The 57,671-nt window shown below is 68.3% G+C and carries 39 protein-coding genes, 2 pseudogenes and 3 CRISPR repeat arrays (1 of these 44 running past the window's edge); of the genes and pseudogenes, 7 read left to right on the forward strand and 34 right to left on the reverse strand.

Annotated features, from left to right (window positions below; genetic code table 11):
• The 4 genes and pseudogenes from FL344_RS17235 to FL344_RS17250 form a co-directional block, all read right to left on the reverse strand.
• A pseudogene (locus FL344_RS17235) lies at positions 1-389 on the reverse strand (SAM-dependent methyltransferase); the annotation flags it as partial.
• Entirely contained in the window at positions 386-4,012 is a 3,627-nt protein-coding gene (locus FL344_RS17240) for a serine/threonine-protein kinase (protein WP_141619295.1), read from the reverse strand. The gene FL344_RS17240 and the pseudogene FL344_RS17235, both read right to left, overlap by 4 nt.
• Positions 4,013-4,065: 53 nt before the next feature.
• Complete coding sequence (locus FL344_RS17245) at positions 4,066-4,734, reverse strand: exopolysaccharide biosynthesis protein (RefSeq protein WP_011557171.1); 669 nt, start codon at positions 4,732-4,734, stop codon at positions 4,066-4,068.
• Positions 4,735-4,770: 36 nt separating this feature from the next.
• A complete protein-coding gene (locus FL344_RS17250; protein ID WP_141592386.1) occupies positions 4,771-5,313 on the reverse strand; it encodes a DUF2378 family protein in 543 nt (180 codons plus the stop codon).
• A gap of 222 nt (positions 5,314-5,535) precedes the next feature.
• Here FL344_RS17250 and FL344_RS17255 point away from each other — a divergent pair, with 222 nt between their 5' ends.
• The 4 genes from FL344_RS17255 to FL344_RS17270 all read left to right on the forward strand — a co-directional run bounded on the left by FL344_RS17255 (position 5,536) and on the right by FL344_RS17270 (position 10,257).
• Positions 5,536-6,192, forward strand: coding sequence for an SDR family oxidoreductase (locus FL344_RS17255; RefSeq protein WP_141592385.1), 657 nt, complete (start codon positions 5,536-5,538; stop codon positions 6,190-6,192).
• Positions 6,193-6,542: 350 nt separating this feature from the next.
• Positions 6,543-7,508 carry an IS630 family transposase gene (locus FL344_RS17260; protein ID WP_141619296.1) on the forward strand — a complete coding sequence of 322 codons (966 nt, stop codon included), beginning with the start codon at positions 6,543-6,545 and terminating at the stop codon, positions 7,506-7,508.
• Between the two features lie 909 nt (positions 7,509-8,417).
• Complete coding sequence (locus FL344_RS17265; protein WP_228565127.1) at positions 8,418-9,626, forward strand: hypothetical protein; 1,209 nt, start codon at positions 8,418-8,420, stop codon at positions 9,624-9,626.
• Positions 9,627-9,645: 19 nt separating this feature from the next.
• On the forward strand, positions 9,646-10,257 hold the full coding sequence (locus tag FL344_RS17270) for a pentapeptide repeat-containing protein (protein WP_141592383.1): 612 nt from the start codon (positions 9,646-9,648) through the stop codon (positions 10,255-10,257).
• A 4-nt stretch (positions 10,258-10,261) separates the two neighbouring features.
• Positions 10,262-10,821: a CRISPR direct-repeat array (repeat unit 34 nt; unit sequence GTGCTCAACGCCTTTCGGCATCACGGCGAGCGGG).
• Positions 10,822-10,901: 80 nt separating this feature from the next.
• Here FL344_RS17270 and FL344_RS17275 read toward each other — a convergent pair.
• The 13 genes and pseudogenes from FL344_RS17275 to FL344_RS17335 form a co-directional block, all read right to left on the reverse strand.
• The gene (locus FL344_RS17275) at positions 10,902-11,642 is read right to left on the reverse strand and encodes an SMI1/KNR4 family protein (protein ID WP_228565128.1); all 741 of its coding nucleotides are present in this window, start codon (positions 11,640-11,642) and stop codon (positions 10,902-10,904) included.
• 31 nt (positions 11,643-11,673) lie between these two features.
• Positions 11,674-12,771, reverse strand: coding sequence for a DUF4150 domain-containing protein (locus tag FL344_RS17280; protein ID WP_141619299.1), 1,098 nt, complete (start codon positions 12,769-12,771; stop codon positions 11,674-11,676).
• A gap of 9 nt (positions 12,772-12,780) precedes the next feature.
• A complete protein-coding gene (locus FL344_RS17285) occupies positions 12,781-13,818 on the reverse strand; it encodes a 3-oxoacyl-ACP synthase (RefSeq protein WP_141619300.1) in 1,038 nt (345 codons plus the stop codon).
• Positions 13,815-14,837, reverse strand: coding sequence for a DUF2169 domain-containing protein (locus tag FL344_RS17290; RefSeq protein WP_141619301.1), 1,023 nt, complete (start codon positions 14,835-14,837; stop codon positions 13,815-13,817). Before FL344_RS17290 ends, FL344_RS17285 begins: the two co-directional genes overlap by 4 nt.
• Before the next feature lie 18 nt (positions 14,838-14,855).
• Positions 14,856-16,205, reverse strand: a complete 1,350-nt coding sequence (locus FL344_RS17295; RefSeq protein ID WP_228565129.1) for a TIGR02270 family protein — start codon at positions 16,203-16,205, stop codon at positions 14,856-14,858.
• A gap of 316 nt (positions 16,206-16,521) precedes the next feature.
• Positions 16,522-18,498: a CRISPR direct-repeat array (repeat unit 36 nt; unit sequence GTGCTCAACGCCTTTCGGCATCACGGCGAGCGGGAC).
• 250 nt (positions 18,499-18,748) lie between these two features.
• Positions 18,749-19,042, reverse strand: coding sequence for a CRISPR-associated endonuclease Cas2 (cas2, locus tag FL344_RS17300; RefSeq protein WP_011557178.1), 294 nt, complete (start codon positions 19,040-19,042; stop codon positions 18,749-18,751).
• A 3-nt stretch (positions 19,043-19,045) separates the two neighbouring features.
• Positions 19,046-20,706: pseudogene (gene cas1, locus FL344_RS40035) on the reverse strand (type I-MYXAN CRISPR-associated endonuclease Cas1).
• Positions 20,707-20,751: 45 nt separating this feature from the next.
• Entirely contained in the window at positions 20,752-21,396 is a 645-nt protein-coding gene (gene cas5, locus FL344_RS17310; RefSeq protein ID WP_090495964.1) for a type I-MYXAN CRISPR-associated protein Cas5/Cmx5/DevS, read from the reverse strand.
• Positions 21,393-22,301: a type I-B CRISPR-associated protein Cas7/Cst2/DevR gene (gene cas7i, locus FL344_RS17315; protein WP_141593727.1), complete on the reverse strand. Its 909-nt coding sequence runs from the start codon at positions 22,299-22,301 to the stop codon at positions 21,393-21,395. Before cas7i ends, cas5 begins: the two co-directional genes overlap by 4 nt.
• A gap of 31 nt (positions 22,302-22,332) precedes the next feature.
• Positions 22,333-23,943: a type I-MYXAN CRISPR-associated Cas8a1/Cmx1 gene (cas8a1, locus tag FL344_RS17320; protein WP_228565130.1), complete on the reverse strand. Its 1,611-nt coding sequence runs from the start codon at positions 23,941-23,943 to the stop codon at positions 22,333-22,335.
• Positions 23,940-26,180 (reverse strand): CRISPR-associated helicase Cas3', encoded by a 2,241-nt coding sequence (cas3, locus tag FL344_RS17325; RefSeq protein ID WP_141619303.1) that lies wholly within the window; start codon positions 26,178-26,180, stop codon positions 23,940-23,942. The genes cas8a1 and cas3 overlap by 4 nt, the downstream gene beginning before the upstream one ends.
• A complete protein-coding gene (cas6, locus tag FL344_RS17330) occupies positions 26,177-26,788 on the reverse strand; it encodes a type I-MYXAN CRISPR-associated protein Cas6/Cmx6 (RefSeq protein ID WP_141619304.1) in 612 nt (203 codons plus the stop codon). The genes cas3 and cas6 overlap by 4 nt, the downstream gene beginning before the upstream one ends.
• An 87-nt stretch (positions 26,789-26,875) precedes the next feature.
• A complete protein-coding gene (locus FL344_RS17335; protein WP_141619305.1) occupies positions 26,876-28,345 on the reverse strand; it encodes an SAVED domain-containing protein in 1,470 nt (489 codons plus the stop codon).
• 323 nt (positions 28,346-28,668) lie between these two features.
• Between FL344_RS17335 and FL344_RS17340 the strand changes: the two genes are divergently transcribed.
• Positions 28,669-29,592, forward strand: a complete 924-nt coding sequence (locus FL344_RS17340; protein WP_141619306.1) for a DUF2381 family protein — start codon at positions 28,669-28,671, stop codon at positions 29,590-29,592.
• A 70-nt stretch (positions 29,593-29,662) separates the two neighbouring features.
• On the forward strand, positions 29,663-31,477 hold the full coding sequence (locus FL344_RS17345; RefSeq protein ID WP_228565131.1) for a serine/threonine-protein kinase: 1,815 nt from the start codon (positions 29,663-29,665) through the stop codon (positions 31,475-31,477).
• A gap of 12 nt (positions 31,478-31,489) precedes the next feature.
• On the opposite strand, the gene FL344_RS17350 is transcribed toward FL344_RS17345, so the two are convergent.
• The 16 genes from FL344_RS17350 to FL344_RS17430 form a co-directional block, all read right to left on the reverse strand.
• Positions 31,490-32,578 carry an AI-2E family transporter gene (locus tag FL344_RS17350; protein ID WP_228565132.1) on the reverse strand — a complete coding sequence of 363 codons (1,089 nt, stop codon included), beginning with the start codon at positions 32,576-32,578 and terminating at the stop codon, positions 31,490-31,492.
• A 239-nt stretch (positions 32,579-32,817) separates the two neighbouring features.
• Positions 32,818-33,333 (reverse strand): hypothetical protein, encoded by a 516-nt coding sequence (locus FL344_RS17355; RefSeq protein WP_141619309.1) that lies wholly within the window; start codon positions 33,331-33,333, stop codon positions 32,818-32,820.
• A gap of 261 nt (positions 33,334-33,594) precedes the next feature.
• Positions 33,595-35,118, reverse strand: a complete 1,524-nt coding sequence (locus tag FL344_RS17365) for a VWA domain-containing protein (RefSeq protein WP_141619310.1) — start codon at positions 35,116-35,118, stop codon at positions 33,595-33,597.
• Complete coding sequence (locus tag FL344_RS17370) at positions 35,118-36,734, reverse strand: AAA family ATPase (RefSeq protein ID WP_141619311.1); 1,617 nt, start codon at positions 36,732-36,734, stop codon at positions 35,118-35,120. The genes FL344_RS17365 and FL344_RS17370 overlap by 1 nt, the downstream gene beginning before the upstream one ends.
• A gap of 303 nt (positions 36,735-37,037) precedes the next feature.
• Positions 37,038-41,474: a CRISPR direct-repeat array (repeat unit 31 nt; unit sequence GTGCTCAACGCCTTCCGGCATCACGGCGAGC).
• A 317-nt stretch (positions 41,475-41,791) separates the two neighbouring features.
• Positions 41,792-42,001, reverse strand: coding sequence for a hypothetical protein (locus tag FL344_RS39135; protein ID WP_228565133.1), 210 nt, complete (start codon positions 41,999-42,001; stop codon positions 41,792-41,794).
• 36 nt (positions 42,002-42,037) lie between these two features.
• A complete protein-coding gene (gene cmr6 / locus FL344_RS17380; protein WP_141619312.1) occupies positions 42,038-43,114 on the reverse strand; it encodes a type III-B CRISPR module RAMP protein Cmr6 in 1,077 nt (358 codons plus the stop codon).
• On the reverse strand, positions 43,107-43,514 hold the full coding sequence (gene cmr5 / locus FL344_RS17385) for a type III-B CRISPR module-associated protein Cmr5 (RefSeq protein WP_141619313.1): 408 nt from the start codon (positions 43,512-43,514) through the stop codon (positions 43,107-43,109). The genes cmr6 and cmr5 overlap by 8 nt, the downstream gene beginning before the upstream one ends.
• Positions 43,511-44,455: a type III-B CRISPR module RAMP protein Cmr4 gene (cmr4, locus tag FL344_RS17390; protein WP_141619314.1), complete on the reverse strand. Its 945-nt coding sequence runs from the start codon at positions 44,453-44,455 to the stop codon at positions 43,511-43,513. Before cmr4 ends, cmr5 begins: the two co-directional genes overlap by 4 nt.
• 2 nt (positions 44,456-44,457) lie before the next feature.
• Positions 44,458-45,666 carry a type III-B CRISPR module-associated Cmr3 family protein gene (locus FL344_RS17395; RefSeq protein ID WP_141619315.1) on the reverse strand — a complete coding sequence of 403 codons (1,209 nt, stop codon included), beginning with the start codon at positions 45,664-45,666 and terminating at the stop codon, positions 44,458-44,460.
• Positions 45,663-47,447 carry a type III-B CRISPR-associated protein Cas10/Cmr2 gene (gene cas10, locus FL344_RS17400; RefSeq protein WP_141619316.1) on the reverse strand — a complete coding sequence of 595 codons (1,785 nt, stop codon included), beginning with the start codon at positions 47,445-47,447 and terminating at the stop codon, positions 45,663-45,665. The genes FL344_RS17395 and cas10 overlap by 4 nt, the downstream gene beginning before the upstream one ends.
• Before the next feature lie 4 nt (positions 47,448-47,451).
• Positions 47,452-48,936 carry an RAMP superfamily CRISPR-associated protein gene (locus FL344_RS17405; RefSeq protein WP_141619317.1) on the reverse strand — a complete coding sequence of 495 codons (1,485 nt, stop codon included), beginning with the start codon at positions 48,934-48,936 and terminating at the stop codon, positions 47,452-47,454.
• Between the two features lie 39 nt (positions 48,937-48,975).
• Positions 48,976-50,808, reverse strand: a complete 1,833-nt coding sequence (locus FL344_RS17410) for an SAVED domain-containing protein (protein WP_141619318.1) — start codon at positions 50,806-50,808, stop codon at positions 48,976-48,978.
• 98 nt (positions 50,809-50,906) lie between these two features.
• Complete coding sequence (locus FL344_RS17415) at positions 50,907-51,770, reverse strand: nucleotidyltransferase (RefSeq protein ID WP_141619319.1); 864 nt, start codon at positions 51,768-51,770, stop codon at positions 50,907-50,909.
• Positions 51,771-51,860: 90 nt separating this feature from the next.
• Positions 51,861-52,709 (reverse strand): serine/threonine-protein kinase, encoded by an 849-nt coding sequence (locus tag FL344_RS17420; protein WP_141619320.1) that lies wholly within the window; start codon positions 52,707-52,709, stop codon positions 51,861-51,863.
• Positions 52,710-52,724: 15 nt separating this feature from the next.
• Positions 52,725-53,504, reverse strand: a complete 780-nt coding sequence (locus FL344_RS17425) for an RNA polymerase sigma factor (RefSeq protein WP_090495612.1) — start codon at positions 53,502-53,504, stop codon at positions 52,725-52,727.
• Between the two features lie 13 nt (positions 53,505-53,517).
• A complete protein-coding gene (locus FL344_RS17430) occupies positions 53,518-56,910 on the reverse strand; it encodes a serine/threonine-protein kinase (RefSeq protein WP_228565134.1) in 3,393 nt (1,130 codons plus the stop codon).
• 355 nt (positions 56,911-57,265) lie between these two features.
• On the opposite strand from FL344_RS17430, the gene FL344_RS39140 reads away from it, so the two are divergent.
• On the forward strand, positions 57,266-57,499 hold the full coding sequence (locus FL344_RS39140; RefSeq protein WP_228565135.1) for a hypothetical protein: 234 nt from the start codon (positions 57,266-57,268) through the stop codon (positions 57,497-57,499).
• 10 nt (positions 57,500-57,509) lie between these two features.
• Here FL344_RS39140 and FL344_RS17440 read toward each other — a convergent pair whose 3' ends face one another.
• A protein-coding gene (locus FL344_RS17440; RefSeq protein ID WP_090495615.1) for a carbohydrate ABC transporter permease crosses the window boundary here: on the reverse strand, positions 57,510-57,671 show its end. The gene runs 648 nt beyond the window's last position; the window shows 162 of its 810 coding nt (coding positions 649-810); the start codon falls outside the window, past its right edge; its stop codon occupies positions 57,510-57,512.

Here is a 57,671-nt window from a genome sequence, read left to right on the forward strand (position 1 = left end):
CCCGAGCCCACCCCCACCTCCAGCACCCGCACCGGGCGCCCGTCCTCGTGCGGCGTCAGCGAGCCGAGCTCCACGCGGCGCATGTACCCCGCGCGCATCCGCGCTTCCGAGACAGATTGAAACAGCGGTGTCAGCAGCGTCGTCAGCGGGTCATGCAACACCGGCAGCCCGTCGTAGATGACGCGCATCAGCCGGTCCGTGCCGCGCACCGCGTCCTCGCGATACAGCCGCGCCATGCCGCGCGCCACGCTCCACGCCTCGCCACAGCCACCGCAGCGCAGCCACCCGTCACGGATGCATCCATCCGCCTCGAGCCCGTGGAACACCAGCACCCCACCACATGCGGGACACGCCAGCAACGCCACGTCCCGGACGCGCACACCGTTCATGAACGCGCGAGCGCCTCCGCGCGGGCCTGCTCATCCCGCATGCCCAGCCGGGTGAACAACTCCACCGCGCGCTGCTGATGGACCCACCGTGCCGGGTCCTCCAATGGCAGGTGCCTGGCCAGCGCCACCCGCGCGTGGGCCTCCTCGAAGGACTGCCCCTTCCTCGATGCGACAGCCACACACCGGCGCCACGCCTCGAAGGCCCGCGTGGCGTCGTTGTCCAGCCAGGCCTCCCGCCCACGCCACAAGCGCGCCGCGGCCTCACCGAAGGGGAACACCTTGGCGAAGACCTCCGCCTCCCGGCGCGCGGCCTTGGCGCTCGCCACCAGCGAGGCATCCGTGCCCTGCTCCCACAGCGTCAGGAGCACCTCCGCCACCGACATCACGCCGAAGTAGACGAAGTGCGCCACGGGCTTGCCAGACGACATTCTCGCCAGCGCCTGGTCCGCCGCGGCCCGGGCCCCTTCCACGTCCCCTTCACGCAGCCGCAACAGCGCCAGCGTCCCCTCCACGATGATGCGGTCCGTCTGCCCACCCTGGGCTTCCGTCCACGCCAGCGTCTGGGCCAGCGCGGCGCGAGCCTTCGCGTAGTCGCCCAACCGCAAATGGATGTGCGCCTGGTAGTGCAGCGCCCAGTGCTCCGTCTGGAGCGCCCCGCGCCGCCGCGCCGAGTGCTCCAGCCACTCCATCAGCGGCAGCCCCCGCGCGAACTTCCCCTGGTAGCACGACACCACCGTCAGCAGCGCGCGGCACTCCTCCGCCAACCGCACGTCGCCCACCGAGTCGACGATGCCCATGGCCCGCTCCAGCCACGCCTCGGCCTCCGCCCACCGCGCCACATACGCGCCATACACGGCGTTGCGGCACAGCACGAAGGCCAGGTCCGCGGGGTTGCCCACGCGCTCGGCCACCTCCAACGCGCGGCGGGACCACGTCTCCGCCACCGACCGGATGGGCAGCGTGCCCGCCACCACCGCCATGCTCGTGTAGCCCCGCGCCAGCTCCGGCGACGCGCCCGCCGGCTCGCACAGGTTCAACGCGCGCAGACCGGACCAGAGAACGGGCAGCGCCTGGTGCGCATAGATGAACGCATCGAGCAGCCGCATCAACAGCCGACCCGCTACGCGCCGCACCCGCCGCTGCTCCTCCGTCTCCTCGTCGTAGTCCTCCGGCCGGGAGCTCTGCGCCAGCCGCAGCAGGCCCTGCCCCAGCGTCCCCAGCGCCCAGCCCATGCGGCTGGACGGCACGGGCCAGCCGAAGTGCCGCAGCGCACGCTCCGCATGCTCACGGAAGGACTGGAGCTCCCCCAACTGGAAGCGCGTCTCCGCCAGGAGTGCCTCCAGGTGCCCCAACGTCATGGCGTCGCCACCCACTTCAGTCACCCGTGTCAGCGCCCGGGTGAGGAAAGGCAGTGCTTCGCGGCAGGCGCCCACGCGAAGGGCATCCTCGCCCGCGCGCAGCGCATAGCGAGCCTCACGCAGCGCGTCCCCGGCCATGCCCCAGTGGTAGGTGAGCGCCGCCGTCCACTCCGCCCGCTGCCCATGCGCCGCCTCCATCGCCAGCGCGGCGCGCCGGTGCAACGCGGGCCGCGCGTCCGCGGGCAAATCATCCAGCACCCCTTCGCGCAGCTTGTCGTGCGCGAAGCGCCAGCGCCCATCCGCCACGTCCAGCACCGCCGCCGCCGCGCAGTCCGTCAGCCAGTGCTCCACGTCCACATCCGGCGCGGCCTGCTGGAGCAGCGGCACGTCCACCTGCCGCCCGACGATGGCGGCAACTTGCAGCAACTCCCGCGATGGAACCGGCACCTTCTCCAGCCGCCGCTGCACCAGCCTGCGCACGCCGCCTGCGAAGACGCGCTCCGGCAGGGCCATGTCGCCAAGCCGGTCCAGCCCTCCCGCCTCCTCCGCCAGCGCCCGCACCACCTCCACGAGGAAGAAGGGATTGCCCTCCGTCTCGCGCAGCAACAGGTCCACCAGGTGGGGCCGGGCTCCGGGTGCCCCCACCATGGACTCACTGAGGATGGAGACCTCCCGAGCGTCCAGCCGAGGCAGCCGCAGCAGTGACAGGCCCGGCAGCGCCGAGGGAAGCGAAGGCGCCTCATCGTCCCGGAAGCTGCCGATGAGCAACAGGCGCAGCGTCAACGCCCGCGTGGCGAGCCGTGAGAGCAGCAGCAGCGACTCATCACCCGCCCAGTGCAGGTCCTCCAGCACCACCACCACGGGCTGGGTCAGCCGCGCGAACACGTCCTCCACCACCTGGAGCAGCCGCGCCTGCACCATGTCCGCGCCCACTTCGGCGGGGTCCGCGACGGGGTGCCCCAACAGCGCCTCGATGTCCGGCACCAGCGGCTTGAGGATGCTGGCCTCGCGCTCACTTAGGGTGGTGAGGATGGCCAGCCAGCGCAGCACCGGGCGCCATTCCTGGTACGGGCTGCCACCCGCCGCCACGCCCTGGCCTCGCAGCACCACCGCGCCCTTCACCAGCGCCAGCGCGCGCAGCTCCTCCAGGAGCCGCGACTTGCCCACGCCGCTCTCCCCACCCACCAGCCACGCGCCGCCGCGGCCCACCATCGCGGACTCGAGCACCGTGGACAGCCGCGCCTGCTCCTCCACCCGGCCCACGTAGCGCGCGGCCTGGAGGAAGCTCTCGCGCGTGGCGGCGGACTCGGGCGGTACCGGCTCACCGGTGGCGGCGCAGAGCTCGGCAATCACCGCGTCCGCGCTGCGGGGCCGCAGCTTCGGGTCCGGCGACACCAGCCGCTCCAGCACGGCCTTCAGCGCGGATGGGAAGTCCGGCGGCGAGGGCACCTGTCCGGCATGCGGCAGCCGGCCGAACATCATCTGGCTGGCCATGGCGCCCACACTGAAGAGGTCCGTCACCTCCGAGGGCGGCTGGTCCTCGAACAGCTCCGGCGCGAGGTAGCCCGGCGTGCCGCCCGGCTGCGCGTGGTGGACGTGCTCGCGCCCCACCGCCAGTCCGAAGTCCAGCACCTTCACCTGCCCGTGGGCCACCAGCACGTTGGCGGGCTTGAGGTCGCGGTGGATGATGCCGCGCCGGTGCAGGTACGCCAGCGCCATCAGCGTCTGCACCAGCAGCCCCACCTGCACACGCAGTGGCTGCCCCGTGCCCGCCTGCACCAGGTGCCGAGCGTCCTCCAGCAGGTCCATGGCCAGATAGGGCCGGTGCTCGGCGTCGAAGCCGTAGTCCAGCACGCTGATGACATTCGGATGGCGCAGCGAGGCGAGCGTCTGGAACTCGTGCGCCAGCGACAGCGCCAGCTCGTGCCGGGCGATGGAAGACGGCGTGTACTCGCCTTCGGGCAGCCGAGGCAGCCGCGCCAGGTCCTCCAGCGTCTGGTGCAGCCGCTTCACCGCGACGGGGCCCGCCAGCAGGTCCTGCGCGCGCCACACCGTGCCCGCACCGCCCCGGCCCAGGAAGCCGAGGATGCGGTAGCGCCCGCCCACGACCTCGCCTTCCGCGTGGCGACGCGTCGCATCCTCCGGCCGGTGCCGGGTTTCATGAGGAAATTGCCGCATCAGAGGGGGGCCGCCCGCCCCCGATGATAACGGGAACCCCTGGCGGCGGTAGGACTGATTCCAGACGCACCGTAATCCCCGGCTCACCGGGCAAATAAGGCGAGCCTGGGCGGCAGGTCAGCCACTACCCAGGCACGGGCTCAGCCCCCGCCAAAGACACTGGCCAGGCTGCGGCCCCCCTGCACGGCACCGTAGATGATGACGGTGAAGTAGGTGAGCGACCCCACCGTCATCCCGTGCCCCATGAGGATGAAGTAGCCGTCGCGCTGCAGGATGCCGATGGCGAAGAAGAGCGCGGCCAGCGCGGGCAGCGTGTTGCTGAAGGGAATCAGGCCGAACGGCATCATCAGCAGCACGCCCGCGAAGAAGAGCATGAAGCCGTTGAAGCGGTTGGTGCTGGAGCCGTGCGTGAGCGCCAGCAGCCGCGGCTTGCTCATCTTGTCCACGTACTTGGTGAAGACGTCCGCGCCCTTGTCCAACGCCGGGGCCAGGTTGGTGCGCAGCAGCGGCTTGTCCAGCAGCTTCCGGGGCAGCCAGGGCGTCCGGTTGAACGTCACGCCCACGCCGATGAGGACGATGAGCAGGCCGAACACCGTGGACACGCCCGGAATCGACACGGGCAGGAGGAAGGGGAAGGTCAGGATGCAGCAGAAGAGCAGCAGGCCCTGCTCACCACACGCCTGCATCAGCTCCCGCACCGTCAGGGATTCGGGCAGCCGCGCGGACAGCGCGCGGAGGGTGGCGGAGAGCTGGGCTTGGGTATCCGAGAAACCCGTGGACGAAGAGGGGGTGGGTGAAGGCGTCGACATTTCAGGCCGTCACTAGCACGCCCTCCTCGTCAATGCTCAGCTCCAAGCGATGTCGTACACCGCCTCCTCGCCCTCCCTCCGGACAATCTGGACCGAGGGGTGTTTCGCCCCGCTGGCCTCCAACCCCGCCAGGAAGAGCCCCACATAGAAGCCCGCCACCACCACGGGCCGGCAGGTCAGCTCATACCGGGTGGGGCCCAGCTGCTCCATGTGCGTCTCCAGATAGTTGGTGCCCGTGCGCAGGTTGCGCGTCATCCGCGACAGCATGCGCTGCGGCCCCAGGAGCCGCACGGTGCCGAGCAGCGCGCTGCCGATGAGCGTGGAGCTGAAGCCCTCCACGAAGCGCCGCCCCACCACCGCGGCGGCCTCGTCCAGCGGCGCCTCCGGTGCCAGCGTGGCCGCCGCGACCTTCAGCGCGGCCACCCAGACCTTCAAGGGATAGGCCAGGGCCAGCGAGCCTCGCGCATCGAGGCCCGCCTCGCGCAGCCGGCCCACGCACGCGTCATCCAGGTCATCTCCCAGGGCGCGAAGCAGTCCCTGGAAGCTCTGCTGGAATACAAGGGGTTCGGGATTTTCCAAGGCGCGGCAATGTATCGCCTGGAGGACAGGGCCTCAACCCATCGGGTGACTGTCTATCGATGGTTATTCAACATCCTGCTTGGGGCGCGGCGTGTGCCTCTTTCGACACGGAGCGCCACGCCGCGCTGGGCTCGCGCGACGCAGTGTGATGAAGAGCCGACAGCCCGCGTCATCGCTCGGGCCCGCACGACGCGCTGCCCATCTCCACCGGAGTCCGCCCTCATGAACACGCCCTCTCGTCATCTCTTCGTCGCTGGTGCCACGGGTGCCACGGGCCGCACGCTGATGCGACAGGCGCTGTCTCGCGGTGCGCCGCCTGTCCTCGCGCACGTGCGACCCAAGAGCGCGGACAGTGACATGGTCCGCCCCTGGCCCCACAAGGCCGTGGTGGAGCTGTCTGACGGTGAGGCGCTGGTGGAGAGGATGCGCGGCTGCACCACGGTGCTCCAGTTGATTGGCACCATGCGCAAGCGCTTCGGGTCGGGCGACACGTATGAGACGAGCGACATCGGCACCACGCGGCAGTTGGTGGAGGCCGCCAGGCGCGCGGGGGTGGACCACCTGGTGCTGCTCAGCTCCGTGGGCGCGGGCCGACCGGTGGGCGCGTACCTCAAGGCCAAGGCGGAGGCGGAACGGTTGGTGCGAGAGAGCGGCATCCCCTGGACGGTGGTGCGCCCGCCCGCCTTCGAGGGCGAGTACCACCACATCAACCCCGTGCTGCGCGCCCTCACCCGCCTGCCTCCACTGCGGAACATGCGGCCCATCCACCTGGACCAGCTCGCCGCCGTGCTGCTGCGTGTCTCCGAACAACGCGCGCCGCTGAACCAGGTGCTGGAAGGCGACACGCTCTGGGCCGAGGTCGCCGCCGCGGGTGCCTGAGCCGTCCTCCGGCGCAGGGCCTGTAGAGTACGTGTTTCAGCGCAGCGAGCCCCAGTTGTACATGGGGTTGGAGCCACTGGTGAGCACGCGCCAGCCAAGCATGATGACCCACTGTTGCCGGTACTAAACCACCGCTCGTGATTCTCGATCGCGGTTGGTGAGCGGGCTGGCGCGCGGGGCGCGAGGAAGAGGCAGGGGCACATCCCGTTCGGCTCTGTGTGCGCAGAAGACCAGGAAGCGGAAAGGCCCCGCCCAGGGACAAAGGTACGCCCCGTCTGTCGCGGCTGCAGCGCCGCTCTCTCATCCTCTGGGGTGAAAGGAGCGGCTGCCCGCTCACCCTGCGGCGGTGCATGGCAGTGGTGGGAGTGTCGCGCGGCCACTCGTGCGGCGAGGTCGCACGTGCGCTGGCGTGCGCCACCTCCACAGTCGTCTCCGCGGTCAATCGCTACCGGACGGGACGACGTAAAGCCCTGTTGGACCGCAGGGCAGCCAATGGCGAGGCGAAGGTGGATGAGCGCTTCCTCGCCATTCTCTCGCGTGTGCTGGCGGGTACTCCCGAAGAGGTGGGCTGGTGCCGCCCGACGTGGACGCGGGAGTTGCTCGCGCTGGAGATGGAGCGCCGGGGCCTGGCGCGGGTGTCGGTTGCCACCATGGGCCGTGCGCTTGCCACCCTCGGTGCGAGCCTGAAGGCGGCCAAACCCGTCGTGGGCTGCCCTTGGCCGGGCTGGAAGCGGCGCCGGCGTCTATTCGAGCTGCGGTGCCTGGAAGCATATGCCCGGTCCGAGGAGCCGGTCCTCTACGTGGACGAGGTGGACATCCATCTCAACCCGAAGGTGGGGCGCGACTGGTGCCTGCCCGGCCAGCGCCGAGTGGTACTCACGCCAGGCAACAACAAGAAGCGATACCTGGCTGGCGCCCTGGACTCGAAGACGGGCCGCCTCACCTGGGTGGAAGGCAAGTCGAAGGCCAGCTCACTCTTCATCCAACTCCTTTGGCGCATCTGCGGTGAGTACCGTGGCGCCCCACGAATCCACCTCATCTTGGACAACGCCTCCATCCACAGCAGCAAGAAGACGAAGAAGGCGCTCGAGCAACTCGACGGCAGGATTGTCCTCCACTTCCTGCCGCCTTACTGCCCGGACGCCAATCGCATTGAGCGCGTCTGGCTGGACCTCCACTCCAACGTCACCCGCAACCATCGCTGCCGCACCCTCCAGAAGCTGATGCGGCGCGTCCATGCCTACCTGCACGCTCGCAACGCCCAGCGTCGTGCCAGTCCTATCCTCCGCAAGGTCCATCTGCGGCGCGCCGCCTGAGTGCGTGCGAGATTCGTGATCGGGCGTTTAGGAGGGGTCCTGGCTGGACCACCAGAACGGTGGCGCGTTGGGGCGCTTGTTCATCTCGTGCCCGCGTGCCCATGGACCGCCAGGTGGTTCCGCTTGCGTCAACGACCGACTCAGGCCAAGCAGGAACAGCCAAACACTCGCATCCTGCGTCATTTTCGATGCAACCGCTGGTTGCGGAGGGCAACGCGGCGAAAGGAGTGCCGCCAGGACTCACTGCGGACGAATGCCCCGCGACGACTTGCCCTCGCGGTGGGGGCGATTGCAGTGGTCGTAGAGCGTGAATGGGAGGGGATTCAGTCTCGTTCGCGCAGTGCTTCTGGATAGCCTCCTTGAGCGAGGAGGAGACACTCAACATGCTCCGCTCATTGCCAATCAGGGCCGACAGCTTGATGCCCGGGTGCTTCGGGCCCATCGGAATGCGAGCATCCTTCGGATAGAAGGGGCTCAACCGCTCGCCGAGGTTGGTAGAATAGGACTTCCTCTCGCCCCCCTCGCGGAATCGCATCATTCAGTCGGCCCCTTGGAAGGGGAGGTGCCATGGCTCAGGAAGGTGGGACATCCAGCATGCGAGCGCCGTCCCGCCTACGGTCCACCCTCCAGCAGCCCCTTCGAGCAGCCACCCACTGCTGAACGGCTAATTCCTTGCGAACTGAAGCGCTGTCCTCGTGCGTGGGGTCCGGCATGAGGGATGTCGGGCTCAAATGCTAATGCCACTCCTCAGATCCCTTTTCGCGGGCGGACGACTCGGAGGACACTATGAATCTACATTGGGGGAGCATCTTGCTGGTCGGATGGCTCATGATGGGCTGCGCGACGCCCCGGATCGTGCGCCTGGACACGGGAGCAGGCGCACCCATTGTCTACACTCCGCCGAAGCGCGTGGAGCCCATCGTCGTGGACTCGGGGGCATTCCAGAAGGCGATGACCCGACTCGTGCTGGAGATGCGCTTCTCTCTACGATCCGAGGAGGAGGTCCGCCCACGTGTACATCTCGCTTCGTGGGGTTCGGAGTCGCGTCCCCAAGGGAGAGATTATGGAGCGTGGTGCTCCCAACAAGACAATCCGGGCGAGTGCCTCTCCTTGCTGGAGGATGGCTTCACCTTCCTGGACGCCAAGATGCGGCGGAAGATGGCCCTGTCCTTTGCTTGGGACGGCGTGTGGGAAGGAGTGGAGGAGGCGGTGAAGAAAGTCGTCAACCCACTGGTCCTCAAGGCGATGATTACCTCGGCAATGGCCGCCTACATGGTCCTCGTCGTGGCCCCCGAGCCTGTCACCAAGCTCGTGGCCATTGCCCTGACAACATACGTCATCGCGTACATCGGCCTGGACGCATTCTCAAACCTCGTGAAGGGCTGGCAACGACTGTCATCAGACACGGAGCACGCCGTATCCTTTGAGCAACTCGAGGACGCCGGACACCACTTCGGAAGAGTCATGGGCGCCAATGGTGCGCGAGTCCTCATCCTGGCGCTGACGGCTGCGTTGGGCGGAGGGGCCGCGAACATGGCCTCGAAGGGTCCGATGCTTCCGGGCTTCGCGCGTGCCGCCCTGGCAACGGAGACGAACGCGGGCATCCAACTGTCAGCAGCGATGTCGGGCGGCGTTCGCTCGGTTTCCCTGGCAGAAGGCATTCTCACTGTGGGAGTCGTCCCCAATGCCGTGGCCGCCACAGCGCTGAATCCGACGGGAGGCCTTCCGAGAGAAGCTCGTATTGAAGAACTGGCCAGCGACCCGGCGCAGGGAGGGAAGGCCACCCCCAAGACACGTCGTGAGGCGGAAGTGGGCCTTGAACTTGAGGAGCGGAGACGACTCCCAGCACCCATCAAACGGGACCCAACGGGGCAGTCAGAGTTCGTTGACTCCCAAGGTATCAAATGGGATATCAAGACTTTTGACTCTCGATTCCCGCCCAGGAAGGGTGGCTTCTCACTTGAACGAGACCTTGACAAGATCAAAGCCGAACTGGCTCGTGGTGAGAACGTCATTCTCAACACCGAGAACATGAGTGCGCAGCACGTTCAAGCGCTGCGAAACGCGATAGACGCCTTGGGTCCTTCAGTTTCGTCCAGGATCTTGTGGTTTCCCTAGAACGAATACGGACGAGCGCATGAACACCATGAAGGCGGAGTTCATCAAGGCATTGGATTGGCATACCGAATGGCTGCGTTCCGGGGGACAGAACGGCAAGCGCCTCCACCTGGAGGACGCTGACTTGTCCTTACTCGACCTGTCGTCGAGAGATCTATCGGAGGCAGCGCTTCCTGGGGCGCGCTTGGATGGATGCATCCTGGACAGGACGAAGCTCGCCCACGCCAACCTTGCGTCCGCATCTTTCATCGGCGCCAGCCTCTCCAGAGCGCAGCTTTCAAAGGCCAACCTGGACTATGCGCTCCTTCGAGGGGCCATTCTGACGCAGGTGAACGCGCTCCGAGCCAGCTTCGGCGAAGCAGACCTTCAAGGCGCGGACCTTCAAGGCGCGGACCTTCAAGGCGCCTACTTGGTCAGTGCCAACCTCGCGTCCGCGAATCTCCGAGATGCGCATCTGGAAGGCGCGGTCCTTCATGGAGCGAGGCTTTCTGGGGCAGATCTCCGCGGCGCCTCCGGATTACAGGCGACCCAGGCCTCCTGGATTGATCTGGGTCACGAGAACGCTCCCGTCCGGGTTGAAGGCGAGGCGCTGCGTTCATGGCTGGCCCAGGCTACAATGAAGATCTTCTGATAGGACAGCCAACGCCTTTCGGCATCACGGCGAGCGGGACGCGGTGTCACGTCCTCCGAAATCCGGCGCAGGTTGGCGAGTGCTCAACGCCTTTCGGCATCACGGCGAGCGGGACCGGGCGCCGAGCGCCGAGCGCCGAGCGCGCGGAGGCCTTTACCGCGGAGATGTGCTCAACGCCTTTCGGCATCACGGCGAGCGGGACCTCGAAGAAGAAGACCGTCCTGATCTCCAACATGGAGTGCTCAACGCCTTTCGGCATCACGGCGAGCGGGACGCGATGGCAAGCCGGGTGACGTCGCCTCCGAGAAGTGCTCAACGCCTTTCGGCATCACGGCGAGCGGGCCCCCCAGCCCTGCTGGAGACGGCCACCGGAGAGACGCCGGTGCTCAACGCCTTTCGGCATCACGGCGAGCGGGCCCCCCAGCCCTGCTGGAGACGGCCACCGGAGAGACGCCGGTGCTCAACGCCTTTCGGCATCACGGCGAGCGGGACGGTGCACGGATACAAAGAGACGCCGCAGGTCGCGTTGTGCTCAACGCCTTTCGGCATCACGGCGAGCGGGACTTGCCGTCCTCTGGGATGGCAATGGCGCCCGTATCCGTCAACACGGGGCGACCGCGCTTGGTGCACCTGACCGGGTAATACTATACAAGAGTCGTAGAATCCTGGATGACTTCGACCAGCCTCCCGAATTCACGCTCATCTCGTGCCGCCAACTCGGCGGACAGTCCCCCTCCCTGTGAAGAACGGTCGACGTAGAAGGCTGCGTCACCGCGCTCGTAGAGCGGAGTCAGTGGGCTGGTATAGGGCAGCTTCTGGAAGCCGAGCTGGAGAAGCGTCTCGTCGATGGCTCCCACCAAGGAGGGAGCCACGATTCGGACATTCCCCGTTCCGCTGCTCACGAGTGAAGGGAGGAACCGTCGCCGATGCTCCAGAAGGGCCATCCGCTTCCTGCTGAAGGCCATCAGGAAGAGCATGTCCTTCAAGGAACCATACAGGGGAACGATATGGTCCTCGTTCTTGAACGGCTCTTCTGGGTCCGCCTGGACAACAGGACAGTCAGCCTGCTCCGTGGCCTCCCCGCAGTCGAGCAAGAACCTTCCGTAGGTGTCCACGAGCTGGGCGCCAATGAAGATGTACCTCCGAGGGGGACGCCGCTTGCTCGTTTCGTAGAACTTCAGGATCCGGCCGATGGCGAAGTCGGCATCTTCCTCGCGGAGGCTTCCCATGCTTCGTCCCATGCTGAGGAGGAAGTCCTTGTAGTGGGAGGGAAGAGGCCGCTTGAGCAGGCTCTCGAGCCGGGAGACCTCCACTGCCGACGCTCCCTGGGCCTGATCGGAAAATGCGGGTTTGAATCCATTGATGTACTTGAGCAGTTCTTTCATGGCGTAGGGCATCAAACGGGAGCGAGAGAGTTCAGCATGACTTCTTGTTGATGTCGCAGAGCATCTCCGTCAACACCACCTTGCAGGTGTCGCACGAGGGAACGCTCTCGCGGTGTCGGAAGTCCCTCTTGACGTACTCTCCGTTCCGGAGATGTTCGACTGTGACCGTCACGCCAGGCTGCTTGAAGCGCTTCAGGATTCGTGGACGGAACCAGAGCTCGGACATGGAAGAGGGGATATGTCCCTCCCGCAGCGCCTTCTGGACGAGCTGTGGTCCCGCGCAGACACCGGGCAGGTTCTTGCCAATCTTCTTTTGGCGGAACGAACTCAGGGGGATTTCGTCGCCTCTGGGATTGGTTATCAGCGCACCCTTGGCGAGTGGTTGGCAGAGGCTCCATCTCCCATCTTGGGTTTGCAGCCGGTTGACGGCCTCACCAAATCCATCGAGATAGTAAGAGCCGGACATTGCGGCATAGATCTTATGATTGAGCCTGCAAATGAGTACGCCAATCATGTACCCCCTGAAGACTTCCGAACCATCCTCGTCGATGTCTGCCTTGAGGGTCGAAAGCTTCTTCTCTCGGGTCACTTTCAGCAGCTCCCGGAGAAGCTTCCTGGCTTGTGTCAGCGAAAGGTGGGTTTCTGGCAGGCGATGCTCGGCCTTGTCTTCATTGCAGTTGGGGCACCGGATGTTCCCGTCGACGGGGTCGTCACCATAGACCAGGCCGGTGCCCCCTGCGGAAATGAAGCTCGTGTTGAAGGTGTTCCCATTGTGCAGCGTCGGGTCGAGGAATCGCACCACGCCCTTGCCCTCCACCTTCACATCCATGCTGCCGCTGCCCCAGGTCATCTTTCCTTTGAACTTGGAAGAGATGAGTCCACCGGCCGTGCCCGGTTCGTCGCCGGAGCTGGTGCTCAGCTCGGAACTCGTCAAGGCGACGGGGTTGCCCTCAATCGTCGTCTTCTTGCTCCCCTTCGCGAGCATTGAGTCCTGGGCAGAGTTGACGAATGGCGTAGGCACCGGCCCTGCCGGTGTCGGGACCGTGCAGACATCCGGCGCCGCCGAAACATGCGTGTTGCCTGCCCCCTTATGCAGAATCGAGCGCCCATTGGCGAAGACCTTGGTCATGGCTCCTCCTCAGTTCCTCGGAATCAGCTCCACGATGCACGCTCCGATGCGACCTCCATCGGAACTTCCGTAGATGAGCGTCCTGCGGTCACCGCGCTGCTTCCACCGCGCCCGGTGCAGCGCCACCCCCAGCATGACGGGGCCCGTGCCCGCTCCTGCGTCCCCGAGTCCCTCTCCCGCCACTTCCACGCACAGGGGCTCGGGCATCAGGGCTGTGTTGCATAGGTACGCTCGGGAAAATTCGGTACCCCAGAAGGATTCTCCCGGCTGACAAGCCAGGACCCCATCCACCCGCCGTGCCCCAGCCTCCCTGTTCTGCCGCAACTGCCGCAGCACATTGGTCAGGCCCTCCGCCATGCTGGGAGCCTGTTGGGTGAACGGGGTTGGCTCCACGGCCAGCGCCGTGCCGAGCAGCACGCCCAGGGGCTCCAGTCCCAGTGACGTCGTCGCGCCCGGGCGTGCCAGGGCGACGAATCCTGCGGCCTCGCCCGGGATCCTCCCGTCCCGGTTGACTGGGCCCAGCGTCAGCCGCGCCGAGACCAGGTCCTCCAGCGATGTGGGGTCGCCCAGCGAGTCCACTGCCCCCACCAATGCAAGCGCCCCTGCCTTCCCGGAGCGCAGGTCCGCCTGAGCCGCGGTGAGGGCCTCGAAGAATGCAGCCCGCCCCGCCACGTACGTCTTCACCACCCGTAGGCGTCCTCCCGTGTCCGCCAGCAAATCCGCCAGCATCGACTCCTGCTGTACCTCCGCTCCCATGCCGACTTCGGGCAATCCGAGATACAGCGGCAGGGGCCCACCGGGCAGGCCCGTCAACAATGGGAGGAGCTCCGAGAGCGCCTGCCGTCCCAGGGCTGCCATGCGCCGTGTCCTCGAAAGTGACGGTGTGAGCAGGCTCAGTCGCGAAGCGCGTACGGGCTCGCCCAGGGCGTCCTTGACCGATGTCTCGGCGAAGCGCACGAGTCCCGCGCGCAGGGATGCGAGCGTCATTCGCGTCGAAGTACCCACGGGCGTACACATGCCGAGGCCCACCACCAGCTCGCCGCTCACGAGACGTCCTCCCAGGGCTCCAGCAACCGCACGGAGCTGACCTCGTGCGTGGCCAGCTCTCGGTGAGCAGGGAAGGTCGCGCGCCAGGTGAGCACGACCCGGCGCTCCTCCGGCTCCAGCAACACCGTGTCTAGCATCATGCGCCGACGCTCACGGCGCCGGACAAAGGTGCAGCGCGCCAGCAGACGGAACGAGGGAAGCGTGAATGCGATGGGGCCGTCCGGTGAGACGCCATCCAGCGCCACGAGTTCCCCGCCGCGGAGGTGAGGCGAGGCCTGCAACGCCTGGGGTGCCGTCTGGAGGAAGCGCTCGTCGAAGTCCTCGGGCCAGAGCGGCGCCCGCTGCTCCACCCACGCCCCGTTGTACGTCCCCGCCCACCCGAGGCGAGGCTGCCAGTGTCGCGCCACCGGGCCAAAGCCACACGGCGGCGGCCGGTCCGTCCATTTGTGGATGGGATGCAGGGGCTCCTCGATGGCGGGGAGAGGCTTGTCGATGGCGTCCTTCGCGCTCTCGTAGCAGCCCCGGCCCACGGGGTTTCGCGCCTCGCGCCAGGCCGCGGAGGTACCGCCGAAGCTGTACTCGTACTGAAGCGGCACGGACTCGAAGGGCAGCGGGTCCGACGCGCTCAGACCCACGAGGCTCCGGTACCAGACGCGTGCGCCCGAAACGAGGGCCTGCTTCTCCAGTGCGCCCACCCGCACCGTCACCAGCGTTCGTGTCACCTTGCGGCCTCGGGGTGCCCACGCACGGCCGTGTAGCAGCACATCGGTCGCCATCCGGGTGTATGCGGCTTGGGACTCGTAGCGGAGGCTCGAATTTTCTGGCTCGCCCCAATACGCGTCGGCCTGCGGTGGAGGAACCTGCTCGTCGCACGGGGACAACGGCGTGGTGGCAAGCCGCCCGGGCGGGGGGAGGGTGAAGCTGCCCGCGACGACGAGGACGAGGCACTCCTCGCCCTGCTTCGTCAGGGAAAGGAAGTCCGTGGCCGCGAACGGGGTGAAGTTCTTGAGGGCGGGCATTGCGTATCGCTCCTGGCCTCAACGCAGGGTATGGATGAGTGGTACGTCCCGCATGTGCGCGCAGTCCGTTCGGGCATTCACAAGGGCCACGCGCTGGCGGCGGGAGAAGGCGCGCGTCGGGATGACGTGCTTGCCGCGAGTGCGAATGGCCAGCTCGCGCGCTAGAACGTGCCGGCGCCGCATGGGGCTGGATTCCAGCGCGTCCACCAGGACGGCGCCGCTGAAGGGTTGTCCCAGCAAATAACGCGCGCCCTTGTCGAAGCGCTTGCGTGCCTCACTCCACCACGCGGTGATGGCGGCCACGTGAGGCCAGGGCAAGTCATCCTCAGGTTTGGGCTCAAGGCTTGCGTCCGGGTCATCCGATGGCTCGGGATGCGACCTTGGCGGCAGTGCATATGTGCCCTCCAGCCGCAAGCCCGTCATGGAGGAGAAGGCCTCGCCGGCCAGGCGCGCCACCGAGGGCTCCGCAAGGTATTCCAGGCAGCCTTCCACGGCCCGCACGCGTCCACTGAATCCCAGTGCCCATAGGACATCTGGACGCAGATCTGGTGACTGCAGCAGTTCCACCAACAGGGCAGTGTCCGCATCTGCGCCGCCAATCGCGAGGAGCGTGAGAGCCTCGGGCATGCCCGGCTCGCGGCGCTGCACCGCCTTGCGACACGCGTCCCAGGCCAGCCGCACGCCAGATGCCAAGCCCGCTTCCATCGCGGCCGCACGGATGCCAGGGTGGGCGGAGTCCAGCAGCGCCGGCAACAACCTGCTCACGGCATCCCCGGGAAGGGGCATTGCCGCACGTAGGGCCGTCATTCGCGCTCGGGGCTCATCGTGCGTGAAGAAGCGTGCCAGTATTTCCCGTGGCACCTCCTGGCGGAAGACCAACGCTTCCAGGACGTGGGCCTGCGCGTCCAAGTCGTTTTTCTTCAGCACCTCCCTCAGCTGTGCGCCGAGGCCGGGAGCCTCGCTCAATTCCAAGGCGCGGCGGATTCCGGCGCGAGCCTCCGTCGACGCCCCCAGGAATCGTGCAAGCGATTCATCCAGCCCGCCCAGGGACAACAATGCGTACGTCGCCGCGCTCTGGCGTGAAAGTTCCTCGGAGTCGAAGGCTGGGCGCAACACCAGGGAGAGTGCGGCGGCATCCCCCAGTCCTTCGAGGTGGGCCAGCAGGCGCTCCTCACGCTCCGCAGTCTCCGTCAGCGTGAAGTCAGGAGCCACCAGGGCTCGCTCCCACTGCTCCCAGTGAAAGGAGGCTTCGTCAAGATGCTCTTCCCATACGTCCACCAGCACCATATTCCCCCCTTGGACTGCTGCCGTGATTCTAGTTCCAATAGCTGACTCGTAGGAAGGTAGGGAGCCGCCATACCCAGACATAAGGGCTGAAGGACGACACCTGGCTTCCGCTGAAGACTCTGCGGGCGAGCAAGGGGCGTTCATGACGCCCCTGTTGTCTGACTACGGCCGCCTCCCGATGCTCCATGAGAGTGATAGGGGCCCCGTGGCGGGGAGGAAGCAGAGGGTCCGAGGAGAGGCGCTGACAAAGCCGCCCGAGGGATGCTTCAGGCCGGTGGACAGGCCGCGCAGCCCGCGCTGGCCCCCTCCACACCTGCTTGGGGTACCAGAAATGGCCGCAGTTCATCGCCTGGAGCGAAGAGGCCATGGAACCTCGTGAGGTTTGCCCGAGGAGGAGGCACCAGGCGCCTCTCGGCATCACGGCGAGCGGGACCGACCTGGCCGTCGTCCGCCACCAGCTCGTCAGGGCGTGCTCAACGCCTCTCGGCATCACGGCGAGCGGGACATCCTGCGGCCCCGACGGATGCGGCGGGAGCTGCGGGTGCTCAACGCCTCTCGGCATCACGGCGAGCGGGACACCGGCTGACTCACGGCAGCCAAGACGCCCACCTCAGAGTGCTCAACGCCTCTCGGCATCACGGCGAGCAGGACTGTTGCCGCCATCTTCGTCAAACCGCGCGACCGCCAGTGCTCAACACCTCTCGGCATCACGGCGAGCGGGCCCCGAATGGTCTTCGCAGGTGCACCCCCGTGGCACGGGTGCTCAACGCCTCTCGGCATCACGGCGAGCGGGCCCCCCAGGGCCGGAGACGGCGCCGCCGCATCTACGTAGTGCTCAACGCCTCTCGGCATCACGGCGAGCGGGACGACTACAAGGCCAAGGTGGATCAGTACGGTATGTAGTGCTCAACGCCTCTCGGCATCACGGCGAGCGGGACAGGGCCGCCCGAGTCGAAGCAAGGAAAGACCCATGCGGTGCTCAACGCCTCTCGGCATCACGGCGAGCGGGACCTCTCCGATGCCTACGCAATGAATATTGGAGACCGGTGCTCAACGCCTTTCGGCATCACCGCGAGCGGGACCGACGCCATCCCGGAGGGCGCGACGAGCTGAACAAGTGCTCAACGCCTTTCGGCATCACGGCGAGCGGGACTTTCGTTGGACGGCCTCCTCTCTGGTGAGGAGGAGTGCTCAACGCCTTTCGGCATCACAGCGAGCGGGACGTTCATGGGACGGAAGCCGAACGGCAACTGGTATGTGCGGTGCTCAACGCCTTTCGGCATCACGGCGAGCAGGACTGCAAACCGACGCGCCAGCGCTTCTTGGCCAGCATCGGTGCTCAACGCCTTTCGGCATCACGGCGAGCGGGACCGGCCCACACACTCGCCCGCCACGCGCGGGCACGGAGAGTGCTCAACGCCTTTCGGCATCACGGCGAGCGGGACGGTTGTCCAAGGCCATGGCGATTAGAGCGGCCCCGAGTGCTCAACACCTTTCGGCATCACGGCGAGCGGGACTCACCCGCAGCGCCGAAGTCCACCCTGAGTTGCAGGTGCTCAACGCCTTTCGGCATCACGGCGAGCGGGACTGGATCCCCCCAAGGTGCAATCAAGCACCCGAGTTGGTGCTCAACGCCTTTCGGCATCACGGCGAGCGGGACGCGGCAGAGGTGCGGATAGCGGAGACAGGGGAGTATGTGCTCAACGCCTTTCGGCATCACGGCGAGCGGGACTGGCTGTGTTGGCGAAAGAACTGCTCGGAGAAGGTGCGTGCTCAACGCCTTTCGGCATCACGGCGAGCGTGACTACCGCGAGTTGCAGGCGGACGAGCTCGCCAAGTCGTGCTCAACGCCTTTCGGCATCACGGCGAGCGGGACGACCTACGGGAAGCTATGGCCGGTGGAACGGGTCATGTGCTCAACGCCTTTCGGCATCACGGCGAGCGGGACTCCCCCCGGGACCGCTGGAGTCGTGCTCAAGCGGGTGCTCAACGCCTTTCGGCATCACGGCGAGCGGGACGACTCCAAGCCCGGTGTCCTTGGCCACTGGGAAGAACCTGTGCTCAACGCCTTTCGGCATCACGGCGAGCGGGACAGAACGTGCTCTCGCTCCAGCCGCCGGTCTCCTAGTGCTCAACGCCTTTCGGCATCACGGCGAGCGGGACAAGTTATTTCCCGAGGGCCAAGTCGGGGAGAAGTGCTCAACGCCTTTCGGCATCACGGCGAGCGGGACCATGCAGGTGGCAGAGGCGTCCACCAGCAACATCAAGTGCTCAACGCCTTTCGGCATCACGGCGAGCGGGACCAGACGCTGCGCGACAGGGGGCGCCTGCTGTCCTCGTGCTCAACGCCTTTCGGCATCACGGCGAGCGGGACAGCCCGCCTGAATCCCCCAGTAATTCCGGCACCTTACAAACCCCTTTTCAAGCACCTCCCCCTCCTTCCCCCAGGTTGGCCATCTCAGGCCCTACCAAGAATTCCTAACCCAATGAAATCACTCGGCTTTTCATCGATCATGCACCTATTCACCTGTCAAAGAGCCTCAACCCCATGAAACGACATGGGAATCCGCCACTTTCGCCGTCGCGGGCCTCCGCCACGGCGAGGTGCTTGATTGTCGTCCGCCTCACAGCACCTTGAACGGTGCGGGCTCCTCCGGCCAGTCCTCCTTCGCGTTGATGGCGCGCACGCGCTCCACGCACCCGCCACACAGCCCAATCACCAGCAACGTATCCACGGCGTCCATCCGCCGCGACAGCTCCCAGCGCAGCTTCTCCCGGTCCCGGTCCGTCAGCGAGCAGCGGAACACGGAGAGCTGCAGCCACTCCCCGTATCCCTTCAGCAGGGCATGCACCTTCCGCCACCGCTTGGGGTCGCGGATGTCATAGGTAATCAAATACCAACGCCTCGGCTCGGCCATGGATCACCTCAAGCGGAACGTCGCGAACAGCCCCGGCTTGCCGGTCCACTCCTTCTCCAGCAGCCGCACCTCCAGTTCCACCAGCCGCGCGTAGCTGAGCGAGTACCCCAGCACGTTGTGCTTCCACGTCTCCCGCTTGCGCCGCTCGTACAGCTCGATGGCCTTCGCCCGCCCCGCCTTGCTGAGCCAGACGTGCTCGGACGTCACCTCGAAGTCCGCGTCCGCGTCCCACGCCCGCCGGTTCACCGAGCCCACCAGCGGCATGTCCGCCAGCGGCACCCTGAACAGCTCCATCACATCCAGCCCCAACGGCCCCGCCGTGCCCCGGGGCTGATGGTAGAAGCCAAACGCCACATCCAGCCCCACCGCCCGGATGGCCGCCTCCACCTCCCGGTGAACCAGTCCATACAAGAAGCCGAGCACCGCGTTGAACCGGTCCCTCGGAGGCCGCCGGTTGCGCCCCTCGAAGCGCAGCCGCGTGTCCACGTCGTCGCCTTGAAGGTACGGCAGCGCGCCGAAGTACCGCGCCGCGCCCGCGCCCTCCAACCCCAGGAGCACCTCCAGCGACGGAGCCTCCTCGCACTTCGGCAGCAACGCCCGGAGGTCCCGCACCGCCGAGGCCAGCACCTGACGCGACTCCGAGTCACCGCGCGAGGAGCGCAGCAAAAAGCGGAGCCGCCCATCCAGCTTCGCCGCCACCAGGCGGCGGGCCAGCCCCAGGCACACGTCCTGCTGCCGGAGCGCCTCGAACTGCCGCAGCCGACGGTGGACGTTGCCTCCCCCTCCGCCCAATCCCCCCAGATAGCGCCCCCGGACGTGAACCAGTGCACGCCGATGTCGTTCTCCACGCAGTACGCCAGCGCCTGCGCACTCACCTGCACCGCTCCATGCGCGATGAGCGCCGACACCATGCGCCCGGGCTGCCTCGACGGCGCGCCCTCCCCTTCGGGTGGCGTCACCACCAGCTCCTCCGCCGCGCGCCCCACCCGCGTCCCAGGCGTCGCGACGTGCAGCACCTGCCGCACATCATCCTCCGGGAAGAGCCGGGGCCGCTCCTCCCCCGCCACCTGCCGCTCCTCCTCCGGCAGGCACACGGGCGCCAGCGAGCACTTCGCACACTTGCGCTCCTCCTGTGTCACGGGTGGCCGCTCCCGCGACGCGCGCAGCAGCCGGGCCCGCGCCACGGCCGCCGCCACATCGCCCCGCAACGCATCATCCAGCGGGAAGCGCACCGTCGTGTCCGTCTGGTGGTAGCGGACCCGGCACTCCACGGGCGCCCCCGGGAAGCGCGCCTCCACCAGGAGCGCGTAGGCCCCCGCCTGGAGCCGGTCGCTCGGCCACGCCTCCGGCGCATCCTGTCCAGGCGCGTGGCGTCCGCGCTTGTGCTCGTAGACGACCAGCGTCCCCTCCCGCGTCCTCACCGCGTCCACCCTTCCGTGCAGGCCCAATGCCTCACTCGCCAGTTCCAGCTCGACGCGCTCGCCTTCCTCCTGGAGTTGGACGTGTAGCCGCCGTCCCGCGAACACGGCGGCGTCCGCCACGCGCAACTCCTCCACTTCCTCCAGGTAGAAGAGCCGCTCGCAGTACACCAGCGCATGCAGCGCGTGCGTGCGGATGGACGGCTCGCCGACGACAGGCTTCGGACTCGTGGATGATGCGTTCATGTATTGGGGCCCCCCGCCCCGGTACCGCGTGACAACGACAGACACCTATCCAGCGCCCTCCGCGAGCGGGATGCGCGGAAGCCGTTGGACCTCGGGAGCAGCCAAGACCTCTTCGAGCCGCCCCACCTCGTAACGAGTGCCACGAGTGCCCACGTGGTCCACCCAGACCGGCAGGGTGAGGGCACCGGTGGACGCGGTCAGGAAGGCCCGACAGCCCGCTGGCGGCCGCCCCTCCGGGAGCAGACGCGCGTCATTGATGAGGTGCGTGGACTCCCCGAGCGACCACGCCCCGGCCCGCGTCACGGAGCCGGGCTCACGCATCGCCCGGATGACGCGGTCCTCCAGCGATTCACCCGAGTCCGGCTCCTCCCGGCTGTCGCACCAGACCACCAGGCGCGCGTCGATGACGAGCTGTTGCTGGTCCGGCGCGGCGTTCTCCTCATTCCCCTTCGCGACCTTCAGGTTCTTCGACCGCCAGAAGGTGCGAAGCACCGTGCTGATGACAGGCGCGTTCAACAACCCCGCCGTCACGCGGCAGCCCCGGTGCCGCTCCCGGTCCTGCTCACCGACGAGCGAGAGCAACGCGCCGTAGCACGTCGCGGGCGGCGGCAGGACCTCGGTCTCCACCAGCTCGCGCGCCCGGCCCTTGCGCCAGCACGCCACGGGCACGGACAGTTCGAGCGCGATCACTTCTTCCTCGCCTCCAGCCGCTTGCACGCCGCGCGGCAGGCGGCGACCACGCCCGCGTGGAGCTCCGCGCCCGAAAGCACCTCGCGCTCCTCCGCGCCCAGCCCCTCCACCACCTGCCCGCCCAACACCAACTCCTTCGCGGGGACGTCGCCGCTCTTCACCTTGCGCAGCAGCGCGGCGAGCTCCACGCCCCCCGCGCGGGAGGACGGCTCGAAGGCATACAGGATGCGCGGCGCGGCCTCCTGAGTGAGCCGGAAGACGACCGACTCCGGGCTGAAGTCGAAGAGGAAGCGGCCGTGGTTGCCCGCGACGGGCCCCAGCGCGCAGAGCTGGTTCAGCGCCGTCACGGCACGGGCCGGCACTCGCAGCGCCGCTGGCGTCAGCGCCACGCCGTACTGGTAGCGTGTCGCGTGCATCTCCGTCCCGTAGGGCACGGGGTTGCTGCCCTTCTTCTGCGCGGAGGGCGTGGCCCCGGGGCTCGCGGCGTTGAAGGTGACGTCCCCGGACCACGGCGTGAGGCTCACTGCCCGGGACACCTCCAGCACCGCGCGGCGGACCTTCGCCGTGCCCTTCTCCTTCTCCTGCTTCGCCCCCTCCGCGGACATGAAGCCCAGCAGGTCATCATCGATATAGGTCTTCTCCTTCGACTTCCCCGACCAGGCGCTGAAGGCGGCGTCCTTCCACGCGTTGGCGCGTGACGCATCGTCATAGGTGCGGTTGCACGGCTCCTGCTCATTCAAGCGCCGCCGCAAGGCGAAGCGGATGGACTCGGCGGAGACGGTGGTGTGGACCTGTCCGTTCCACACCAGCTTCTGGAGGCTGGTGATATTTCCCTCGGTGAGGCCCCGGTTGTTGGCGGCGGTTCCCAGCGGCGTGACGAAGGCGGCGAAGACGTGAAGGCTCATGAATGGACTCCGGGAAAGTGTGTGGAGCTGCTCAAGACGGCTCGAACGCGCCAGCGGCCTCATCCGCGTCCTCAAGTTCCGCAGCGTCGCCCCCCTTGCCCTGGTAGCTCGCCAGCGCCACCAGCGCGAGGTCGCGGGCCGCGCGCCACCGCTCGGGCCCCAGCAGTGGGAGGATGTCCCGCCAATGCTCCTGGAGCTCACGGTTGGTGCCCGCGCGGCTCCACAGGTCCGCGAGCGCCGCGCGCACCTGCTCCGGCGTCTTGGCCCCCGCGAAGCTCAGCCGCCAACGCTCACGCTCACCCTTGAGCCGGTTGGAGCGTGTGGCCGGGGCGCTCTCCTTCGTGTCCGCATAAATGCTCTTGAACCGGCTCCGGAGCGCGAGGTGAACGCTCTGGACGAGCCACTGCTCAGCCTCTCCCAGGTACGGATGCATGGCGATGAGTCCCTTCCTTTCGTGCCACAGCAGCGCGCCCAGGTTGTCCCGGTCGCGGTAGTCGTGAATGAAGCGGCCCTCCGTCGTCGCGGTGGCGAAGTCCGCGTACCAGGGGCGTGAAGCCGCGAGGTTCTCCGTGATGAAGGCGCGCAGCGCGCTGGTCGCGATGAAGTAGCCTGCCTCGCCATTCGCCTTGCCCTCGGGCTTGCGGACTCGCAGCGTGTGCGGCAGCGCGGCGGCGGCGGCCTCGTAGCGGTCCAGGACCGCCTCGCGCACGGCGTCCTGCCGCACCACCGCACCGCGAATCTTCTGCTGCGCGTTCCACGGCATCTGCCGCAGCGCCACGGCCTCGGTGGTCCCCAGCACGGCCCCCAGCCGCTTCTTCCCCGCCTCCTGCGCCATCACCAACTGAGCCGCGAGCACCGCGTCCGACGCCCCCGCCACCGCCACGTCACGGAGCCGCTTGGGTGTCAGCCCAGGGCGCAGCTCCGCGAAGCGGACCAGGTTCGTGGGCGCCAGCGCCACGAAGGCCCCGCCCCGGAGCTGCGGCAGCTTGTAGGAGACACACCCCACCAGCGCGAAGCACGCGCAGAGCGCCTCCGCCGCCGTGTACTCCACCTTGGTGACGCGCACACCGATGTGCCGCTCGGCCGCGCCCGGATAGGCCCAGCTCGCCAACGACGTCGCTCCCGCCTCCAGCGCCTCGAGCACGCTCTGCCAGGCCGTCTGGTGGACGAAGGATTCGTAGCCCTGGGATTCGACGATGACGGGCCGCGCGTCCACCTCGAAGGTGACGCGCCTTCGCGCTCCTCCCTGCGTCGACTTGCCATGCTGGAGGAACGTCACCTTGAGCGCGTCGTGGAGCGCGGCGGCCAGCTCGGGCGGTGGCTCCGGCGCTCCCGGTGGACGCGTGCCCGGCAGGTCGATGAAGCCCTGCTTCACCTGGAATGACGCGCCGAACAGCGCCCGGAGCGTGGCCTCCGGTGCCTCGCCACCCCAGTCCAGGAGGATGGCTTCCCGCTCCACCGTCGCCGTCCCGGGCCCCAGCCGCACCGGAGAGGGCCACGGCGCGGCGGGTGAAGCGCTCCCGAGGATGGCGCGGAGCGATGCCGCCAACCCGCCCGCGCCCGCGCGCAGCAGCGGCGTCATCCCCGGTGCGTACAACCGGATGGAGAGCGGAGCGGGCAAGGCCTTCTTCCGTGGGTTCACGGCTTTCGCCATCGCGCACCTCGCAGGCCGTCGTAGTCCAGCGCGTTCGCTGGAGGGATGGGGTATGGCAGCCGGCCCGCGCGGGGCCATGCACGCCATTTGAAGGACTCGGGTGGCAGGTTCATGGGCAGGGTGACCCGGTGAGCGCTCACCGCTCCGTCCAGGACGGCACGGGCGTCTTGTTCCAGGAGGACCGTGAGGCTGGGGCTCCCGTCGCGGCACGGCGCGGGCCAGGTGTCGAAGCGTCCATCCAGCCAGGTGCTGGACTGCCGCCGCGGCGCATTCGTCATCCCGGGCGGCCCCCATGCGTCCACCAGGTCCCGCTGGCTCAGCGGCCCCGTTCCCAGCCGCTCCATCCATGCACGCGCGTCGCGCAGGTCCGGCGCGGCGTACGGCGGCCCATCGAAGGGGAGCACCACGAAAGGCCGCACGGGCGCGGACCGCTCCGGAGTGCTGCGGCGATTGAGCCGCCCCAAGCGCTGGATGATCGCCGGGATGGGCGCCAAATCCGTGACGAGCAGATCCGCAGACAGGTCCAGGCTCATCTCCGCGACCTGCGTCGTCGACGCGAACGCCGCGCGGCCCTTGGTGGCGAAGGCCTCGATAACGTCACCGTGGCGACGGACGCGGTCCTCGTAACGAAAGCGGCTGTGGTACAGCAGCGCGCGCGCACCGTGCGACGTGCCGGCCTCGGCGGTCCGCATGCAGCGATCCACCGTGTTGCTGACCCACAACACCTTGCCGTGGTCCCGCAGGCACTCCGCCACGAGGGACCACGGCTCCGCGACGTCCAGCCGCTGATAGCGCGGCAGTGTCTCCAAATCCTCCGGCCCTTCGACTTCCGCGAGGCTCCGGCCATGAACGCGCTCGCACACGCCGCGCAGCGCGTCGAGCCGCGTGGCGGGCAGGCTGGCGGTCATCAGCAACGCGGGGATTCCCGGCAGGGCTTCCAGGAAGCGCAGCAGGCAGCCGAAGAGCCGGTCGTCATAGGCGTGGACTTCGTCGAAGACGACGCAGGCCGCACAGAGCCCGGGCCAGGCATAGAGCCCCTGCCGCTGGCTCTGGACGAGCCCGAGCACCGTGTCGGCCGTGCAGCTCATCGCGTCGGCGCCCCAGGAGCGGAGCGCGTCGAGCCGGTCCTGGTCGCGGGAGCCCGTCCCCGGCGCCGCGCCGTCGCGGAGTCCGAAGATGTCGAAGTCCACCTCCGCGCGTGAGTGCTGCAATCGGGCCTCCACGTCCGCGCCGTGGAGGTAGTCCCGGAAGCCCTCCGTCGCCGTGCCCATCGTCGGATACGTGAGCCACAACGAACGGCCGGGGTGCTGTCTTGCTGCCCAGAGGTACGCAGCGGCCGTCTTGCCACTGCCACAGCCCGCGCGGACCAGGGTCAGCGGCGCGGCGCTGCGAGCCACCTCCTCCTGAAATGGTCGCGGTGTGCGCCCCGCGAGGCGGCGCTCGACCACAGCGCGCAGGGCCTCGGCGGGATGGGGCGCCGTGAGCTGACGGACGACCCAGTCCTGCTTCTCTCCGCTCCGGGGGAGCGCCGAGCCCGCGACGTCCGCCGCGAGCACCAACGCCTTGCACACGGCCAGGAGCCGCGCGTCCACGGAGCCGGCGGGCACGGTCCGCTCGAAGTCGTCCTGCCACGACTGGAGTTGGTCGCGCGGGTGCTCCTTCCGCGTGGCTCGAAGCACGATGGGCGCCGTGAACAGTGGCGGAGCGGACAGCGCCAACTCCTCGGCGATGCGCCCCAGCGTCCGGGCGAAGTCTTCATGCTGGACCCGCAACTCCAGCGACAGCCCCGCTCCGGTGCCGTCAGGCGCGAAGGCGTCTGTCTGGAACTTGCGGTGGTGTGCGGCCACGCAGACCAGCGCCAGGCACAGGTCCCGCTCGCTCACGTCCCGCTGGAGCCATGCGGAGAGCGGCTGCCCTGGCCAGCAGAGCCACAGCGAGAGCGCTTCGTGGCGGACAAGCTGCGGCGCTTCGCGCTGGCGGCGCAGCATCGATTGGAAGTGCTCGCTGCACTTGCCCAGGTCATGGAGCGCGGCGGCCAGCAGGACGATGCGCCGCAGCCGGGGCTCCAACGCCGGGTCCAGGCCCGCGGCCAGCAGCGACGCGCGCCCCCGGTGCTCCAGGAGCCTCCGCGCGGCTGACAGCACCAGAACCGTGTGGCCCAACAACGTGGCCTCGCCCTCGGGTCTGTCGGGCGTGGCCGTGCTCTTGGCCAGCAGCCGCTTCACGCGGCCTTCCCACGAGACTGGACACGGGCCGCCCGGCCGGGCGGGAGGAAAAGGCCGCAGCCCATGTGACGGCGGCCTCCCAGGCCCTGCTCCTGCACGCGCAGCGAGTGCTCGGCCGACAAGCCATGAAGTTCGAGCGCGAAGCCCACGACCTTCTTGCCAGCGATGCGCACGATGCGCCTGCGCCCCACCTTCAGCGTGGCCTGGACGCCAAGCACCTCCAGTGCCCGGGAGACAGCCACGATGAACGAAGACTCATCCATCGCGTGCTTGAAGGTGACCAGCCGTGCGAACAATGCGGGCACGGGCTCCAGCGCATGGAGCGAGGGCGCACCCAGGGACAGGCGTCTCCCCGCGACCTCCAGCGGCGCGCTCACCAGCGGCAGCAGCGTGGCCACGGCTTCGATTGGGCACCGCAGGCGCAGCGTGCCTCGCCCCAGGTAGAGCAACTCCCGCGTGTTGCTCTCACCCCGAAGCGAGAACACCCCCATGTCCGTGCGTTCATGCAGCGCGGGGATGTAACGGGAGAGCGCGGAGAACAGGAGATAGGCGTGGTCGAGCGGCACCGGACCGCCTTGCACGGGGAACAACAGGTCAATGGCAGGCATGTGAGGGACCTTTCCGGAGCGGCGTCATGAAGCGAGGTGTGCTGAAGGCGGTACGAAACGTGCGGGCGGAAATCGGCGGCATGGCGTTCACCCCGTCTGCAACGTGAGCGCGGGCGTGTAGCCACCTGAGCCGGTGCGCTCGTAGGCCACGACCGGCCCCACGGCGTTGAGCCGCTGACCCAGGAACAGGCAGCACGCCGCGGGGGCATAGAGGATGAGATGCGTGACCGCCGTGCGCAGTTCGTTGCGTGCGCGCCGGAGCTGTTCGCGCGCCTGGACGGCGAACGCCTCCGCGTCCGCAGCCGAGCCGACGGCGCCGTCATGAGGCCCCTCCTCCGGCTCCAGGTAGAGCACGGCGCGGAAGTTCCCCGGCCGCTCGGCCATGAAGCGCTCCACGTCCGCGCGGGCATCCCCCGTCATCTGGAACACCACCAGCAGTCCCGTGGCATCCGCGTGGCCCTCATGCCCGGTGACCCGCAACCTGCGCGGAGACGGCTTCGCGTCCGAGCGCCACAAGAAGGTCTCTCCTCGCGTGGGCTGCTCAACGCGGAAGCGGTAGCCGCCCACCTCCGGGAAGTGGAAGCCCACCGCCAGCACCGTGCTCAGCGGCAGCTTGCCCCGCAGGTCAATCAACGCACCGTCAGGCCGCCTCGACAGCCGCTGTTGCACAGCCAGCAGCGAAGGCAGCAACACGTCCCGCCACACCGACTCCGACGGTACCATCCGCGTGTCGCGGTCAAAGTGAGGCGTCCAGTCCAGTTCCTCAGTGGGAGGCTGCTCCCACTCACGTCGCGCCCACCCATGAATCCAGAGGCTCACGGCGGGCGCGTACTCCCGTGAGGCCAGCAGTCCCCATGCGCGAATGGCCTCGCGCAGCGACTCGGGGGTGACGTGCTTCCTGCCGCCGCCGACCTCAATCCACTCCCGAAGCCCGTCCACTGCGATGGCGCGCGGCTGCCGTCCCATGCGCAGGCCAAGCCGCCCCATCCGGTCATCCACCTGCTCTTCCAAGTCGGCGATGCCGCCCACGCCGAGCCGCAAGCGCAAGTCCTTGCAGAACGCCCGCAGCATCTCAGCCGATACACCGAGCCGTTGTTCCCACTCCGCCCAGTGTTTCTTCAGGGCGCCTCGTGGCGGCTGCTCGAAGAACGCATCCGTGAAGCAGTGGTCCCGGCCATGCAGATAGCGGCCCAGGTCCGCCGCCGACGCCCAGTTGCTCAACAGCCAGATTTCGACGGGCCCCTGGGGCCGAAGCAGCAACCAGCTCTCCAGCAGCTTGCGCAGCAAGGAGTTACCCACCCGAGGCGGCGTCACCAGCCCCGCCAGGGAGTAGGTATCCCGGTGGTCGACGTGCCACTTCACCTGCATGTATCGACTGGCCACGCCGGCACCGGGCCGGGCGTGCAGCGTCACGTCATCCGCCGAGCCCGCCTCCGGGTGCTCGACATAGCCGTGCGAGAAGGGACTGCCCGCGTCGAGCAGCCGGAGCAGCTCGTACCAGCTCAACAGATGCTGATAGCGATCGCCCTCCAGGCGAGACGCGCTCTGCTCTCCCATGACGATCCCTCATAGCGACGCCAGGGACGGCGGTGGATACCTCCCCAGGGGTATGGAAGGCGGCGCTCGAAAAGGAAGACGCCAACGCGCGGGACAACCCATCGCGGGCCCGGTGATTTTTCTTCCGCGCGTGGCGGGAGTGTTCCCGACGGCCGCTGAACGTCCTGCGCGAATCTGACTACCTTTCAGGTAGACATCGCCCATTCCGAGGTGCCAGACGGAGGCGCGTTCTTCCTCGAAGAAGGCGGGACATTCGCGCTCGTCCAAGCGTCCCGCCGTGTCATCCCCTTCGAGTAGGTTAGAACCCTGGAGGTTGCCCCGCCGTGTTCCCCCCTGGCTCGTTGGTAATGACGGCAGTGGTGCTCCTGCTGGGCACGGCAGCGCTGGCCCAGACGCCAGACACGAAGCGTTGGCGGCGCATCGAGCGGGCCGTGGCCCTGAGCGCGGGCGCGGGTGAGCCTGTCCAGCGACTCAGGCTGGCGCCCGGTGTCGTGACGACGGTGCTGCTCGACTCGAACGCCGTGCTGGAAGGTGAGCTTCCCGAGGCCCTACGCGGGCTGTTCACCCGGCTGGACGTCACGGGGACGCATCTGCTGCTCCAGCCCGCCGTCGCGATGCCCGCACGGGGCGTTCCGCCGCTGGTGCTGCGCTTCACGGACGCGGCCGCGCCACAACGGATCGTCCTGGAGCTGACCACCGAGGCCAACGTGGTGGACTCAGTCATCGATGTCAGGCGCCACCCCGCCACCGTGACGCAACTGGAGGCTGAACTGGTTGCCCTGCGTGAGCGCAACGCACTGCTGGAGGCACGACTGGCCACGGCGCGTCGGCAGGTGCCACACCCGGGCCTCGCGGGCGCCATTCTTTCTGGCGCCATCGGCATCACGGGAGTTCTCGGCACGTGGATGGATACCCCAGCCAGCGAGGCAGAGCTCAAGGTCCGTCAGCTTGATAGCTATCGCTCCGGCTCGTGGGTAGCGCTCGCGGTGAATCTGGAGAACCCGCCGGGCGAGGCGCCCTGGCAACCGGGCATTGCGCGGCTGACCTCGCTGGACTCGAACGGGCGGCCAACAGGCGAGCCGATGGAGCTGCTCCTGTTGCTGCAGGAGCCGCGTCTGTTGCCTGGCCAGAGCGCGGTCGCCGTCGTGCAGTGGCCCGCCCCCACGCGCCCTCCACCCGCCTACGCGCTGGAGCTTTGGGACACGGGCCGGCGCCGCGGCGTGCGATGGGCGCGACTGAAACCGTAGACGTGCGACAGCCCCGAAGGAATCCGTCATGCGACTGGAGCCAAGCGCATCTTCCCCAGGCCCCCTCGTGATGTCTCCACAGGCCCTGCCTGCCGGCACGCGCGTGGAACGCTGGCGCGTGGAGCGCCGCATCGGAGGCGGCGGCAACGGCACGGTGTACGAAGTGCGCTCGCGCTCCGAAGGCCGCAGCTACGCGCTCAAACTGGCCCACTCCCCCGGCGATCCGCGATTCCAGCGCGAGGCGCGGACGCTGCACCTGCTCCGCCACCCTGGAGTTGTGCGGCTGCAAGCAACGGGGACCTGGCGCGCAGGGACCGCCGCCTACCCATACCTCGTGCTGGAGTACGTGCGAGGCAGCACGCTGTATGACTGGTCTCGGGCGCGCAATCCAACGGCGCGGCACGTCGCCGGCCTGTTGGCGCAGGCCGCGTGGGCCTTGGACGCCGCGCATCGCAGGCAGGTGCTTCACCGCGACTTCAAGGGGGAGAACCTTCGCGTCGAGGAACACGGAAGACTGGTGGTGCTGGACTGGGGCGCATGCTGGCATCCCCGTGCTGCCCCCATCACCTCCGCCGCACGGCTGCCGCCCGGGACCGGGCCCTATCGCAGCCCCCAGGCCATCCTCTGGAGCATGAAGGCTCCACGGCAGACCGCCCGCTCCGAGCACTACCCCTACACGGTGGCGGACGAACTGTATGCGGTGGGCGTCACCTTTCACCGGTTGGTGGTGGAGCAGTATCCGCCGCTCGTCCTGGACAAGGCGCACTCCCCAGTGACCTCCACCACCTTGAGAGCCCTCAACCCGCGTGTGCCCGAGCTGCTCGCACGATGGATTGAGGGACTGCTCGCGTTCACCCCCGAAGCCCGGCCGCGCAGCGCGGGGGACCTCGCCCGGGAAGTCCAACAGGCCCAGGCGCACGCGGGACCGGACTGGGACGTCCCGCTGTTCGATTGGTACGAGGGGCCCTCCACGGCGACACGCACGACACGCGACGAGGACACCTGGGGCTTTGTGGCACCGGGAGAAGAAGCGCCCCTTCTCCATGCGAGGGCCCTACGCGCGGCCCGGGTTCAGCACCATCGAATGGGCCGCTGGCTGCGGCGCCGGGTGTTCTCGGAGGTCCAGACGCAACCTCGCACGGAGCCAGCGAGCCCGCCGGAGCCGAGGCACGAGAGCCGATGGGTGCGAGTCGCTGGAGCCCTGACGTTGGTTGCGTGCATGGCCTGGGGACTGACGCTCGCGGGCCCACCTCATGCCGCCCCCACTCCGTCTCATCCCGTTCAGCAACTGGCGCGGACCGGAGGACCAGCCGACACTGGTTCGCCCGCCACGGCCCTTCCGTTTTCCACCGCCGAGCCGCCATGGCCGGGAGATGCCATGTCCACGACCGAGCCCCACGCGCGCTGTGTCCCCCGACTCCACCGTTACCTGCTGGCAGCATTCACCGCGACCAGTCTCAATGCCTGCGCAGGCACGCAGGTCCGGCCCGAGCCCGCGCGCTGCCCTGCCGAAGCCCTGGAGTCCATGCGTCAACTCGGGCTCGACCTGAGGTCCCGCGGGCACATCCAGCTCGACATCCAGCAGCCGGACGATTCGTACCAAACGAACTACAGCATCGTCGTCAGCGACGGCCCCATCACCAGTCGGCTCGATGGGCCCATCGATCGCCTCCCGGCCAACACGCTCTTGTACGGGCGCATCTGGACGGGCGGGGAGAAAATCCAGGGCCGCTACACACGCGCGCGGACGCCAGACGGCAGCGAGTACCCGGTGTGCTTCATCCTGGGCAACGAGACAGGCATGTCCAAGTACCGGGGCTCACGGCCCGGCCACACCCGCGCGCATCCGTGGTCCAACGCCCAGGTGGTGGACCACTTCCCCTGACGCCGCTCCGGCTCACGGCGGCGCAATCGTCGAAGGCTTCTCGAGGACGCGCGCCTCGTCGCGCAGGCGCAGCTCGTTGCCCGCGGCGGAGAGGACCGCGGCGACAGGCACGGAGAGGAAGGCGCCCGCCACGCCGAAGAGCACGCCCCCGGCGGTGATGGACAGCAGGATGACCACTGGGTGCAGCGGCACCGCGCGCCCCATCACCACGGGCTCCAGGACGTTGCTCTCCAGTTGCTGCACGCCCAGCACCACGGCCAATGCCAGGAGAGCGTCGAGCGGCCCGTTGGTGATGAGCGCCACCAGCACCGCGACCACGCCCGCCAGGGTGGCGCCAATGACGGGAAAGAACCCGCCCACGAAGGTGAGCGCCGCCAGCGGAAGCACGAGCGGCACGCCGATGATGGCCAGGCCCGCGCCAATGCCCACCGCGTCCACCAGCGCGACGATGACGACGCCACGCAAGTAACCGCTGAGTGTTCCCCAGGCGCGCAGGCCCACGGCACGCACCGTGTCACGCCGCGACGGTGACACCCGAGCCAGCACCCAGCCACCGAGTCGCTCGGTGTCCTTCACGAAGAAGAACAGCAGCGTCACCGTCAGCAGCCCGCCCGCCACGGCCTGCGCGGCGAAGTTGGCGCCCGCGAGGACGCCGGTGGTGATGCGGCCCAGGTTCGATTTCAAGAAGCCGAGCCCCTGCTCGAGCAGGCCGTCGATCTGCTCCCGGGACACGGGGAGCTCCTGCGTCACCCATCCGACGAGGCCCTCCAATCCCGCCCGCACGTTCGAGCCCGCCGCGCTGACCTGCTGGACGATGCGGGGCACGAGCAGGAACACCCCAGCCGCCCCCACCAGGAGCAGCACCAGCAGCGCCAGCAGCGTCGCGAGCGCCCGGGGCACCCGGTGGGCGGACAGCCACCGGACGGGCGGATACAGCAACGTCGCCAGCAGCAGCGCCGCCACTGTCGGCAGGACGATGAGGTAGAGCCGCGCCAGCAGCAGCACGAGCGCCACCACCGCGGCCGCGACCACGAGCAGCTTGCCGCTGAACAGCGCGCAGCGCGTGAGCCAGGAGGCAGAGGGCGGTTCCAGGGTGGTCATACGTCGTGCGCACCCTATGCACGAAGCGGCGCATGGCACCGGGAGGCCACCTGACGATGTGGCCTCATGAACGGACGCGGTGGGCGCGCGGCGGGAATCCAACGGATGGCCAGGGCGGCCCGTCCCTCAATGGCGCGCCCCGAGGAAACTCAAGGCACATCCACGGCGCGGAACTGGTGACGGGAGTTCGCGCCCTGATGAGCCCAGTCACCACCCCAAGGCCTCGCCGCGCGCAGGCGTCAACTGGACTTACGGATGCAGATCTTCTTCAGGGTCGCCGCGTAGGTGTCTTCCAAGGCCTTGTCGCTCTTCTTGTCACCGACCAGGACGGTGTACTTCAGCTCGTACTCCGCGTTCATCATGTTGAAGCGGACGCTGCCCGTGTACGTTTTTCCCCGTGGATCCGAGGCGGAATCGCCAGTGGACATGCCCACGCTCCTGGCCCAGGTCCACTTGCTCGCATCACAGCCAGGATGCCGGGAAAGGCTCTTGTTCGTTTCGCCGTAGGGCGTGTAGTCCACGTAGCAGCCCCCGTTCCGGGGGCGGAAGTGGATCCGGCAGTGGAGCTTGATGCCGTGGCCCGTTCCCAGGGCGTCGTTGTTTCGGATGGCGACGCAGTCCGTGGCGGCGTGCGCGCTCTCGGCCTTGATCTTCATGTACTTCTTCTCGAGGCTCACCTGCCCCTTGGCGGGCAGCGCTTCGCAATCCGAGGCGAAGGCCGGACTGACGGCGAGGCACATGACCGCAGTGGCCATCCAGACGTTTCTCATGATTTCGCGTTCCCCTCAGGTCGATTCCCCATGCGTTCACGGCGCCCCCATGGGCGACCGTTTCGACCTGGCTCCACCATCGCGTCGAGATGTTGAGGGAGTGTGGAGAGGCTGCTGAGACGGCTGCGTTGGGGACCCACGCTTCGCGCGCCGGACAGCTCGAACAAGGAGGAACGGGTCGCGCTCCAACGCCTCGCCCAGGACGTCATGCGTGGCTTCGGGTGACCATGCACTGCGCTTTGGGGCCTACCACCCGCCAACGGCCGCCCAGTCCTCGAAGACGTGGACCGGGTCACAGATGGCGTGAAGGCCGGTGCGACCCCTGTTGCCAATCTGGACGCCGTGAAACCGGGTCCCCGCCTCGCGCGCCTTCTCGACCAGGTGGGGGAGGCTGACTGGCACCGGCCACTCGCCGTCACTGACGAAGAGCACGTCCGCCCGCTTCCAGTCCTTCTCTCCGAGGCGCTGGACCACCCTGGCCGTGACCTCGGAGACGTCGCTGCCGCCTTCGAAGGATTGGCCGAGGAACGCCAGCAGTCGCCCGAGGCCGCCCTCGGTCAGCGACAGCTCGAACTCCAGCACCTGCCCCGGACCACTGTAGGCGTAGAGGAAGCACCGGCGCTTCTCCGCGTGGGCAGTCCGAAGTGCCTCCAGCACCAGGGCCTTCCCCACCTGCTCCGGAAGACCGTGCATCGAGCCGGACGTGTCCATGACGGCGATGATGGGACCGCGCCGCGGGCGTGGACTGCGTTGCTCGACGGCCTCTTCGCTGTCACGCTCGACGAGCGTTCGCTCCACTTCGAGCCCTTCGACGCGATACGTGAGCAACGCGCGCTCTGCCCGGCGCGCGTGCCACAGGTAGCGGAGCTTGGGATGCCCGAGGTTGACTGCTTCGACAGGCAGCATTCGCGCCAGCTCTCCGCTCCGCTCGATGCCTCGGGTCTCCGCCGGAACGCGTCTCGTCCAGACCTCGCGACGCTCCTCCTCCAACCGCCTCATCGGGACGAAGACTGTCTCCGCGATGGTCTCTTCGGCGTCGCTCGCATGGAGTCGTCCCAGCGAGCGCACCACTTCGGTGAGCTGCGGCAACTGCTCGACGAGCTCACGAAGACGAACGAGGTCCGTCCACCCCATGTGCCGCAGCACGCCGATGCTCAAGTCCCAGCCGCGCCCCATCAGCTCGCCGAGGTCACCGAACACATCCGAGATCGTCGCCCAGATGCGCGTCCGCTCCTCCCAGCCCGCGAGGAGGTCCGTGTCTTCCTTCGCGGGCCTTTGCGCGACCTCCCGTTCGGCCTGCTGGCGCAGCCGCGCAACCGTGACCTCGTCGAGCTGCTTGGCCTTGCGGGCCTGTCGTTCTCGCTTCGCCGCCTGAGCTTCCTGCCCCTCCATCCGCTGGCGCTCGAGTTGCTCCAACTCGCGGAGGCGCGCGACAACCTCCGCGCGGACCACCAACGCCTGACGCGTGAACGACACGAGCACGTCTCGCAGAAAGGCGTTCACCAGCTCGGGCTGGCCCTTGCAGAAGCGCAAGATGTCCAAGGGCTCGGCGGCGAGCCGCGCGGGAGCGGCGATTCCGGGCAGCGGCCACGTCCCGTCCGGAGGGAGGCGTCCGTCGAGCAAGGCGTCACGCCAGGCGCGAAGGCCACGGACCCGCTCAGCGAGCGTTCCGACAGGAAGCGTGATGAGGTCGGGGAGGAACTGCTCTGGGCAGTCGTCGAGGAACGCGTAGCCCCGCTCCAGGGAGCCCGCGTCAAAGGCCTCTTTCATCACGCTACTTCCTCACGAGGAAGCAGCCCGAAGCCCTGACGGAGCTTCTCGAGGCGTCCCAGCAGTGTGTCCACTTCACGCCGCGTCCCCTCCAGGCTTCGCGCCGCGGGCTCGGCGAAGTCGTCGGTCACCCAGAGGTGCGCGCGGATGTCCGCGTCCAGGCTGGCGATGTGGACGAGCAGTTGCGCCTTGTAGGTCTCGACCTGCTGCCCGAGCGTGGTGAGTTCCTTGAGACAGGCATCCACATGCGCCGCCTTCTGGCGAGTCGGCTCCATGAAAGGCGGAAGGTCTACGGCTTCCATGTGCCAGTTCGCCTGGTTCGTGAGGTAGGCGTCACGGTTTGCCCAACGATCGAACTGTCGAGAGTTACGGGAAGGGTCATGAATCCAGTATGCGTTCAGCTCGCCGCGCGTGAACCCAGCTCCCGCGTTGGTTCGATCCGTGATCTTCGAATTGTGGTACCCAGTCCCGTAGGAGTCAGGATCCTTCGTATAGGCATCGTGAGGTGCGAGGTACAGCGGCTCCCCACCGCGCCTCGCCTGCGCCCTGTATCCCTTGTTGACCGAGGGCTTTCCATCAGGGCCCTTGAACAAGAGGTTCCCCTCCGCGTCGCGCGCTTGGGAGCGGCTGTCCTGGTCCTGCTTGAGCCGGGCCTCCCAAGACACCACGATGCGCGTCAGCCGAGACGGGTCCATCGCCGAGCTCGCGCCGGCCCTCGCCGCGTACCAGTCGTGGACCTTGGCGCGCTGCTCGGGCTCGCTCCACAGGCAGTGCTGAAGCAGCCAGCAATCCCAGATGGACACCCGGTCCCGGCCGTTCGTGAGGGCCGCCGTCTGGAGGAGCTTCACGATCTTCCGCCAGCGGCGGTCCGACACCTGGATTCCCTCCGCCGTACACCAGTCGCGCAGGTCGGCGAGCAGCGCCACGACGTCGTCGGGCACGGCCACCTCGGTCGCCGCCTGTCGAACCTCCGCCAGGTCCTCGTCGCTCAACCTGAGCTGCCGAGAGAACTCGGCGACCACGTCGCCCCGGAGCTCCAGCAGGGAGGGGAAGCCCGCCTTCGACACAGGTCCGACGTGACAACGGAGCAGGAACCGGTCGAAGAGCGCGTCGAGCTCCTCCCCTTCGGGGAGCTCGTTGCTCGCGCCCACCACGGAGATCAGCGGGGTGGGCTCGCGGCGCTTTCCGTTGTCGAACTCGCGCTCGTTGAGCAACGCGAGGAGCGCGTTGAGGATGGCGCTGTTCGCCTTGAAGATTTCATCGAGGAAGGCAACGGACGCCTTGGGGAGGTACGCCTCCGTGAGGCGCTCGTAGCGGTCCTCCTCCAGACCCTTGATGGACAGGGGCCCGAAGAGCTCCTCCGGCACCGTGAACCGCGTTAGCAGGCGCTCGAAGTAGGTGGCCGGATGGAAGGCCAGATGCAGGCGCCTGGCGACCAGGCTCTTCGCCGTCCCGGGCGGCCCGATGAGCAGCAGGTGCTCACCCGCGAGCGCGGCGAGCAGCGCGAGCCGGACCGGCACGTCTCGCTCGACGAGCCCGGTCAGCAGCGCATCGCGGAGCGCCTCGATGCGAGCGGTGAGGTCAGACGGCAGTTTCTTCTTCAAGGGTTCAGCCATGGCGTCTCCGTTCAGCGAATCGGCGCTGTTCAGACAGACGTCACGAACGGCCCGGCGCCATCGGTCGCCACGGAAAAAACTTGAAAGCACTGAGACGTGGCCGATCGAGATCCGAGCCATGCACAGGGAGAGACCCGAAGCGGCCCAGCAGCGGACGTCCCTCCAGTGCTCGCACTGGGGAAGTCAGTCGCGCAGCTTCCACCGGGCGAAGAACCCACGGCGTCGGGCTTACCGCCCACGCAGGGCCGCGAAGCGAGCGGCGAACCCGACCAGGTCTTCATCACGCATGGCCAGCTTCCAGATGTGAGCAACGCCTTCCGACATCACGGCGAGCGGGACGCCCAATCCGCTCAACCACTACGGCGTCGCCCTTGAGTGCCCAACGCCTTCCGACATCACGGCGAGCGGGCCATGTCTGGCAGGACCAGAACGGCGGAACCGACTAGTGCTCAACGCCTCCCGGCATCACGGCAAGCGAGCCCATCTTCAACACCCCGTTCAAATACACGCTCGAGTTCCCAACGCCTTCCGGCATCACAGCGAGCGGGACAAGCTGATGCTCAAGCTGGCCAGCCAGTACGTAAGTACGTGCTCAACGCCTTCCGGCATCACGGCGAGCGGGACCGCAAAAAGCCGACCAAAAACAACCGTCAACGACAAGTGCGCAACGCCTTCCGACATCATGGCGAGTGGGACGAGGCCTCCGACGCCAACGGCGTTTCCTCCCAGGTCGTGTGCTCAACGCCTTCTGGCATCACGGCGAGTGGGACTGGGCAATGAAACCACGGGACTGCGCAAGCCGTAGTGCTCAACGCCTTCCGGCATCACGGCGAGCAGTACTCAACACGAAGCCCAAGGCCGCAATCAAGAGGCTGTGCTCAACGCCTTCCGGCATCACGGCGAGCAGTACAACGGGTCATTCATCGTCATCACCATAGTCGCAGACTTGTGCTCAACGCCTTCCGGCATCACGGCGAGCAGTACTCATCACGGGGGAGATCGGCACCATCAACCAGTTCCGGTGCTCAACGCCTTCCGGCATCACGGCGAGCGGGACGTGCGCGTGCTGTGCATGCAGGGACGGGTGGCACAGTGCTCAACGCCTTCCGGCATCACGGCGAGCGGGACTTCTCATGGAGCCCCACCACGGCAACTGGCAGCACCCGAAGTGCTCAACGCCTTCCGGCATCACGGCGAGCGGGACAAGATGATCTTCCTCGACCAGCCGTGGTCCCCTGCGCAGTGCTCAACGCCTTCCGGCATCACGGCGAGCGGGACTCCCTCTCCGTGGCCCCCGGGGAAATCGTCACGGGCACGTGCTCAACGCCTTCCGGCATCACGGCGAGCGGGACGCAGTTTCATCCGGCCGACTGACAGGGACAGTTACGTGCTCAACGCCTTCCGGCATCACGGCGAGCGGGACCGGAATCATCGCCGCGCACAACGTCGAAGCCATTTGGCAGTGCTCAACGCCTTCCGGCATCACGGCGAGCAGGACAGCTCAAACGGCTGTTTCAGACGTCGGACCTCCAGCAGTGCTCAACGCCTTCCGGCATCACGGCGAGCAGTACGGGGCGCCTCCCTGGAGTCCGACGTCACGGCGTACAAGAGTGCTCAACGCCTTCCGGCATCACGGCGAGCAGTACGCGCGTGGGCCCTTACGAGCCCGCCCCAGAACAGTGCTCAACGCCTTCCGGCATCACGGCGAGCAGTACCCGGCTTGGATCCCAGACCCGAGTGAGACAGTAGCGGGTGCTCAACGCCTTCCGGCATCACGGCGAGCAGTACGGCCCTAGCGGCACCACTACGCCTAAGGAGTTCATGGCGTGCTCAACGCCTTCCGGCATCACGGCGAGCAGTACATGGGGATGGGGGATTGAAGCTGGGCAGGGTGATGGGCCGGTGCTCAACGCCTTCCGGCATCACGGCGAGCAGTACTCAACACGAAGTCCAAGGCCGCAATCAAGAGGCTGTGCTCAACGCCTTCCGGCATCACGGCGAGCAGTACAACGGGTCATTCATCGTCATCACCATAGTCGCAGACTTGTGCTCAACGCCTTCCGGCATCACGGCGAGCAGTACTCATCACGGGGGAGATCGGCACCATCAACCAGTTCCGGTGCTCAACGCCTTCCGGCATCACGGCGAGCAGTACAGCGGGACGACGAGATGGTGGGGAAGACTCCAACCAAGTGCTCAACGCCTTCCGGCATCACGGCGAGCAGTACTCAAGAGGTAGCCGATGGCGCTCAACGCAAAAGGTGCTCAACGCCTTCCGGTATCACGGCGAGCAGTACCATGATGGTGTTTGCGGCCTGAAGTCCCTGCAAGTGCTCAACGCCTTCCGGCATCACGGCGAGCAGTACTGGGCCTGTTCGACGCGCGCCCGGTTCCGCCGGTGCGGTGCTCAACGCCTTCCGGCATCACGGCGAGCAGTACAACGGCACGGCCAGATCAAGGCAGGGCGAACCCCCGTGTGCTCAACGCCTTCCGGCATCACGGCGAGCAGTACCAGCCGCTTCAACTCCTGCATGTCTGTGTCAACGTGCTCAACGCCTTCCGGCATCACGGCGAGCAGTACTACTCACCGAGGGGCACTTCTCGGCCGCTCACGCGGTGCTCAACGCCTTCCGGCATCACGGCGAGCAGTACCGGTGCGCGTTGTCGCGTATCGCGCCGATGGTCAGTGCTCAACGCCTTCCGGCATCACGGCGAGCAGTACTGGCTTTGAATCCACACCTCATACTCGCGACCTCCGGTGCTCAACGCCTTCCGGCATCACGGCGAGCAGTACGATTAACGAACTGCTGCGCGAGATGGGAGTGACGCGTGCTCAACGCCTTCCGGCATCACGGCGAGCAGTACGGTGGCGCGGGGACGGCGGAGTTCTCCGTCGTCAAGTGCTCAACGCCTTCCGGCATCACGGCGAGCAGTACTGACGCATCCCGCCACACCGGCCCCGCCGGATTCGAGTGCTCAACGCCTTCCGGCATCACGGCGAGCAGTACCCAGTCCAACCTGCGTTGCTCATTCGTCCGCCCTCACGGTGCTCAACGCCTTCCGGCATCACGGCGAGCAGTACCGCGACGCCTTCGAGTACGCGCGCTCGGGATTCATGTGCTCAACGCCTTCCGGCATCATGGCGAGCAGTACCAGCCATCCTGTGACCGCGCTGGCATCGCCCGGCCCGTGCTCAACGCCTTCCGGCATCACGGCGAGCAGTACAGGCCAGCTACACGGATTGGGGCGGCCCCGTCGGGTGCTCAACGCCTTCCGGCATCACGGCGAGCAGTACTCTGAGCATCGTGCTGGCGATTGCGCCGGTCATGTGCTCAACGCCTTCCGGCATCACGGCGAGCAGTACACGGCGAATCGTTGTCGCCCATCGCGTGAATCCGGTGCTCAACGCCTTCCGGCATCACGGCGAGCAGTACGGTGGCGAGCGTGAGGGCAAGGCGGGCATGGAGCGGGTGCTCAACGCCTTCCGGCATCACGGCGAGCAGTACAAGCGACGCGGTTTGAAGGAGCTGGCCAAGTACCCCAAGTGCTCAACGCCTTCCGGCATCACGGCGAGCAGTACTAGGGGTTACTTACCACCCCTAGTGGGCCCTCCAAGCTGTGCTCAACGCCTTCCGGCATCACGGCGAGCAGTACCATCTCCAAGAAGAGCAAGACGACCTATGCGAAGTGGTGGTGCTCAACGCCTTCCGGCATCACGGCGAGCAGTACCCGGAAGCGGTAGCACGACGTTCCGGGTGACGCGGTGCTCAACGCCTTCCGGCATCACGGCGAGCAGTACGGGCGCCTTTGCCCACGGGGAGACCAACAAGTGAGGTGCTCAACGCCTTCCGGCATCACGGCGAGCAGTACGCGGATGGGGCCTCATCCTCGAGGCACTGCGCCTGTGCTCAACGCCTTCCGGCATCACGGCGAGCAGTACGTTGGTTACTGCCTCCTTTCCCTACACAGAAGGAGAGTGCTCAACGCCTTCCGGCATCACGGCGAGCAGTACACACCCCAATCACTCTCACACGGGGCTGGAGACGACGTGCTCAACGCCTTCCGGCATCACGGCGAGCAGTACCTGGGCAAGGGGTGCACCTGGGGCGTCGGCCTGGATTGGTGCTCAACGCCTTCCGGCATCACGGCGAGCAGTACGCCACGTTCGTGGACTCGGACACGGTGCTGTCACGGTGCTCAACGCCTTCCGGCATCACGGCGAGCAGTACCCGTCACCCGCCCGAACTGCTCTCGGAGCCCGGAGAGTGCTCAACGCCTTCCGGCATCACGGCGAGCAGTACGATACCCGCCCTTCGTCGGAACCCTGGAGGAATTTTGGTGCTCAACGCCTTCCGGCATCACGGCGAGCAGTACAAGGTGAAGCTGGTGGAGCACACGCCCACTCCCTGGTGCTCAACGCCTTCCGGCATCACGGCGAGCAGTACTTTGGAACAGTGGGCCAATGCTTCTGCAAGACGCGTCGCGGTGCTCAACGCCTTCCGGCATCACGGCGAGCAGTACGGACCCGGCCACCGCGAATCATCCGGTCCGCGTCCTCCAGGTGCTCAACGCCTTCCGGCATCACGGCGAGCAGTACTAGGGCCCCCTGGCCGGCGGGTACACGACTACGGCGTGCTCAACGCCTTCCGGCATCACGGCGAGCAGTACCATGGAGTTCAACAAGAACACCGCGCTGCACTGCCTGTGCTCAACGCCTTCCGGCATCACGGCGAGCAGTACAGCCCGTCTGAATCTCCCAACAGTTCCGCCAACTTACCACCCCACTTTTCAAGCACCTCCCACGCTTTCGCCCAGGTTGTGGCTCCCGGACCCTACCCAGGAATCCGAACCACCTGAGATCACTCAGCTTTTCATCAATCATGCACCTATTCACCTATCAAAGAGCCTCAACCCCACGAAACAACAGGGGAAATCGTCCACTTCGGGGGTGCGGGCCTCCGCCACGGCGAGGTGCTTGAATATCATCCAGCATACAACTCCCCCGCGCCCCCCGCCGGGCGGAGTCCTGCAAGGCCCCTGCCCAGCCGACAATCCGCTCACGCGGCGTTCGCGAGCTCCCCACGAGGCGGGGCACCCCGAGCCACGGGCCGTGGCGGCAGAAACAAGCCACAGCCCATCAGGTGCAGCGCATCCTCCGCAGCGCGCTCACCGCGCAGCGTGAAGACGCCCAGGTCCGCGCGCGCGTGCAACGAAGGCACCCTGGCGCAGAGCGCGGAGAAGAACGCGGAGCCATGTCCCAGCGGCACCGGCCCCCCTCACGGGATGGAGCAGATCCATGGAAATCATCGGCGTCCCTCCTCGGCCGCGCCCATCCGGACGAGCAGCGCGTCCCTGCGCGCCTCGAGCTTGGGGCTCTTGACGAGCGACCGCAGCGCCCTGGCCCCAGCGTCGCGAGCCTCGGGGGACAGGGAGACCAGCCGCGACAGCCACTCCGCCTCGAAAACAGCCAACACCTGCTTCTGCTCCAGCTTGTCCGCGCGCCGGGCCTCCACCCACGCCAGGAACTCCGTCAGCGCCGGCGAGGTGCGAACGGGACGCCTCGGTGACTGGATGGCGTAGGGCCCTTCCCGCACGAGCCTGCCGTACCCCGCCGCCGTCTTCCCGCCCACGCCCCAGTAGCGCAGCGCCTCGTCCAGCCGCCGCGCGGTCCACGCCAGGAAGTCCTCCGCCTGCGCGTCCGCCTCCGTGCCCGGCGCCAGGCTCAGTGCCATGAGGAACCGGCCTCCGGGGCGCACCGACAAGAAGGCCACGGGGTTGGGCGGCTCGTAATCGCTCGGCCACTCGGCCTTGCCGCCATACCAGCCGGAGTGATGGACCGTGAGCACGTCCCGGGCCAGGAACGACGGCGCGCGGTCCAGTCCCGTGGCGCGCGAGCACGGCACCCACTGCGCGTCATGGAAGATGACTTCGCCCGCGTGGGCCTGCTCCGGCGCGCCGTCCTCCCCTGCCGCGCCAAAGAGCCTCCGGCGCTCCTCCGCCGCGCCATCGCCATACACCGCGCGCAGGTAGCCCGCGAGCACGCCCTTCAGCGACGAGCCCGGCACCACGGGCACACCCCACGTATGGTGCAGCGTCAGCCCCACCCCGGTGGGTGAAGCGTTGCCATGCCCCACCAGCAGGCGGCTCTCCGCGCGCGCCGTGAAGGTCGCCGTATGGGACTGCCGAAGCGCGTCCTCCCAGCGATTGAACGCTTCCGCGTAGTCGTCCGGCTCGGGGTGCGCCTCCAGGCGGGACAGCCACTGCTCCCAGGGGCCGTCCTGTCCGTCGCGCTTCTTCTCCGGGGCATAGCGCTCGTACACGAGCCCCGCGTGCGCGTTCTTCCCGATGGTTCCCGCCACCCGGAGCAGGTCATCACGCATGGCCGTGCTCCTCCGAGGGGAAGGTGGCCTGCACCGCGCGGCGGAACCACACCAGCAGCCGGAGCGACTCCCGCGTGGCCAACATGTACGCGTCCAACTCCAGCGCGCGCACCGCGCCCGGCAGGTTCTTCTTCTCCTTCAAGTCCCGCGCGGACAGCCCCGGGAGCCGCGCACGCTCCAGGCACCACGTCAGGTCCTCCAGCAAGCGCTGGGCAGCGTCGTTGCTCCCGACCTCCCGCTCCAGGAAGGCGAGCGCCGCCGCCAGCCCGTCGCGCAGCACCGCGGCGCCCAGGCCATTCACCCGGGGCTTGTAGTCCGCGCGCAGCGCCTGGCCCTCGACCTTCCGCACCCGCGCATAGGCATCGAGCGCGCGCTGCTGCTCCCGCGTCGGGCCCGTCATCGCCCACCTCGCGCAGCCGGAGCACACCACGTCAGCAACCGGCAACGCCCTCGCCCCACGGTGGCCTTGCCTCCCAATTGAAGCACCGTGCCCTCGCCACCGAACGCCGCATCCAGCACCGCGTCCGCCGCCAGCTTGCGCGGCGCCGGGTTGAAGGTGCCCGTAGCCCCCATCACCCCCACGAGCAGCGTCTCCGCGGGCAGGCTCTCCTCCGTCCAGAGTTGCCCCTTGGCCGCGGTGCCCGTGTCCGGGTCGATGCTCACGCGCGTGTCCACCTGCGTGGCCGTCTCCCAGAGAAAGGACATCGTCTCGTCATCCACCAGTACCAGCCGCTTCGTCAGCAGCGCGCGCTCTGCATCCGGCAGCATCCCGGCCAACCCCTGGGCCCAGGCGTCCAGGGCCGCGTCGTCCTCCAGCGACACCGGCAGGTCCAGGTCCTCCAAGTACACGCGAGGCTCCGCCGTGCCAGCGCCGTAAACGACGGCGCTGGTCTTCACGGAGGCCACGCGCGCGCAGCGCCGGGTCAGAGGCTCCACCTTCGGCCAGGCGCCCTCCTCCCCACCCAAGTCCCGCCGCGCGAGCGCGAGCAGCATGGGCGAGGTCACCAACGCGAAGGTGCCCACGAAGCTGCGCACCGGCAGGGCGAGCAGCCGCGCGTCGCCCACCACCAGAGCGCCAGCGTATTCCCCGGGCTCGTCGCCCTCCGGGCCCGCCTTCGCCCGCCGAGGCCCGAAGACGGCGTCGTGCAGGCCACTCGCGTCGCTCGACTTGTCACGAGGCCGCCGCAGCTCGCGCAGCACGCCCTTGAGGGACGAGCCCGGAACGAAGGGGATGCCCGTGGCCTTCAGCCGCGCCAGGGGCAGGTCGATGACGCCCACGCTCTGTCCGGTGCCGACGTGCAGCGGTGACAGCGCGTGAAGAAGATAGGGTCGGCTCTCCATGCTCAGGCTCCTTGTCCGTGACGGGGCGGTTGCCACACGCCGGGCAGCACCTGCCCCAGCGCCTCCGCGTGGCCGCCGCCCCAGGAGGCCAGCCACAGCTTGCACAGCTCATCGGCGGTGAAGTCCTCGCCGCCGAGCTTCTCGAAGAAGTAGACGGCGCCCGCAGGCACCCACTGCCGTGTTTCGCGGGGCTGGCGCCGCACCATGTCCCAGCCCGACACCTCCAACGGCCGGGGCACCAGCGCGGCGCGCAGCACCACGGGTGCATCGATGCACGGCAGCCGGCCCACATAGCGCGGCGGCGCCCCGGCCACGCGCTCGAAGTCGTCCGGCAACCACCCGCGATGGAACTCCGCGGGCGTGGCCAGCACCAGGCGCAGGCCGCGCGTCGCCCGAGCCAACCCCTCCGGCGCGACGAAGAGGTTTGAGTCCAACCGCTCCACGTCCGACAGGCGGCGCCGTCCGCCCAGCCCCAACGGGCCGTGAGGCAGTCCCTTCGCCGGGTCCGGCCACGCGCAGGACACGCCGAGCGCCCACTCCTCCAGCGTGAGGTGCCCCGCGTCCCTCGACTGGACGCGCAGCCACTCCACGACCTCGCGGGAGTGGAGCATCGAGTCCTGCGACGCCTGCGTCTCCACGTCGATGGCCAGGTGGATGTCCGTGCGCGGCGGCGGCGTCTCCCGCTCCGGCACAAGCGAGTCCGACGCGCCGCTCAGCCACGCCACCATCGTGGCCTCCGGCCAGAACAGGGGCTGCGCCAGGGGCTTGCCGCGCGCGCTCCGGCGAGGGTGCCACAGCGCCTCGCGGGCGTCGTCCTCGTCCGGCCCCAGCGTCGCGGCGCCGCCGGGGTGAGGCTCCAGGCGCACCAGCCGCTCCGTGCCCGCCTCGTCGAGGACACGCACCGCGTCGGCGGGAACGGGCCACATCCGATGGGCCCGCGTGAAGACCGGCTCGCCCAGCGCGCGGCGCAGCGCGATGAAGCGCCGGAGCACCACCCGCGCGGAGTCACGCTCCCACGTCTCCGGGGACAGCGTGATGCCCTGGTCAGCCATGCGCTCATGGCCCCAGGCGGCGCGCAGGGCGCCTCTCACGGTGGTGGGCAAGGGCCACGGCAACGAGTACCCACGCCCCACCTCCGAGGTGTACCAACCCCGCCCGTCCTTGGCCGACAGCCCGTCGCGCGGCAGCAGCGCGAAGCACGCGTCACTCATCTCGCACCTTCCTTGTCCTGTGCTGAAGCAAGCCCGCGTCCCGCGCGCGCGAAGGTGTCAGCGACCAGCAGCCGTGACGCCCAGCGCTCCAGGGCGTCCTGCGGCGCCGTGGCCGAGGACAGCTCGAGCCCCACGTCCGCCGGGGTGAGCGGCTTGGGCGCGCGGCCCGCCTCGGCCCGGGCGAGGATGCGCCCGGCCTCGTCCCGCAACACCTCGGCCAGCTCGGGCGCCGAGGCGGAGCCAGGGGGGAAGCGGCGCGCGAGGGCCGCCACCTCGTGAACCTTGCCCAACGGGAGCGGCAGGGTGTCCCGCGTGAGCAACGCCATGTCCGACTCCAAGCGCGCCACCGGGTCGGTGCCCCAAGGCGCAGTCCACAGCCGCTCCCGGCCGGCGTGCTTCGCTACGAGGATGGCCAGCGCGTCGCGGCCCGCCTTCTTCGCGGCGGTCTCCGCGCGGCGCCCCAGGGTCAACAGTTCGCCCAGGCTCTCCAGCACATGGCCGATGCCCAGCCCCACCGAGAGCGTGGGCACCTCGGCGCCCGTGCCCGTGAGCGCGCTCTCCAATGACGCACGGAAGGCAACCGCCAGCGCCCGGGCGCACGCGGGCGCGTCCATGGGCGTGACGAAGGCGAGCACGTCGTCCCCACCCGCGTAGACGAGCACACCCCGGTGCTCCACCTCGACGATGGCCCGCGCCTTCCGAGTGAAGTCCGCGAGCGCCTGGGAGACGCGCTGGTGCGCCAGGTGTCCGTCGGACCGCTTGGCGAGCGACTCCAGCGCGAGCCCCATCCGGTCCCCGTCCGCCACCAGGCACGCCACGTAGGGGAAGGGCTCCGCGTCCGCGCCCATGGCGTCCCGCAGCGGCGCCACGAACTCACTGCCGAAGCGGGCGGCGGCCTGGCGGGGTTCGGGGATGGCGTACTCCTCGAAGTACGGCTGCCAGCGCTCGGGGAGCAGCAACTGGCCGTCGAAGGGGAAGGACTCCACCCAGGGGCGCTGCCTCACGCTCACGGACTGGAAGCCCCGCGCCTCGCACGCGGCGCTGAGCCGAGCGAGCAGCTCCGGGTGCCGCGTCCCCGCCACCTGGAGCCAGGCCGCCAACCCGATGGAAGGCACGGGCACGAACTGTCCTGGCTGGCCTCCCGCGCGCTTGAGCACCCCGAGCGCATCCAGCTCCTCTCGCAGGCCAATGCGGAAGTGTCGCCAGAGGTGGCCCGTCTGACGCTCGCGCCGCAGCAGTGACGGACGAGCGCCGTCGAGGCTCGACTTGTGCGTTCCCTCCGGTGGCCGCTGCTTCCACGGCGCGAACTCGCGCAGGCCCCGCCGGGACTCCAGGGCACGATCGGCCTCCGCCAGCGCGTCGGCGTAGCCCGTGGGCGCGTCCTCCACCAGAGCCCAAGCGGCGTGGACCTCCAGGAAGGTGTCCAGTTGCTCCGCGGCCAGCGCCTCCGCGCCCGGGATGAGCATGCACCGACACTTGTCGAAGACGCGCCCCCACTCGGCCCGCAGCCGGGACTTCGCCGCCTCCCGGGCGCGCCGGGCCACCTGCTCCGGCGCGTCCTCCACCAGGGCGACGACCTTGTTGGCCACCCCGGCGCGCGCGTCCCGCGCCTGGTCCGGGTGAGGGAAGACGAGCGTGGCCTTGGACTCCAGCAGGGAGGCCGCCATGGCCCGGGCCAGGTTCGACAAGACCTGGCTGCCGTACCAGAGGTCCCGCGTGCGGCGAGCCTGCGCGATGTAGCCCTGCACCGGGCCCACCTTGAGAACGAGGACGTGTTTCATGGGCTCACGCTTCCTGCGCCTTGCGGGTTTCCTTCAGCCACAGGAAGAAGGCGTCGCGCAGGTTGTCCGCGCGCTGGAGTGACTTGAAGAGGGGCTGGTCGTCCTGGGCGCGAAACGCGAGCGCGAAGGGCACGCGGGTGCGCGGGTCGGACTCCTTGAACTGCGTCATGACGACATGGCCTCCGCTGGGTGTCCCACGCTCCAGCCACAACGCGATGGGCTCGAAGCGGCCATCCGCGAGCGGCAAGGCCTTGACGATGAGCGGCGATGCGAGCCGGTCCATCTGCTCCCACCGATTCCCCACTTGCCGCGCCCACTGGAGCTGGACGTCGTCTGGCTCCTTGGGCTGGTAGTCGCCTCCCTCTCGCCGCTTCTGCTGGAAATGAAAGACAATGGGCAGCCCGAAGCCAGCGCGCGGCCAGGCCGGCGTCGCCGAGTGCTGTGGGCGCGGGGCGTGGACTTCTGGATAGGCATTGCCCGCGCGTCTGGATTGCCGGGACGGCCGCGCGAAACGGCGAATCTTGTCGGCCTCGGGCCAGTTGGAGCGGCCCGCGCGCTTCCCCTCGCCAGGGCTCCGCGCCACGCCCAACAGCTCGGCGTCTCCAGAGGAAGCAGGCTGCGTGCCTTGACGAAAGTCACGCAACCAGCCCAGCGCGGCGAGCCAGGCCTTTTCGCCGTCGCGTTGCCGCGTGCTCGCGCCTCCCTGGAGGAGCCGCGCACCCCTGAGCAAGGGCATGTCACAGGGATGCTCCGCCAGTTCGGGAGCAAAGAGCGGCACGTCTCCGAAGAGGCGCCTCAACGAAGCCCGGTCCGCTGAAGCGGGCAACCATTGCGCGATGTCGGGGGCCGAGGGCTCCAGACATACGGAGCCACAGCCGCGCCGGCCTCGCGAACCATACCCCCCGAACAGAATCCAGGCGCGGACCGCGTTGCGAACCTGCGCCATGGCGTCACCTTCGGGCGCGGTCACCTCCAGGTTGAATCGGAGCCCCGGCTTCCAGCGAGGGACATCCGCCTCCTCCTTCCCGTTGCGAGCCGGCCACAGCGCATAGGCGGGCGGGGCACCGAGGTCGATCTTCCCTGTGTCCGCGCCAGCGGGCTGGACCTCCGTCACCCGGAGTTCAACCAAGGAGCGCACGGCTCCTTCAGGTGCGCCGGTGGGGCCCTTGACCTTGGACGCCCGCCCCATACCGCCCCAGAGCTGGCGCTCCCGAAGCGCCAGCTCCTCCGCGCCCGAGGCGCCCCGCGTGACGTAGGCATGGCCATACAGCGCGCGCCACCAAAAGCGCAGATGTCCGCGCATGGTGGGGACGCGGATGATGTCCACGGAAGGAAGCTCAGGGCTCCGCGCCACTGGCCCGCCGCCCAGGATGGGCGTGAAGGTCTTCAGCGCCAGTGAGAAGGACTCCAACCTCGGCGCCGAGGCGGAGCGCCGTCGCAAGTGGCTGGCTTCGATTGAAGGAGGTTCAGGCAGGTCCAGCGAGGGCATGACGACCCCTTGGTGAGGAGAGGGCACAGGCAATTCCGGCTACCGAGCGGTGACGTTTGACGCGTCGACGAGCAGGTCCGGGCACTTGTCGAAGAGCCGCTCGAACAGCAGTCGCACGCGCTCTCGCAGGTCCTTGCGCGGCGGGAGCTCCCATTCGCGAAGCGTCGTGAGCAAGTCCTCGACCCAGGCCCTGTCATTGTCCAGGCGCACCAACCGGTGGCGGAAGTAGAGCGCCAACATCACCGGCTCGCGCACGTCTCCCAGCCTGAGTTCGACGCGCCGCTGGGCGTAGGCCTCGTGGGGGTCCCGGAAGGATGGCAGCCCCACGAGCTCCACCGTCACACGGTCCAACTCGCCCCGCGCAGCCCGCTCCGGCGCGGACGCCGCGAGCACGGAGAGCCGACAGACATGGAACAACCAGATGAGGTAGCGCCGCAACCTGCGCTCCGCGAGGTCTCTCACCGGCCGCTCGGGCTCAAAGACGCGCAGCATCTCCAGTGAGTTCCAGATGATGGCCTCGAGCGTCTTCAGCTCCCCCACGCCCGCCACGGCGCCGCCGTGCATCGCCTTGCGCCACGCCAGCGCCACCTCCAGCCCCACCGCGTCCGCGTCGTAATCCGCGGCCTCCAGGACCAACCCAACCCAGCCAATGCCCCGGTAGTTGTAGGACGTCAGCCCGCCCTGGCGGACGTGGAAGGCCTCATGGATGAGAAACAAGCGCAGGCACTCGTTCCAGTCCTCGCGGGTGTCGAGGCGCTCCTGAAGCGCCCCCAGCCCCAGCAGCAAGTCCCAGCCGAACTTCCACTTCCCTCCGTGGTGCCGGAAGAGCGGCGTGTCGGTGACTGCAGGCTCGTCATCGATTTCGCTCCGCAGATAGCTCCGGCTCCCCAAGTGCTGGACCAAGGCCCCCTGCGCCGGCGCCCGAAGCCAAGAGACCAACTCACCATGAACCCGCCGCACTTCCAGGAGAGTTCGCGTGGCCTTGAGCAGGTCATCAGCGGAGGGAGCTCGCCGAGGAACGGCTCGCCGCGCGCAAATGACATGAACCTCGTCATAGCGCCGGTGGTCTGCACTGAGCTGCAGGAGCACCAGCGGGTGCTGCGTGGTCGGGTTGACGGCTGAGCCCAGCGCCGTGGCCAGGCTCCCGGGGGCGTCCATCGCCAGGAACACGGACTCCGCCCCCTCCAAGTTTTGATGGAGGGAGTTCAACACCTCGCGAAACTGCGCCGCGGCCCGCGCGGCCTGCCCCGGCCCCTGCAACGCCGACGCGGAAGGCCCTTCCAGGGGACGAAGGCACACCGTCGCCAGGATGGAGGACTCGGGCAGCCACGCCGAAATCTTCGACAAGACATTGTCCCGAATCGCGCGTGTCACCTCGACGATGAGCACCACGGGGCCCTTGCCTCCCTGACGGCGCGCGGGGAGCCCCTCCACCTGAAAGAACGGTTCGCTATTGGGCTCAGCCGCGCGGTCGTACCCCAGCGACCAGGAGCCATCCTGCGCCTGCTGATAGACGCGGAGCGGCCGACGCGGCAGCAACGCACCCAGGTCCAGCATGAGCGTCAGCGGCGCGCAGCCGAAGAGGTGAACCGGCAGCGGGTCGAGCCCAAACTCCATCTCCCGCTTTCGCAGCGCCTCCACGAAGCGCGCATGCTCACTGAATGCATCTGTCCACTCATTCGCGGGAAGATTCCGCGCCGACCGCACCCGGTCATGCGGATGCAGCACCACGGAGGCCACATCGCGGTCACCCTCCAGGCCGTGCTGAATCAGCGTGTTCCGGGCCGCGTCATCAGCGACAGCCCGGTCCTGCTCGTAACGCACGATGAGCGCGCGCGTCCTCGGGTTGATGGGGATGTCCTCGCTCCGCATGTCCGCTCCTGGAAAAGGCTCCACCCGAGAGGACGCGAAAAAGGCCCGGGCCCCATCGCGGCGCCGTTCATTTTTCGGGGCCCCGCCGCGCCCAGGACTCAGCGATACCGGTACATCTCCCCGAAGAGCGCGCGGAGCCGCTGATGCGCCTGCTCCGGACGCGCGTCGCGCTCGCTCAGCGCGAGCTGCACGGTCCTGGCCGCGCCCTGGAGCGCGTTGCGCGCGGCCGTCCGCTGCCCGCTGGTCATCCGCGCGTCCACGTCTCCCCCCAGCCCAGCGGGGTCACCGGTTGACCGGTCCACGCGGCCCGCCATGAAGGCGAAGAGCGCTTCGAGCCCCTCCAGGTAGCCGACGGGTGCCCGGGAGAACGCCTCGTAGCCCATCACCTCCAGATGAAACGAGCGCAGGGGGCTGGAGCCATGCTGGCGGTTCCAGTGCTTCACGGCCTTGATGAGCGGCTTGAGCTTCTTGCCCGCCCGCTCGTTTGCCGCGGTGCTCAGGTCCATGTGAATCCGCGGGTTGGTGCGAATCCACCGCCCCGTGTTTCCCTCGGGAATGAGGAATAGCTCCTGCGTGGGGTGCTGGTAGGCGGGGACGACATCGAACTCGATGCCGGACGTCGTGAACTCCAGATGCACCGAGTGCTGCTGGAGGATGGGCAGCTCCTTGTTTGGCCATGTCTCGTGAAGCGCCTGACGCACCCGCTTGAGCGCCGCGTCCGGCGGCTCCGGAGGCGTGGACGATGCCCGCCCCACCACCGTGAAGATGTCAATGTCATGCAGCGGCCGGATGGCGGTGCTCCGGCTGTAGGAGCCCGACAGGAATGACGTCTCACACCCCCCGAGTCTCCGGCTCAGTGCCTCGCGAACCAGGGTTTGCTGCCTGCTGACCTCGTCCCGTTGTCCCTCGGTCAGCTCCAGTGAGCTGATGAACCGCTCCAGTGCCTCGCCGACACTCCACATGATGGCGCCTCCCGCGCTGTCTTCCCCTGAGGACGCTCCCGGCGCGGAAAAGGCATCGCGGCCGGCGTGCTTTCCTGAAGGCAGCGCGGCTCAGCCCAGGCTGGAGGTCAGCGCGAGCACGTCGGAGAGCGGGGGACGCCGTCCCGCCACCTTGTCGAGCATCCGCGCCACCATCGCAACGGTGGCCCCGGGCGCCACACCTTCGAGCCACTGCATCGGCGGGCGCTCCACCACATGCTGGTACATCAGCTCGCGCTCGGCCTCGCCGGGGAACGGCAGCCGCCCGGCGAGCATCTGGAACCAGAGGACGCCCAGGGCATAGACATCCACCCCGGGCCCCACCCACTTGGCGCTCGCCCACTGCTCCGGCGCCATGTAGTGCCGACTCCCCAACAAGGCTTCTTCCGCAGTCGACAGCGGCAAGCGGGAGTCTGTCTCCGCTGGCTCAGCCATCCGCTTGGCGAGCCCGAGGTCCGACAGCCGGACGTCCATCGCTCCCGGGGTGTCACACGCGAGCAGCACGTTCGCGGGCTTCAAGTCCCGGTGGACCCAGCCGCTCGCGTGGAGCAGGGACAGCACCTCCGCGAGCTGGTGGACGACGCGCGCGCAATCAGCTGCCGCGAAGCGCCCCCCCACCGCCGCGAGCCCCTGCTCCAAATCTCGCGGCAGCCACTCCAGGACCAGGTAGGGATGCCGCTCATCGATGAGGCCGAACGCCAGCCCTCGCACCAGGTGCGCGTGCCGCAAGGCCAGCAGCGACTGCGCCTCCTGAAGGAAGCGCGCCACCATCTCCGCGTGAACGCCCCACCGGGCCGCGAGCACCTTGATGGCGACAGACCCTCCGCTGGCGTCGCGGCCCTCGTAGACGTCGCTCGTCGCCCCCACCGCGACCCGGCGCCCGATGCGATATGCCCCCGCCAGGGTTCCTTGCGGCAACATGCCAGACACGCCCCATCAAGTACGGGGAGGGGGCTTGAGCGCACGAAGCCGCGCCACCCAGTCCAAGGCCTCCCGCAGCTCGCTAGCGCATGACGGGAACTCCGCGATGAAGGCCTCCATGTCCAGTCCCGCCTCCCTCCGGCCGAAGTACACCGCCAACGCGGCGCTCACGCCGGTGTCGTCCTGGATGGGACTCGCCTCGCCCCGCATCTGCTGCCGCAGCGTGCTCATGCCCCGTTGCAACAGCGACGACACGGCGGCATGTGACTTCTCCATCCGCCGCGCGGCCTCTTCCACGGTGAGTTCCTCCAACCAGAAGAGCGAGAAGGCCTCACGCTGGTCCGGCGTCAGGAGCGCGAACTTCGTCAGCAGCCTGCGCCAGTCCTCGTGATGGGCGGTGACCTGGCTCGGCGTCCGCTCCTGGGAGGGGACGGCCTCGGACTCCTCTCCAGCGGGTATCATCCCCCCAGGGACGTACTTCGTCTCCCTCGCCTCCGCGCGGATGACGTCCATGGACTGCGTGAAGACAACCTGCTTGAGCCAGGTGACCCACTCCCCCTCCGTCTGGCCACGGAAGGACGCCAGCTTCTCGAAGGCGCGCAGCGCGGATTGCTGGAAGATGTCTGACGGGCGCGTGGCCCCCTGGAGCCCCAGGGCGGGACTCTTGGATGCATGTCGTTCCAACGCCTTCCAGCTCTGGCGAAACAACGCATCCATCGCCGCGTGCTCGCCGGCCCGCGCCCGCTGGAGCAGGTCCTCGAACGACGCCTCATCATCAGTGGAAAGCGGAATCATCACGTCCCCCTCGCTACGGATTCGTTTCTTCACAGGTGAGGGCCTGGAAGCGCACATCCTCCGGGTCCTGCGCCAGGAATCGCCTCACCAGGGTACACCGCCCGTCACGGGATTCCGCACGCGCGGCGTCCAGGCCCAAGGCGGCAGACACCTCCTCGCGCCCCTGAAGCGCGCTGGCGGCCATGAGGGCATAGCGCTTGTTGGGGGGCTCTCCATCCAGCAACACCTGCCCCAGCCGCTGCGCCTCCGCGTAGCGAGCCTCGGCCTCCTGGAGGCGCCCCGCCGCCGCGAGGAGGTGCCCCTCCGCGACCAGGGCCCTCCCCAACGGCCAGAGGTAGAACGCCTCACCGCCCCGGGCCGCGCGCGCGTTCCGCGAAAGCCGTGACGCGCGAGCCACCACCGCCTCGGCCTCCCCCAGCGCACCTTCCTTGACAGCCAACTCGCCGCGCTGCGACAGGACCACCGAGAGCAACGCCTCGTCATAGGGACCGCGGTTCTGGGCGTGCAGCGAGGTGGCGCGGTCCAGGAGCGCCGCGGCCTCGCGGACGCGCCCCTCCGCCCAGCGGAGCTCCGCGAGCTCGGACAGGCTCACCGCGAGGCTGCGCCGGACGTCGGTGGCGTTCTTGCCGACCTGGGGCTGGGCCTCCATGTGCAGCAAGGAGGCCCGCAGGTGCGCATCCGCCCGCGCCCACTGCCCGCGCGCCATGGCGACCTTGCCCAGCTTGGAGTCATTGAGCGCGAGCTGCCATTGCAGGTCGTCATCGGCGAGCCCCGCGACCGTCATGTGGCGGGCCTCGGAGAACCGCCGCTCCGCGTCGGCGAGGGAGCCGGAGTAATAGGCGACGTCCCCCATCCGGTGCGTGACGCGGACGGTCGCCCGTTGGACTGACCGCTGGGCCCGCTCGTCCGGCGACAACGCCCTCAAGGACGCGTCCAACGTCGTGAGCATGGCCCGGCGGACGTCCAGCGTGTGCGCGAGCCGGCTCAGGTCCCAATCCGCATCCGCGGAGATGCCGTCGGCCACCTCGACGAGGTGCTGGAGGTTCTCCTGCGCGTGTCGCCGCGCCTGCTCGGCTCTGACCGCGTAGAAGAGGATGGCCAGGCTCGCGAGCGCCGCCAGCCCCATGAGGAGCCACCGGGCACGGATGCGGCGGCGTGAGAGCCGCTCCGCCGCCCGGAGGAAGTCCTTCGCGCGAGGACTGAGGGCGGGGGCGTCCCAACGGCCCCGCGAGTCGAACCCGCGCCGGTAGTGCTCCAGCAACGTCCCGGTGGGGAGCCCCTCCAGCGGCCTGTGCGCCTGCTCCCACGCATTCGCGACGCCCTCCAGGTCCGACTGCCGCTCCAACAGGACGCGCTCCCGCTCCAGCCAGGACACGAGCGACGGCACCCGGTGCAACAAGGTCTCATGCACCAACTCCACGCGCTGGAGGGACGGGTCGCGCTCTCCGGAGAGCACGACGAGCCGGAGCCCGGACGGCTCCGCCGGGGACTGTCCCAAGGGGATTCCGGACAACCGGTGCAGCACCTGCTCAGCCAAGGCGTCGTCGCCCGCCGCCGCGAGGACGTCCTTCCGGGAACGGGGCCGCCGGGTATCCGCCGTGCCACGCCCCACCTGCACCAGCTCCAGGAGGAGCCACTTCGCGCGCTGCTTGCCCTCCTCCCCCAGCCGCTCCAGCAGCGCCTCCGCGTCGAGGGCCAACGCCCCACCGACGCCCCCCAGCCGCTCGTAGTGCTCGTGCGTCAGCGGCGCGCCACCGCTGAGCATCCACATGCGTTGCAAGGTATGTCCCAGCAGCGGGAGTCGCCCGCCCTCGCTCCGGACATCCTGCACCATCCGCTCGGCGAGCCCCTCGCTGAGCCGCAGCCTCGCGCGGCCCGCCATCCCCTGGACGACCTGCGAGAGGGCCTCGTCCCCCATGGGCAGCAACGGAAAGCGCGCCGCGGCGTGGAGGTGGTGCGGGAGCGAAGGCATCTGCTCGAGCCGGTGGATGAAGTCGCTGCGCAGGCTCGTGAAGAGCCGCAGCGGCGTCTCGGGCGCAGCCAGCGCGGCCGAGAGCAAGGCATCCACTGCCGCCAGTTCGGCGCTGCCCAACGTGAACAACTCCTCCATCGGCTCCAGGACCAGGAGGAGGCGGAACTCGCTGGGTGTATGCTCCGTGACGAAATCGTGGAGCGCGACCGGCCCGCGCCGAAGGGAGGCCTCGAGGGCGTCGCGACGCTCGGTGACACCAACGGCCGCATACGCGGCGACGAGCGCCTCCGCGAGGTGACGCAGCGGCGTGTCGGAAGGCCGCATGGTGGCGATGAGCCACCGCGGCCCCTCCTCGGAGGGCAGCGCCTTCACCCCCGGCAGCAGCGCGGCCTGGATGAGCGAGGACTTCCCGACCCCGCTCGGCCCCTCCAGTTGAACCCAGCGCCGGGTGCCCAGACGCGCCTCCTCCAGGCGTTCCAGCAGCCCGCGCGCCTCCACCTGCCGACCGAAGAAGAGCTCCGCGTGCGCCTCCGTGAAGGGCGCGAGGCCAGGGACCGGGCACTCGTCCGCGTCCAGCGCCCAGGCGCGCTCGAACACGGCGCGGCAACGCGACATGTCGGGGCGTGCCGCGGGTTGTTTCTCCAGCATGTCCGCGATGAACGAGGCAAGCGCGGAGGGCACGGCCGGCGCGAACTGCTTCAAGGGAGGCGGCGGCTCACGCTGATGCGCGGAAATGACCAGCACCGGCTCCTTCGCGTCGAACGGGGGGCGACCCGCGAGCAACTCGAAGAGGACCACTCCCAATGCATAGACATCCGCGGCCCCATCTACCTTCGCGGCGCTCAGGAGCTGCTCCGGGGCCATGTAACGAAACGTCCCGATGAGCGTGGCCTCGTGCGTGTGGACCTGCGTGGCCAGCAGGTCCGCCTGTCCCTCCGGGACCTTGGCGATGCCGAAGTCCAGGAGCTTCACACGATGGTCAGCGGCCAGCGAGGGGTCCGGACACAGGAAGATATTTTCTGGCTTCAAGTCCCGGTGAACGATGCCCTGGGCATGAACGTCCACCATGGTGGCGGCGATCTGCGCGCAGATGGCCAGGGCGGATGACAAGGGAATGCGCGCCCGGGCTTGCATCCATTGCCGGAGCGACTGGCCCTCCAGATACTCCATGGCCAGATAGGCCGTATCGTCGACTTGGTCGCAATCGAGAATGCGGACGACCCCCGCGTGCTTGAGCAGGGCCAGCGCTCGTGCCTCTTGAAGAAAGCGTGCGACGCGCTGTGGCTCCTTCGCCGCGGAAGAGGACAGCACCTTCAAGGCCACCCGGCTGCCTATGCGCTCGTGGTCAGCCGCGAAGACCTGCCCCATGCCACCATTGCCGAGCAGGTGCCGCAAGCGATAGGGCCCAATCTGGGTTGGAGTGGACTGAGTCAAGACTGCGAGAGCCTGCGCCGCATGGGCATTTCCAGTCCAGTCCTTGACACCTCTGGATTCACGCTCAATTCGGAAACAAAGCCAGGGTCTTCCGCGCCCCGCCTGTACTTACGAAGGGAGCCATGTCAGCCCCTACCTTCTTTAGGGTTGCCACACTACGAGCGGCCACCGCCCTGCTTCCCCTCTCTGTCCTGGAATACGCGCGGGGCCCGAACGAATCGCCTGGGCCGAGTCCCGGATCCGTCAGGCACCGAGCCTTTCGACGGAGGAACGCCTAGACTTGCTCGTGGTACTCGGCACGCTGGCATCCCGCCGGTTCGGGCAGGACAGGCTCAGTCAGCACTTGAGGAACATCATGATTGATTCACCGTTCTGGGAAGAGCAGCGCGCAAAAGAGAGAGCCCGCGCGTGGAGCCGGGTGCTGCGGGCCTTCGTGGAAGCCCGTGACCTTCCCCACCCTGCCGACGTCAGTGAGCGCCTGGAGCAACTGGACGCGTCCTCCCTGGAAGCCCTCGTCACCCAGGCCGTGACCGACCCAGACACCGCGGCCACCAAGCTGCGCGCCGTCCTCACCGCACCGAAACACTGACCGAACTCCCCTACTCCTTCACTGCCCCCGCCGTAAGCCCGGACACAATCCGCCGCTGGAACAGCACCGTCAGCGCCACCAGGGGCAGCGTGGCCACCACGGAGGCCGCGGCAATTTCCCCCCAGGGCTCACGGTACTCGCTGGCGAACAGGCTGATGGCCACGGGCACGGT

Origin of the sequence: Myxococcus sp. AB036A, from assembly GCF_006547355.1 — a bacterium.
GTDB classification, from domain to species: domain Bacteria; phylum Myxococcota; class Myxococcia; order Myxococcales; family Myxococcaceae; genus Myxococcus; species Myxococcus virescens.

Bases quoted from the DNA above. Each gene is read 5' to 3' on its own strand.
- cmr4 (WP_141619314.1), bottom strand. From the start codon at position 44,455: ATGGAGAGCCGACCCTATCTTCTTCACGCGCTGTCACCGCTGCACGTC.
- FL344_RS17245 (WP_011557171.1), bottom strand. From the start codon at position 4,734: ATGTCGACGCCTTCACCCACCCCCTCTTCGTCCACGGGTTTCTCGGAT.
- FL344_RS39140 (WP_228565135.1), top strand. From the start codon at position 57,266: ATGATTGATTCACCGTTCTGGGAAGAGCAGCGCGCAAAAGAGAGAGCC.
- cas6 (WP_141619304.1), bottom strand. From the start codon at position 26,788: ATGCCTGCCATTGACCTGTTGTTCCCCGTGCAAGGCGGTCCGGTGCCG.
- FL344_RS17355 (WP_141619309.1), bottom strand. From the start codon at position 33,333: ATGGCCACTGCGGTCATGTGCCTCGCCGTCAGTCCGGCCTTCGCCTCG.
- FL344_RS17350 (WP_228565132.1), bottom strand. From the start codon at position 32,578: ATGACCACCCTGGAACCGCCCTCTGCCTCCTGGCTCACGCGCTGCGCG.
- cas2 (WP_011557178.1), bottom strand. From the start codon at position 19,042: ATGGCCGAGCCGAGGCGTTGGTATTTGATTACCTATGACATCCGCGAC.
- FL344_RS17420 (WP_141619320.1), bottom strand. From the start codon at position 52,709: ATGTTGCCGCAAGGAACCCTGGCGGGGGCATATCGCATCGGGCGCCGG.
- FL344_RS17335 (WP_141619305.1), bottom strand. From the start codon at position 28,345: ATGGGAGAGCAGAGCGCGTCTCGCCTGGAGGGCGATCGCTATCAGCAT.
- FL344_RS17425 (WP_090495612.1), bottom strand. From the start codon at position 53,504: ATGATTCCGCTTTCCACTGATGATGAGGCGTCGTTCGAGGACCTGCTC.
- cmr5 (WP_141619313.1), bottom strand. From the start codon at position 43,514: ATGACGGGCCCGACGCGGGAGCAGCAGCGCGCGCTCGATGCCTATGCG.
- FL344_RS17415 (WP_141619319.1), bottom strand. From the start codon at position 51,770: ATGTGGAGTGTCGGCGAGGCACTGGAGCGGTTCATCAGCTCACTGGAG.
- FL344_RS17365 (WP_141619310.1), bottom strand. From the start codon at position 35,118: ATGAAAGAGGCCTTTGACGCGGGCTCCCTGGAGCGGGGCTACGCGTTC.
- cmr6 (WP_141619312.1), bottom strand. From the start codon at position 43,114: ATGCGTGATGACCTGCTCCGGGTGGCGGGAACCATCGGGAAGAACGCG.
- FL344_RS17405 (WP_141619317.1), bottom strand. From the start codon at position 48,936: ATGCCCTCGCTGGACCTGCCTGAACCTCCTTCAATCGAAGCCAGCCAC.
- cas7i (WP_141593727.1), bottom strand. From the start codon at position 22,301: ATGAGCCTTCACGTCTTCGCCGCCTTCGTCACGCCGCTGGGAACCGCC.
- FL344_RS17260 (WP_141619296.1), top strand. From the start codon at position 6,543: ATGGCAGTGGTGGGAGTGTCGCGCGGCCACTCGTGCGGCGAGGTCGCA.
- FL344_RS17255 (WP_141592385.1), top strand. From the start codon at position 5,536: ATGAACACGCCCTCTCGTCATCTCTTCGTCGCTGGTGCCACGGGTGCC.
- FL344_RS17395 (WP_141619315.1), bottom strand. From the start codon at position 45,666: ATGAGTGACGCGTGCTTCGCGCTGCTGCCGCGCGACGGGCTGTCGGCC.
- FL344_RS17410 (WP_141619318.1), bottom strand. From the start codon at position 50,808: ATGCGGAGCGAGGACATCCCCATCAACCCGAGGACGCGCGCGCTCATC.
- FL344_RS17275 (WP_228565128.1), bottom strand. From the start codon at position 11,642: ATGAAAGAACTGCTCAAGTACATCAATGGATTCAAACCCGCATTTTCC.
- FL344_RS17290 (WP_141619301.1), bottom strand. From the start codon at position 14,837: ATGCCCGCCCTCAAGAACTTCACCCCGTTCGCGGCCACGGACTTCCTT.
- cas10 (WP_141619316.1), bottom strand. From the start codon at position 47,447: ATGAAACACGTCCTCGTTCTCAAGGTGGGCCCGGTGCAGGGCTACATC.
- FL344_RS17295 (WP_228565129.1), bottom strand. From the start codon at position 16,205: ATGTCTGGGTATGGCGGCTCCCTACCTTCCTACGAGTCAGCTATTGGA.
- FL344_RS17370 (WP_141619311.1), bottom strand. From the start codon at position 36,734: ATGGCTGAACCCTTGAAGAAGAAACTGCCGTCTGACCTCACCGCTCGC.
- FL344_RS17280 (WP_141619299.1), bottom strand. From the start codon at position 12,771: ATGACCAAGGTCTTCGCCAATGGGCGCTCGATTCTGCATAAGGGGGCA.
- FL344_RS17345 (WP_228565131.1), top strand. From the start codon at position 29,663: ATGTCTCCACAGGCCCTGCCTGCCGGCACGCGCGTGGAACGCTGGCGC.
- FL344_RS17270 (WP_141592383.1), top strand. From the start codon at position 9,646: ATGAACACCATGAAGGCGGAGTTCATCAAGGCATTGGATTGGCATACC.